Below are 57,671 nucleotides of genomic sequence, written 5' to 3' on the forward strand. Positions count from 1 at the left end.
TTCCTCAATAACCTGACCGACGAAGTGGCCGAAGCCCCAGCTGATCTGGTTGTTTATGGTGGAACTGGCCAGGCGGCACGTACGCCGGAGGATGCCCGCAAAATAATAGAGGTGCTGCTGGAGCTGGAGGAGGATGAGAGTCTGCTGGTACAGTCGGGGAAGCCGGTGGGCAAGGTGCGTACCCACCCTGAAGCGCCGCGCGTGCTTATCGCCAACTCTAACCTGGTGCCGCATTGGGCCACCTGGGAGTATTTTAACGATCTGCGCAAGCGTGGCCTGATCATGTATGGCCAGATGACGGCTGGCAGCTGGATTTACATCGGCTCACAGGGCATTTTGCAGGGAACTTATGAAACCTTTGCTGCCTGCGGCGATAAATATTTTAACGGTGATCTGCGCCACAAGCTGCTCGTAACAGGCGGTTTAGGCGGCATGGGCGGCGCTCAGCCTTTGGCAGCCACCATGGCAGGCGCTACTTTTCTGGGCGTGGATGTAGACCCGGAGCGCATTAAAAAGCGCCTGGAAACCCGCTACATCGATAAAATGACGTTTGATTATGAGGAGGCGAAAACCTGGGTAATGGAAGCCAAGGAGCGAGGCGAGGCTATTTCGGTAGGCTTGGTTGGCGACATCGGCGACGTGCTGGAGCGCCTTATTGCAGACAACATCACTCCTGAAATCCTGACCGACCAAACCTCAGCCCATGACCCGCTGAACGGCTACGTGCCGAACGGCTTGAGCTTAAAAGAGGCCCTGGAGCTGCGCCAGCAGGACCCGGCAAAGTATAAAGAGCTGTCGCTGAAAAGTATGGCCCGCCATGTAGGCTTTATGTTGGAGTTGCAGCAGCGCGGCAGCAAGACTTTTGACTATGGCAATAACCTGCGCGAGTTCGCACAGCAGGGTGGTGAGCCGAATGCCTTCAACATACCGGGCTTTGTGCCGGAGTACATTCGTCCGCTGTTCTGCGAGGGCAAAGGTCCGTTCCGCTGGGCGGCACTGTCCGGCGACCCAGAGGATATTCGAGTGACGGATGAAGCCCTAAAGGAACTGTTTCCGGAGAATACGCACATGATCAATTGGCTGGAAGAGGCGCAGGAGAAAGTGGCGTTTCAGGGATTGCCATGCCGTATTTGCTGGCTGGGCATGGGGGAGCGCGAGAAAGCCGGATTGCTGTTTAACCAACTGGTGCGCGAGGGGAAGGTAAAAGCACCTATCGTGATTGGCCGCGACCACCTGGACTGCGGCTCCGTAGCCTCTCCGTACCGCGAAACTGAAGGTATGAAAGACGGCTCCGATGCCATCTCAGACTGGCCGCTGCTCAACCTGATGGCCAACACGGCTGGCGGCGCTACCTGGGTATCGTTTCACCACGGTGGCGGTGTGGGCATCGGTTACTCGCAGCATGCCGGTATGGTTATTCTTGCCGATGGCACCGACCGTGCCGAGCGCTGCTTACGCCGCGTGCTCCACAACGACCCAGCCATGGGTATCTTCCGCCACGCCGACGCCGGCTACGAAACGGCTCAGGAGAATGCAAAGGAGTTTGGGCTGGAGCTATAACTACACTCTTTGTCTGAATCAGGATTTATAGGATGTAAGGATGGACAGGATTGCAGTATCCGGTTCATCCACCTTGGCTCTCTACTGAAAAAAGGTCGAGATTTGATACTTGGCGAAGGAGGAGAGTTTGTAACTGCTTTGGCTAAGGTATTCGTTGCATAGCTGCTGGTATAGCGTAGATAGGTCGCGACCTGATCCTGCAATTCTGTTCATGTTTCTATCCTACTGCGGTGGCTATTGAAAATGATCCCAGTCCTTGGGTTGAGCGCCTTGTATTGATGCGGTGCCCGAAGGGCAGCCTACAGCGTAGCGATGGCAGCTTCAATACACAGCGCGATGCCCAAGGACGAGCCCTCCCGGGCTTGAGGGAGCCAAAGCAGGAAATGAAATGAGCCGCTTGTAGGTCTGAGGATTAACTCCAGCTAGCAAGTATAGTTAGGTTCAAGTTGAAAAAAGCAGCGGCTATGAAAGTATAAACAGGCATCAACCGAAGGAATGCAAATATAACCTGAAAGCAATAAACCACAGGTTGGGCAGTAGCCAAAAGCCACTACCACAAGTATAAAGTAATCGGAGATCAATAAATCAAAAACTATGAATACTACTAACGCAACCCACACTTTAATCGGTCCCTTCAGCCAAATACTGCCCATGACGAACCTGCCCGAGGCTGGCGCCATACAAGATGAGCAGCTGCAGGTTGTAGAGCGCGCGGGTGTGCTGGTGCAGGACGGTAAGGTGCTGAAAACAGGCAGCTATGATAAATTGCACCGCGAGGCGCTGGATAATAAGTATAAACTGGAGCTGATAGAGGAGCCGATGGTGCTGCTGCCAGGACTTATTGACGCCCATACCCATATCTGCTTTGCCGGTAGCCGCGCCAACGATTATGCCCTGCGTGTGGCCGGAAAATCATACCTGGAGATAGCGCGTAGTGGCGGCGGTATACTGGACAGTGTGCGCAAAACCCGTGAAGCAACGCTGGTAGAGCTGGTTGATTTTATGAAAAAGCGCTGCGACCGCCACTTAGAAGAAGGCATTACCACCTGCGAGGTAAAGAGTGGATACGGCCTGACGGTGGAGGAGGAGTTGAAGATGCTGGAGGTGATAAATCTCGTAAACAAGCATCATACAATGGAGCTTATCCCGACCTGTCTAGCTGCGCACATGCTGCCGCCTGAGCATACTGATGCCCGTTTATACTTACAGGAAGTGCTAACAGAACTTTTGCCGCAGGTGCAGGAGCAAGGTTTGGCGAACAGGGTAGACATCTTTGTGGAAGAGACCGCTTTTAAAGAAGCAGAAGCGCTGGAATACCTGTTAGCCGCCAAAGAAATGGGTTTTGATGTAACCGTGCACGCTGACCAGTTTAGCACGAGCGGCAGCAAGGTGGCAGCAGAGGCTGGAGCTATTAGCGCCGACCATTTAGAGGCAAGCGGTGACCAGGAAATAGCACTCTTGCATGAAGCCGGCGTAGTAGCAACTGTATTGCCGGGTGCTTCGCTGGGCCTTGGCATGCATTACGCGCCTGCCCGTAAGATGCTGGATGGAGGTCTTTGCCTCGCCATCGCAACCGATTGGAACCCCGGCTCCGCACCTATGGGCGATCTTTTGCTGCAAGCTTCCTTACTTGGTGCCGCCGAAAAACTAACCACCGCCGAAACGCTGGCTGCCATCACCACCCGCGCCGCCCGCGCCCTCAACCTTACCGACCGTGGCGAACTAGCCAAAGGCAAGCTAGCTGACATGATCGCCTTCCCGACAGACAATTTTAAAGAGATTTTATACTTCCAAGGCAAGCTGAAGCCGACCAAAGTATGGAAAGGTGGGAAATCAGTCAAAACAGTTTAAGTCAAGCTACTCATGTATAAACCTGCTACAAAAGCAGCCTGGAAAGGGCGTTTGGATAAACAGGACGGCGAGTTGGGGCTGCGCTGGCACCAGGCGTTGCAATTCTTAGACCTGAGCGTAGATTTTCCGGATGTGAAACCAGGGAAAACAGCCTTTGCTTTTCTTGGCTTCTGCTGCGACGAAGGCGTTCGCCGTAACCAGGGCAGAACAGGTGCAGCGGCCGGCCCGGGAGCATTGCGCGGGGCGATGGCCTCCTTCGCGCACCACCTGCCGGAGCAGACAGAGCTTTACGATGCCGGCGATGTTATCTGCACCCCTGGTAACCTGGAGGAGGCGCAGGAGAGGCTGGGCGAAAAAGCGGCTTTGCTGCTACAGAAAGGCTACAGGCCGCTGGTGCTTGGCGGCGGACATGAAACGGCCTTTGGTCATTTTCTGGGCTTAGAAAAAGAGGTTCAAAAAGCTCTGTTTGGTATACTTAACTTCGATGCCCACTTTGACCTGCGCAGCTATGCGCAGCAAGCTAGCTCTGGCACACCCTTCCTCCAGATAGCCGATAGGCTTCAGGCTGTCGGTAGTGCCTTTAAGTATAAAGTGCTGGGCTTGCAGGAGTACGGAAACACCAGAATTCTTTTTAAAACCGCCGATGAACTGGGTGTGGAATATACTTTTGCTGCAGATGTACAGACACACCAACTAGAGCAACTGAAGCAGGGGCTGCAGATGTTTTTAAGTGAGGTAGATAAAGTATACGTTACTGTAGATTTAGACGTATTTGCCGCTGCTTATGCTCCGGGAGTGAGCGCGGTTAATGCCATGGGGCTGCAGCCTGAGGTTGTAATAGAACTGTTAAAATGCGTAGCAAGCAGCGGCAAACTGCTAAGTATAGATATCACAGAACTAAACCCATCCCTCGATATGGATAACAGAACTGCCAAATTAGGAGCAGCCATACTTTATGAGGTAGTGCGGGAGTGGCAAAAAGTATAAACAACAAGGCCTCAGGTTTTTCCTGAGGCCTTGTTGTTATCTTCCTACTTTAAACTTTGTCCAATAGGTGGTGTCGCTGGTTCTGACCTCTACCAGGTAAGTGTCAGGTTTGAGTTTGCCGAGTTGGTAACGCCAGGCATTGCGTTTTGTCTCTACGTTTACAGGCTTCTGATACACCAGTTTACCGGCAGAATCCTTCACCTGAAGCAGGGCATTTTCATTTAGTTGCTGCGAGAAATCAAGCTGGAATGTGCCTTTTTTTGTTGGGGTCATGTAGATACCAGAAAGCGTTTCTCTATTTCCTTCAGGTTGATCAGCACTTACCAGAATATGCTCTTTTTGCTGATGCGGCAGCGGAGTAGTTTGTGCGGTAGATGTGGTTGGGGAAAGTGTGATCAGGGGCAGGCCAAGGGCCAGCGCTAAGGCATATGTTTGCTTCATATTCATCTGCTTGCTGCTTAAAATTTAAGGTATGCTACAGCTGTTGCATTTTTGGTGCCAAACTGCTTCAGCAATTTTTGCGGAGGCTGTTTTTCTCCGTGTCAAAGCAATAGGGGCAGCTGCCGTTTATCTCCATACCTCCGAGCCAGCGCTTTTTAGGTGTAAATGCAGCAAAGCCCTCCAACACCCGTTCCCCAAAAAAACTGAGCGACAAAGGTTCTTTCGATTTTACCAGGTCAGGTTGCAGGCAGGCCAGAATCTGCTGCAGCTGCACATCAGCAAAACCATAGCCGGGGTCTTGTTGCCAAAACTGCTGCATCACCTCTTTTATACTTGAAGCGCCGGACTGAATAATTTGTAGCAGCATTTGTTCCGGCTGGCTCAGGCCGTAGGTGCAGCTCGGGAAGCGGAGAAGGTGCAGCTGTAAGGCGTGCTCCAGGTGCGGAAAGACAATAGCTATTTGCTGCAGGTGCAGTTGCAGATCGAGAGGGTGCGGGCTGGCGTACAGTTGCCAAAGCGATGCAGCCTGCTGCAGTTCCTCCTCACCTAGCTGCTGCCTCTCATCAAACAGGTTTTGTAGCTCCTGCGGCTGCATGTTGCCAATGTTTTGACCTTTCCCTGGCGTGCATACTGTTAGCAAAGATGGCTTATTACGCTGCAGGCGCTGCAGCAAGTAAAGCAGGTTAATCTGGCACATAAGGTCCGCATCAAACCAGAGCACTACTTCAAAGAAGGCTTCTATTCCCTCCAGCTTTTGCACTTCGTCCAGCACCTTCTCTTTATACTTATTACTGGGCTCACAGTAGGCGTCCGTAATAAACTCCTGGCGTTTCTGCCAGAATTCAGGCTCAGGTAAAGTATAAAACACTGGCCCTTCCGAAAGCACCTCACGCCACACCAGCACCTGCCCGGGCAGGTTCGCGGCAGCAAAGGCAGGCAAGGAGGCGTCGCCGTTGATGATATGTAGTGTGGCTAGTTTTTTCATCAGCATAAAATAAAAAAGTACCTAAAATGAGAAGGCAACTAACACGTAACGGTGCAGCTGCCTTGCCTCAAACATTATAACGGTATAATTATCTAACGCAATTATCTCTCTCTTAGTCTATATGCTACTACTCTATTATCCTTAAAAGTAGGGACGAGCAGCAGGCCGGGCTGGGCGGCATAGTGAATGTCTGCGGTGTTCATGTTCTGATCAGTAGTGTTGAGCAGGCTCCATTTGCGGTTACGCTCATCTATATGGAATATCTCTCCGTTCCAGCTGGAGGCCAAGTAGCTGCCATCGCCTACGGCATCTATACCGTCTGCTGCCTTCACACCGTCTATCCACTCCGAAAATCTTTTTGTCTCGGGGTCCAGCAGCATCACCTCGCCGCTACCTGAAAAAGCAACCAGCATGCGGTTGCCCCGGATGGAAATGCCGTTGGGCCTGCTGGCTTTTGTCTTGTCAATCCAAGGGCTTATGCGGCCGTTTCTTAACACATAAATGCGGTCTTCTTCTGTATCAGTAACATAGATGTTGCCGTTGTCGTCTGCTGCCACGCCGTTAAGCATGCGGGCTCTGTCTGCCTTGTAGCGCCCTAGCACGCCACCTGATTGAGTGGAGATGGCCACTACTTCATCCATATCAGCTACGTAAAGCACGTTGTTATGCAGTGCCAGGCCGTGCGGGTTGTTCAGGCCGGATACCCAGTAAAGCTCCTGCACCTCGCCTGTAGGGCTAAGCTTGGAGATAAAGCCGTCGCCGTCTTTACTTGTTTTGGTGTTGTTGTTTATGTTGCTTACGTAAATCACATTGCGCTGTGGGTCATACAGGGCAGATTCCGGTGTTTTGAATGTGTTGTCGGATGCCCAGGCTTGCTCTAACTCAACAGGAGCACGTGATGATATGCGTCCGCTGCTGCAGCTGCCGAGGGTAAGTATAAACAACATGGCACACGCACCTGTAAGTATATTGCTTTTCATATTTACTTGATTTGGTTTATACTTTGTACGGGTATGTGCCTCTGTCGTTTTCTGGCTGGCTTTTACTCGGTGTGGAGGCCCAGCTTCTGCAGGGTGCGCTGCCGCGATACTTTACCGGTGGCAGTTTCTGAAAAAGCGCGGCTATAGTATACTTCTTTCGGCATCTCAAACTTTTTAAGCAGGGGGCGGAGGCGCTCAAACAGCTGCTGCTCTTCCTGCTCGCCAAGTTTTTCTCCCTCTAGTATAAGTACCACTTTATCGCCGAGCACTTCGTCGGACTGCGGTGCTATAAAAAAGCGGGGGGAGTTGGCATTATCTGCAAATGCTTCGGCGATGGCTAGTTCTACCGTTTCTATCTGAACCTTTACGCCACCGGTGTTGATGGTATGGTCGGCGCGGCCAATCCAGCGGAAACGGGTAGGGGTAAGCAGCTCGACAATGTCGTTGGTAACCAGCAGTTCGTTGTTCGTCACATCACCTTTTATGGTCAGGCAGCCGCGCTTATCCAAACCTACCTCTATATCATCCAGCACATTGTAATAGTCTGCCGCATCAGGGCCGTTGAGTCGGCGCAGGGCAATATGCGAGGCGGTTTCGGTCATGCCGTAAGTATGGAAAATGGGTGCCTGAATACGGAGCAACTCCCGCTGCTGTGTTGGTGTAACCGGGGCACCGCCTACCAAAATCCCTTTCATCTGGTTTAGCTGCTCCAGCCGCTCCGGGCTTTCCTGAAGTATGGTATGCAGCTGCATCGGCACAAAAGCGCCAAAGGCGATATTCTCATCCGGGCTAATCAATGTAAGCGGGTTGCTGATCGGCTCCACAATAATCATCTGCAGGCCGGCTATAAAACCGCGTATCAGCATCATCATACCGGCAACATACTCTGTGTTCAGGCAGACAAATGTGCAGTCGTTGGGTTTAAGGTTGAGAAGTTTAATGGTGCGCCTGGCGCTTGCCTCCAGCTGTTTGCGGGTAAGGCTGATGATTTTAGGAGCTCCAGTGGAACCGGAAGTCTGGATCGGAAACTCCTGAACCCCGTTAAGCCAGTTGCGGCAAAATTCCAGGGTTTTGCTTTCATATCCGTTCAGCGGGATACTGTTGCGGAAAGAGTAAGATGCGATTTCGTCGTAATAGAACTTCTTGCCATTCAGGCTTAGGTACTTGTCTGTCATGTAGCTATAATCATAAATCCTGTTCTGGCTTGCGGAGCCGGAACAGGATGATACCCCATCAGGTTAAACTATACACGTACGTGCTGATGCAAAAATGGGGTAAAGCCTTGTTAAAACAAACAATGCGGAAAAGCTTTTAGAGGGCTCGGCATCAGAAAATGTTGTTTTCCGAACCTGCAGCTCTTAATACAGCCAGTCTTTATCGGGCTTACGAATAAGCCGATCTACAGAGTAGCGTCCTGAACCAAAAATCAGGAAGAAAACAAGTAACAGCAATACAATGATGGATGACCAGAGCTCGGTGTTTTCTGAGTAGAAACCCCGGTCAGGATTGATGAAGAAAACGGCTCCGATAAGAATTGGCAGTTGGAACAAAATGGCCACCCGCGTAAGCAGACCAAGCGCAATAAGCAGCCCGCCCACCAGGTGCACAAAAGCTACGTAGTGCGCCAAACCCATAGAAACCCACGGAAACTGACTTTTGTTCATGATGCTAAATAACGCTTGTGTATCCTGGATGAACATAAAGCCCTTTACCATCAGGAAAACACCCAATCCAACCCTGAGTATATCGAGCCACGCCGGGTGGTGTGTGTCCGCCCAGCGCTCAACGCGGTGCATGTCGTGTGAAAGGTTCATGGCTTTAGAGTTTAAAATAAAACAAATTGACTCTCAGTATATTAAACGAGTTTTAGGGCAAACCGGATAATTTTAAGTGCAAATTATATTTTTACCTTTTGCACTAGCTGAGTCAAGTTTAAAGCAATGATCCTGAAACTGTGCTATTTCAGCTGTCGCAGCACCTTGTTGTCTACTGAGTAGCGGCCAGGGCCAACCACCATAAAAAAGAGCAACAGCCCCAGCACCACCACCGATAGCCACAGTTCTGTATTGCCCAGGTGCAGGCCGCGCTGCGGGTTTACGATCAGCATGGCTCCCATCAACACTGGAATTTGCAGCAAAATGGCAAAGCGTGTCAGCAGGCCGACCGTAATCATCAGGCCACCAGTAATATGCACCGCACTGGTAAACAAAGAGGCTTTCTCAACGCTGATAAATTCCTGGCTCTGGCTGAAAATGTAAAAAACATCGGTGTTGTGCTCCAAAAAGAGTATGCCCTTAGTGAAGAGAAACAAGCCTAACAGAATTCGGAGGCTATCCATCCAGACGGGGTTGCTGGCACTGGTGCGAGGTGCAGCATGGTTAATTTCTCGCGTGTAGTTCATGGCGCAGAAGGTTTAGTGAAACATGCTTCTATTTATATATACGCCTTGATCGCTTTATAAGGTGAGAATAAGGTTTTTAATTGAAGTTTTTATACTTGCCAGGGATGGATAGCAATGAAACATTTATACTTTATCCAGCGCTGAAGTATAAACTATAGATAACTATAGATTATGTATAGTACCAAAAGTATAGCGTAATTATTCGCTTTCTACGCACGCGGAATTATCCTCGCAAATAAGTTAAAGTATATAGCCGCGAAAAGCTGGTTTCTACAAAAGCTTTAGATTACGAACGGCTTTTCGATAAGACTCAAACGCCTGGGCATTGGTTGTGCTGTCGGTGAAAATTTCCAGAATGCCAGCTCCTGCCTCTGCCTTAAAAAAGTCACTGAGCGCCTGCTCCAGCTCACTTAAAGTATAAACCGGGGTGTATTGCATCTTAAAATCACGTGCCGTGTTCTCCGCGTTCAGTGCCTGGTGCGTTTCAAAGTATGGCTCAAGCTCGGGCTGCTGTTTGGGTCCGTCAATCAACCTGAAAATACCGCCGGCGTGGTTGTTTAGCAGTACGATGCGCAGGTTTTGGGGCAGGTAATTGTGCCATAATCCGTTGCGGTCATAGAAAAAGGCAAGGTCTCCGGTGATAAGCGTTGTGATGCCCGGGCTGGTGAGGGCGCAGCCAACAGCGGTGCTGGTGCTGCCGTCTATGCCGCTGGTGCCCCGGTTAGCATACACGTGCACTTGTTGCCCAGGCGACAACCCTACTATATTGGCATAGCGTACCGACATAGAGTTTGCTAAGTGCAAGTTGCTGTGCTGGGGCAGCTGCTGAAGTACACGGGCTACAATTGGCAGCTCACTGTAGTTTGCTTGTGCTGTGTAATGTTTCAGAAAAGCGTCGGCTGCTTTGTTCGCTCCTGCCCAGGCTGCAGCAAAAGTACCAGCTGATTTTACACTTCCGGCCATGGCTGCAAAAAAGCTATGAGGCGAGCAGCGTATAATCTTCGTAAGCGACTGAAACGTGTCTGCCACTTGGCCTGCTGGCTGTAGGTGCCACTGCGCGGCAGCTTTATACTTGCGCAGGTATAGTTTCAGTGATTTAGAGATGATAGACTTGCCAAAAGTAATGAGCAGGTCGGGCTGAAGCGCTGCCAGAAGCTCCTGATTAGGGTTGGCAAAAATCACATCCTGATGGCGCACTGCACTCGGCAAATGATGTGTGTTGCTGATGATGTCGCCTACTATTACAGCGCCAGTAGTATCGGCAAATGCCTGAATGGCTTGCAGCAATGCCTCGTCCTTTTGATCGTGCCTGGCCAGCACCAGCACCTTTCTATACTTCAGGATTTCCTCTTGCAACTTTAGAGCCTGCGCGGCGCTCAACATAAACGCAGGCTGTTCTTCCTCAATAATCTTAACCTGGTTGTTATAGGTCAACTCCTCTTGCTGGCCAGGGTAAAAAGGCTCCCGTAGCGGAACATTTATATGAACCGGACCGGCAGGGAATTCCGCCGCTTCGTTCAGCGCCTCAGACACCATCCGCTCACTGTGCCACACGGCATCCGGGTGAGTAAAATCAACGGGGAAAGTATAGCTTTGCTTGATGTGCTGCCCGAATACGTTGTGTTGGCGAATGGTTTGCCCGTCCAGCTGATCAATCCACTCTGGGGGTCTATCGGCGGTAAGTATGAGCAAGGGCACCTGCTGAAAATATGCTTCGGCCACGGCAGGGGCGTAGTTTAACGCAGCTGTGCCAGAGGTGCACACCAGCACGGTTGGTTTACCTGTTGTCTGGGCAATACCAAGCGCGATAAACGCAGCCGCGCGTTCATCGCTAATTGTGCGCACCGTAAAATTGGCGTGGCGGGCAAAGGCGATCGTCAGGGGCGCGCAGCGTGAGCCCGGCGACAGCACCGCATGCTCCACACCTTTCTGGGCGCAAATCTCAGCTATATTAACAACAGGTTGGATGATCATATTTTCTTGATGAACTGCTTAATTGATAGACTGTTTAGTGGCGCTGCGGCTAAGCTAGCTTTTGAGAAGTTACAGGGAACGTGTTTCACCAATATCTTTTTAGAGCATAATAACTTAGCTGAGCAACAAGTTAACCTTATGGCAATTCAGCACTTAATAACTCAGTCAAAATTAACAAGTATCTGCCGCATCGTCTGCATTTTATGCTGTGTTTCCTGCCACTCTTTTTGCGGATCGGAAGCTTCTGTTATGCCAGCACCGGCGTAAAGTATAGCTTCATGCTTTTGCAGCTGCATACAGCGTAAATTAACATATAGATGCGAGCCGCTGGAGCTGTTTACCGGGCCCAGGTAGCCGCTGTAGTAGCTGCGATTATAGCCTTCGTGGGCAATTATAAACGCCAGCGCCGGCTCCTTTGGCAAACCGCAAACCGCAGAGGTAGGGTGCAGCAGCTCCAGCATATCGGTTCCGAGTGTTGGGAAGTGCACTTCTTTTAGGTTGACTTTAAAATCGGTGCGCAGGTGCATCAGGTTACCGGCCACCACGGTTTTAGGGCCTACTTCCGTATAATCGCGGAGGCGCAATTTTTTAAAGCAGCTCAGGATGTACCGCTCCACCATTGCCTGTTCCTCAATTTCCTTCTGTCGCCAGATAGCGTCTGCCACGTTTGCGACAGCCGTTTGGGTACCGGCCAGCGCCATGGTATGAAATATCTGCTGCTCGTTTATGCTTACCAGTATCTCCGGCGAAGCGCCCATCCAGGTGCCTGCGCCCGGCACCGACACCAGCGATACGAAAGCCCTCGGGTAAGCGGCAGCCATTTTCATAAAAGCAGAAACAGGTGAGAAGCCATCCGGCAGCGGCTCCCGCCTGTTGCGCGACAGCACCACTTTTTCCATCTGCTCGGCCTGTATACTTTCTACCGCTTTGCGTATGGCTATGGTAAACCCTTCCTCTGTCTGGTAAGTATGATTTTGTGCGCTAGGCGAGGTGTGCCAGTCCGGCTGCTGCTGTTGCCCATCCAGCAAAGTATAAAACGCCTGTAGCTGTTGCGGCGGCGCATCGGGAGCGGGAGTCAGGGTTTCACCGTCAAAGTATACATCACCTTTGATAAAGATATTCTGCTCTTGCCCGGATACCTGAAAAGGGCAGAAGAAGAACCCAAAAGGACTAGTCTCCAGTTGCGGCTGCCCGGTTGTGTAATGCTCCCGCAACTGCACGCAGGCATGCATGCTATCGGTATTGGGCAGGCGCCACACAGCTACTGCCATATTTCCGGCAATGGCCGCCCTGAAAATGTCTGATAAAGTATACACGCGGGTTGCTGTACCCATTAGGTCTTCTCCTGAGGCCGAAATAGCCTCTTTTTACTTTTTGTCAATAACGGCTACTGTCATGCGGCTGATGCAGATCATGTCGCCGGCTTCGTTCGTGATTTTAGTTTCCCACACCTGCGTGCTTCGGCCCACATGTATGGGAGTGGCTTTGCCATACACCCAGCCGGAGCTGATGCCGCGCATGTGGTTGGCATTAATCTCTAAACCGACGCAGGCTTTTTTTGTTAAGTCAACCTGCAGGGCTGCGCCCATACTTGCCAAAGACTCGGCCAGCACAACCGAGGCGCCACCGTGTAGCAGTCCCATCGGCTGGTGCGTGCGCTGGTCTACCGGCATTCTGCCGCACAGGTAATTCTTGCCAACCTCTGTTATCTCAATGCCCAGGTGCTCGATCATGGTATTTTTACACCACTGTTTTACCTGCTCCACCGTATCATTATTTTTATCCATCGCCGCAATGCCTAAATTCGCACTGATTTATGTAAGAAGGCAAAAGTAGAAGAATTTTGAGTATTAAGAAAGTATACCTGATCCGCCACGGGCAAACAGACTATAACCTGCAGAGCATTGTGCAGGGCAGCGGCGTGGATTCTGTGCTGAACGCGGAAGGGCAGCGGCAGGCGGCGTTGTTTTTCGAGAAGTATAAAGATGTTAAATTCGACAAGGTTTATACTTCCACGCTGCAGCGCAGCATACAGTCCGTGCAGCAGTTCATTGATTTAGGCATACCGCACGAAAAGCACTCCGGTTTAAACGAGATAAACTGGGGCACCCGCGAAGGAACCCGCATCACTCCAGAAGAAGATGCCTATTACCATGGAATATTGCAGACCTGGTGCGATGGCAATACCGGCATTTGCATAGAAGGCGGCGAGAGCCCGGAACTTGTTTACGAGCGGCAGAAACCTTTTGTAGACCTTATGCTAAGCCGGCCAGAGGAGGAAACCATACTGGTGTGTATGCACGGCAGAGCCATGCGTATTATGCTTTGCCACCTGCTGCGTTACCCTTTACGCTGTATGGATGAGTTCCGGCACCAGAACCTCTGCCTCTACCAGTTAGACTTTACGGGCAGCATGTTTTCCGTTAGAAAATACTGCGATGTGGCGCACCTGCAGCCATCTGTTGAAGGTATAACGCAGAAGTAATTGCCCAATGCTTTAGAAATTAAGCATGTTTGATTAACTTGCTTCTCAGTACTATGTACAGGCTTGAGGTTGGCCACTTATACTTAATATTAGGTGATCCTATCTTTTGTGTGCCAACATAGTTTGAATAAAATATTTTTAAATCTAATTTTGGGCGGATAATACAGACCTTTTGGGCGAACAAACAACACGAAATTTATGGCTGAAGTTATAAGAATGCCCAAGATGAGCGACACGATGACAGAGGGGGTGATTGCATCTTGGTTGAAAAAAGAAGGCGACAAAGTGAGCTCCGGCGACATACTGGCCGAAGTGGAAACTGACAAGGCTACCATGGAGCTAGAGTCGTATGAAGACGGTACACTGCTGCACATCGGTCCTAAAAAGGGCGATTCTGTACCTGTAGATGCTGTTATCGCTATCATCGGTAAAGAGGGCGAGGATATCTCCGGGCTTCTGAGCGAGGTGAAAGACGGTGGCGCACCAGCTTCCAAATCTGAACAGAAAGAGGAGAAGCCAGAGCCGAAGAAAGAAGAAACCAAGCCTGCTGTAGCCAAAGAAGAGGCTCCCGCTAAAACCGCTGTTGACACAAGCAACATCAAGGCTTCTGTAATCCGCATGCCAAAAATGAGCGACACCATGACAGAAGGCGTACTGGTGAGCTGGCAGAAAAAAGAAGGCGACAAAGTTAAGTCCGGCGATATTCTGGCTGAGGTGGAAACCGATAAGGCTACCATGGAGCTGGAGTCTTATGAAGACGGCACCTTGCTTTACCTGGGCGTAAAAGAAGGCGACTCTGTTGCCGTTGATGCCATTATCGCTATCATAGGTGAGGAAGGCGCTGATTATAAATCGCTTTTAGGAGCAGCCTCATCAGACACGCAGGAGCGTCAGGAAAATGCAAAGACTGATGAAGCAATTGAGGCAGGAGTAGATGCTACTACCTCTGAGAAAGTGCAGGATACTAAAGTAACCGATACTGCTGAAGAGGAAGCTGCTGCTATTTCTGAGAATGGCCGCATCAAGGCCTCTCCGTTGGCGAAGCGAGTTGCTAAAGAGAAAGGCTTTAAGCTGTCCCAAATAAAAGGCACCGGTGAAGGTGGCCGTATTGTGCTGCGCGACGTTGAGAATTTCACTCCGTCTGCCGCACCGCAAAAAGCTACTGCGCCACAGGCCGCCGCACCTCAGGCTGCTGCCATACCTGGCGCACCAGCCGAGGCTTACGAAGAAGTGAGCGTATCGCAGATGCGCAAGGTGATTGCCCGCCGCCTGGCCGAGAGCAAGTTCACGGCGCCGCACTTCTACCTGACCATGGAAATTGATATGGACAAAGCCATCGAGGCGCGCGCCAGCATCAACGAAGTGTCTCCGGTGAAGGTATCGTTTAACGACCTTGTGATCAAAGCTGCAGCTGCTGCCCTACGTCAGCACCCGGCGGTTAACTCATCCTGGTTAGGAGACAAGATCCGTTACAACAAGCACATCAACATTGGTGTAGCCGTAGCGGTAGAAGAAGGTCTGCTGGTACCGGTTGTTCGCAACGCTGATTTTAAATCTTTATCTGCCATTTCTGCGGAGGTAAAAGACTTGGGTGGCAAAGCGAAAACCAAGAAGCTGCAGCCGTCTGATTGGGAAGGAAACACCTTTACCATCTCCAACCTGGGCATGTTCGGCATCGAAGAATTCACGGCTATCATCAACCCACCAGATGCCTGCATTATGGCAGTGGGCGGTATTAAGCAGATTCCGGTTGTGAAGAACGGTAACATCCAGATCGGAAACGTTATGAAGGTAACGCTTTCCTGCGACCACCGCGTAGTGGATGGTGCTGTAGGCTCAGCTTTCCTGCAAACATTCAAAAACCTGCTGGAGAATCCGGTGAGAATACTGGTTTAAGTAGCAGCAAGTATAAAGCAAAAGAGGTCCCTCCGGAAACGGAGGGACCTCTTTTGCTTTTAAAAATTTTTAAAGAACTGGGAGTTTCTCTACTGCGAGTTTTCAGCTCGTGGTGATGCATGTGCTAAGCTCCCAGCATACGTGACTCCAATTTGTACTTTCATACTTTAGCACATCGTGTTGTATACAGAAAGCTCACAACACGATGTGCTTTATTACTGTTTCACCAGCTTCTCCGCCCTGAACAGATCATCCGCTGCCTGTAAAATCTTTGCTTTTAGCTTTGGATTATAGTTTGGGTTGGCGGCCAAAAAGTTGCGTACCACTTCAGCCGCCGCTGTTGTCTGGTAAAAGCCAAAGGTGGCGCGAAGCCAGTTGTAAGGAAAGAAGATGTCGCCGGTACGTTGTATCTCCTCCAGCAGCTCCAGGCTCTGCGGCAGGTACTTCTCTGATGTTTCAGCACGCAGCGGGTGGTGCAGGTAGCCTAACGCAGAAGCTACCCAAGATTCTTTTTCACGGTTTTCTGCCGCTTTCAGAGAGGCAAAAAACGCATCCCGCACTTGCACCTCTGGCGATAAAGCCGGCATCATAAATTCCAGCCTCTTTTTCCTGTCCGGGTTCTGAATACGAGCTAACTGCTGCTCCAGTATATTTTCAGCCGGGTAGTTGCGTACAGCCAGGGCAAGCGCCAGCGAAGTGTAATCATCTTCATTTAGCTTTATGCCCGTGGGCGGCTGCTGCTTTTGCCAAATCTGGTACAGCCTTTCCTGTGCCTGCTGGGTGAGGGCTATACTTTGATAGGTTTTAAAAAGCAGTTTTTTAACGTTAGATGCCTGCTGCTGCGCAAGCGCATGCCAAACATTCTGCTCCAGTTGTGCCGTATGCTGCTGGCGCTGTGCCGGAGTGAGCAGCCCCCAATAAATGTCGCTCAGTTGGCCAGTCAGCAGCTTTATATTCAGCTCTTCCTGCTCCTGGAGTAGTCCCTTCTGGTAAAAATCAAGCAGCTGCGAGGGTGTAAGGCTGCGGCCGTTCAGCATGTTTTCGTAAAGATTGATGTAGGCGGAGGCACGCTGCACCGGGTCCTGCAACGTATACAGCCGCTGCAGCATCGCCTCATCAACCGGGAATACGCCGTAGCCCTGCCCCGTGGAGTTGAAAAGTATAAACAGTGGTGCTTCTTTGCCAGCGGCGGCTTCTACTATAATTTCTTTGTTGGTCATGTCCACGGTCAGTTCTTCGAGGCGGTCCGGGTATACCAGTGCTATCTCGAAAAACTGTGGCCATACTCTGTCGGAGCCATCTTCGCCTTTCTGCGACACGCGCAGTTGCGCTATTTTGCCGTTGCTGGTTTTTAGCTCGTGTGTAAAAACCGGGCGGCCTGGTTCATTTACCCATACCTGGTTCCACTGCTGCAGATCGGTGGTGGTGCGGGCATCCAGAATTTTAATCAGGTCAGGCCAGGTGGCATTATGGTAGGCGTAGGTTTTCAGGTACTCCTGCAGCCCTTTGCGTAATTCTTCCTCACCCATCAAACGTTCCAGCTGCCGCATCATGATTGGTGCTTTGTGGTAGATGATGCCTCCGTAAAGTGAGCCAGCGTCCTGCAGGTTATCCAGCGGTTGCCGGATGGGGTTGGCTCCGGAGGTGCGGTCTATACCGTAAGCAGCCGGGAAGTGATCTACCAGAAACTTCATGTCATAGTTGGTGTTCTCCAGCGCCACCTGCGTTACTTTGTCGGCCATAAAGTTGGCGAACACCTCTTTCATCCACACATCGTCAAACCACTGCATGGTTACCAGGTCGCCAAACCACATGTGCGCTGTTTCGTGGGCGATGAGGTTGGAGCGAGCTATTTTCTCATCCTTTGTAGCGCCTTCGTCTAAAAACAGGGTAGAGGCTTTGTACTGAATCGCCCCTACGTGCTCCATGCCGCCGTACTGGAAATCCGGAATCGCCACAAAATCAAACTTCTGGAATGGGTACGGAATCTGTGTGTAATCCTCCAGAAAAACCAGTGCATCGCTGTGGATCTGGAAGATCGGGTCCATACTTTCGCGGATCTTGCTTTGGTCGGTTTCCCGGTGGTAGAAGTGCATGGCGGTGCCCCGCATGTCGCGCTGCACGTGCTTGAACTTGCCAGCCGCAAAAGAGAATAGGTAAGTCGGGATGGTATCCGAAGCAGCGAAAGTATAGCTTTTACTAGTGCCGGAGCGCGTGGAATCTACCAATGTGCCATTTGCCAAGGCGTTCCAGTCTGCTGGCATGGTTAAGTTGAGCTTGAACGTGGCCTTAAGGTTAGGCTGATCAAACACGGGCAGCACCGTGCGGGCGCGGTCGGGCACCAGCAACGTGTAAAGGTAATCCTGGTTGCGGTTCAGGGATAAATCACCGGCTATAAAATCTATCTTCACCACGTTCTCGCCGAGCTTCAGATGGCTGGCCGGAAGTATAATATGCTCATTCTCCAGCTTCGCCTCCAGTTGCTGTCCGTTCAGCCATACCTGCTTCAGGTGGTCAGGGTTCTCTTTAAAGTCGAGCTGCAGGGGTTTGCTGTTGTCGGAAAGGCGGAAGGTAATGGTCTCGCTGCCGGGGATAGGTTGCTGCCGCTCTGCGGGAATATCCAGGCTAATATCGTAAGCAATGTGGCTGAGCACTTGCTTGCGGAAGTCGGCCAGCTCTTTGGATACGCCGGTTTCTACAGGTATGGGCTCAGATACGGTTTTGGTGCCACTGCAGGAAGCCATGCTGCCGGCGCTGAACAAAGCTATACCTGCTATCAGTAGGTTTCTGTTTCTCTTTTTCATACTTTTCAAATATACTTATAAAAGTTAGAGAGTTGTAGAAAGGCCATGCTTTACAGCTTTATAGTGAGAGAAGTAAAAGCGTAGGGCTTGATCTCGGCATCTTTTAAATCTATACTTTAATTTGATCATGGAGAACAAAACATACAGCGTAATCATCGCTTCTAAAAACCCTGTGAAGGTAAATGCTGCGGTGGACGGACTAAAGCGCATGTTTCCGGAGGCAGATTTTATACCTGAGCCTGTAAGCGTGGCGTCGGGTGTGGCAGACCAACCCATGACCGGGCAGGAGACGCTGCAGGGGGCGCTGAACCGTGTGGCCAATGCAAAAGAAATACACCCGGAGGCTGATTTCTGGATCGGGATAGAAGGCGGTGTGGAGGTGATAACGGAGGAGCTGGCAACTTTTGCGTGGGTGGTGGTGCAGGGCCGGGAGCAGCTTGGCAAAGCACGATCAGGTACTTTTTTCCTGCCTACGCAGGTGCGCGAGCTGGTGGAGCAGGGGGTAGAGTTAGGCACAGCCAACGACAGGGTTTTCAGCCACTCCAACTCCAAACAGAAAGGCGGGGCCATCGGTATTTTATCGCATAACGTGGTGGACAGGCGCGAACTGTACGAGCAGGCGGTGGTGCTGGCGCTGCTGCCTTTCCGGAACAAAAGCCTGTATTTGAAACCACAGCCGCAGCCGCAAGTATAAAATCCTTATGCCTCACATCATCCAAAATCCGCCGCTGCAACTTTGCCCCCTCGGCGACTCAGCTGTGGTGCTGCAGTTCGGCGGGGAGATAGACCTAAACACGCATCATCGTATACGTGCCGTGTCTCAGGTGCTGGAGCAGCAGCCTTTTGCTGGTTTAGTAGAGTTTGTGCCAGCTTTTACCACCATCACCGTTTACTATGATCCTTGGGTGTTGAGCCAGGAAGGAAAGCTGGATGCCTACAGCGAAGCAGTGCAGCAGCTGGAGGTATTGCTGGAGCAGGCAGAAAAAGCCGAGCCAGCGCCAGCGCGGGTGGTGGAGCTGCCAGTAGTGTACGGCGGCAAGTATGGCCCTGATCTGCAGGAGGTCGCGGATCATGCCGGACTGGATGCAGCGGAAGTGATTCGGATACACAGCAGCGGGAAATACCATGTTTACATGATCGGGTTTGCACCTGGCTTTCCGTACTTAGGAGGTATGGATGCGCGTATTGCTACACCTCGTAAAGCCAGCCCAAGAGCAAGTATACCAGCCGGAAGTGTAGGCATTGCCGGAGCGCAGACAGGAGTATACCCTATCAGCACCCCCGGTGGCTGGCAACTTGTAGGGCGCACACCGCTACAGCTCTTCAACCCAAACCGCGATGAGCCGAGTCTTTTGCAAGCAGGTGATGAAGTTCGTTTTGTACCGATTCCGGAGGAGGAATACATAGATAGAGAGGAGGGGCAGGCATGGGTGTGAAAGTGCTTAAGCCCGGCCTGCTAACTACCGTGCAGGACCTTGGCCGCTACGGCTATCAAAAACAAGGTGTGGTGGTGGGCGGAGCCATGGATGCCCTGGCGCTGCGCATCGCGAATCTGCTGGCTGGCAATAGCGAAGGTGCCGCTGCTTTGGAGATTTGCATGCAGGGGCCGGAGCTGCAGTTTGAGCAGGATGCCATGATCGCCATAGCCGGCGCTGACTTATCCGCAAGTATAAATGATAAGCCGGTGCGCCTGTGGCGGCCGGTGCTCGTAAAGGCCGGAAACATACTGCGTTTCGGCAAGCCAAAGCATGCGAATTATGCTTACCTGGCCATGGCCGGAGGAATAAACGTGCCGGTGCAGATGGGCAGCCGCTCCACTTACTTAAGCGCAGGTATCGGAGGACTGGAAGGCAGGGCCTTACGAAGCGCTGATACTTTACACTGTGGTGAGCTGAGTGAGCTGAACAGGGCCATGCTGAGTGAGCTGCTGCTACAGGTAAAAAAGGACGATACTTTTACAGAAGCCAGTTGGAGCCCGGAGCCGGAACTGCTGCCAAGCTATGAGCAAAACCCGGTGCTGCGCGCAAGGGGCGGACTGGAGTATAACTGGTTTTCAGAAAACAGCCGAGGCTATATCTGGAGCGAAAAGTACCAGCTGACCCCGCAGTCAGACAGAATGGGATACAGGTTGCGCGGAGCCACGCTGGCGCTGGAGGAGGAGAAAGACATGCTTTCCTCGGCCGTGAGTTTCGGAACGGTACAGGTGCCGCCGCAGGGTTCTCCCATTATTCTGATGGCCGACTCCCAAACCACCGGCGGTTATCCGCGCATTGCCCAAATCATTACCGCCGACTTGCCCAAGCTGGCACAGGTGCAGTTCGGTGGCATCATTCGGTTTGAGGATGTTAGCCTGGAGGAGGCGCAGCGGCTATTATACAACCAGAAAAAACAAGTGCTTGCCCTGCAGCAGGCAATTAAATACAAGCTTTACCAAGCATGAACCACCTTACTGTAGACCTCAACTGCGACATGGGCGAGAGCTTCGGCTCCTGGAACATGGGCAACGACAGCGAATTGCTCCACTACGTCAGCTCCGCCAACATTGCCTGCGGCTTTCATGCCGGTGATCCTGCCACTATGAAAAAGACGGTGAGGTTGGCCCTGGTAAAAAAAGTGGCAATCGGCGCGCATCCGGGCCTGCCCGATTTAGTTGGCTTTGGAAGAAGAGAGATGGCCGTATCGGCGGCGGAGGTGTATGATATGGTGCTGTACCAGGTGGGGGCGCTGGCTGCCATTGCAAAAGCCGAGGGAGCAAGCCTGCACCACGTAAAGCCGCACGGGGCACTCTACAACATGGCCGCAACCAACCAACAGCTAGCCGAAGCCATAGCCGATGCTGTCTCTAAAATCAATCCGGAACTAATACTATACGGCCTTGCCGGAAGTGAATTGGTAAAGGCCGGCGGAAAGTTTGGCCTCAGGACCGCGAATGAGGTTTTTGCCGATCGTACTTACCAACAGAACGGAACGCTCACGCCTCGCAGCCAGCCCAACGCGCTCATCACCGACGATAAGCAGGCGGTGCAGCAGGTGCTGCGCATGGTGCAGGAAGGCAAAGTGCAGTCGCGGCAGGGGACGGAGGTAAGGATACAAGCAGACACTGTTTGCATACACGGCGACGGGCCACATGCCCTGCCTTTTGCTAAACTAATCCGTGAGCGCCTCATTTCGGAAGGCATTCACATTTCAGCCCTTTAAGCAAGTATGAAACAAAAGAACTGGAGTGTATTGCTCGGTGCGGCTTTTCTGATGGCTACCTCTGCCGTTGGTCCCGGCTTCCTGACGCAAACTACCGTTTTCACGCAGCAATTGGCCGCAAGTTTCGGCTTCGTTATACTTATCTCCATTATTCTGGATATCGGTGTGCAGTTGAATGTGTGGCGGGTGATTGCGGTGTCGGAGCGGCGGGCGCAGGACATCGCTAACTTAGTGCTGCCAGGTTTGGGAGCCGTTATCTCTTTCCTGATTGTGCTGGGTGGCTTGGCTTTCAACATCGGCAATGTGGGCGGTGCCGGGCTTGGCTTTAATGTGCTGCTGGGCATCTCTCCGGAAGTAGGGGCCATGATTGCCGCCGGCATGGCGATTGCTGTTTTCCTGGTGCGTGAGGCCGGTAAGGTAATGGATCGTTTTGCGCAGGTAATGGGCTTTCTGATGATTCTGCTTATTGTATACGTGGCCGTTACGTCTGCGCCGCCACTGGGCGAGGCTGTTGCTAAAACCTTCCTGCCGGATGAGGTGGATGTGCTGGCGATTGTTACCCTGGTGGGCGGCACAGTGGGCGGCTACATTACGTTTGCCGGAGGCCATCGACTGCTGGATGCCGGTATAAAAGGCAAGGCATCGCTTGGTGAGGTAAATACCAGTGCGGTGTCGGGTATTACGGTGGCCTCGGTTATTCGGGTGTTTCTGTTTCTGGCGGCGCTGGGCGTAGTAAGCAAAGGGCTGGTGCTGGATGCTGCCAATCCGCCGGCTTCGGTTTTCCAGTTGGCGGCAGGAGAGGTGGGGTATAAGCTTTTTGGTGTGGTGATGCTCTCTGCTGCGGTTACCTCCGTTATTGGCTCTGCTTATACTTCTGTATCCTTTCTTAAGTCGTTTAGCGGCGTTATCCGCAGGAATGAGAATTGGGTGATCATCGGGTTTATACTTATCTCCACGGCCATTTTCGTAACTATTGGCCAGCCGGTGCGCCTGCTTATACTTGCCGGAGCTCTGAACGGCCTTATCTTGCCGCTTACATTGGGAGTTATACTTTACGCAGCCTACAAGCCAAGCATTATGGGCGATTACCGGCACCCGCCGCTGTTAACGGTTTTCGGTGTGCTGGTGGTGCTGGTGATGGCATACCTCGGCGGTTACACGCTGCTGCAGCAGTTGCCAAAGCTATTTAATTAAGTGCTTTGATTGTTGAAAGCCTGCATTGCTGTGCGTTCAGGCAAGTATGGCGAGAGTCGCGGTGCATTTAACTTTAAGGCTTATACTTTCGAAATCAACCAAAGTATAAGTTTATACTTGCTGCACTTGCAGTTATACTTCATATTACCTCAAATCTGATGATCTGCCTCATGCACCGTTTTACTTATACTTCATCTTACTGATATACGCTGCAGCCAACAATCAAAATCCAGCAATCAACAATTTCCCACTCCCGTAAACCTGGGTATGAGCAAACAGCCAGAGCAGACTGCCACTTTCCGATTTCATGGAGCGCTGAATGATTTTCTGAGCAAGCACCGGAAGCGGCAGGTGATACACTATGCTTTCCGTGGCGCTCCCGCCATAAAAGATGCCATAGAAGCCCTGGGCGTGCCGCATCCGGAGGTGGATGTGGTGCTGGTAAACGGGATGCCGGTTTTGCTCTCGTATGCGCTGCATCCGGACGACGTAGTAGAAGTATACCCGGTGGAAGAGGGGAGAAGCTGGCCGGCTGGTTATACTTTTGTGGAGCAGCATCCGCCCAAAACTAGGCAGTATTTCCATGAGTTTTACCGCTGCCCTTTCTGTAGCCGCATTTACTGGAAAGGCTCCCATTATGAGCGCATGCAGCAGTACATCGCAAAAATCAGGCGCCAGAGTTAAGGCTATCACCTCTGAAATACGGTAAAAACTATCCAAGTAAAATTTGCCCTTTTCTCAAGAATGAAGTGTGAAACCAATACTGCTTGCTCAAAATTAGGGGGTGAGATGTATGTAGAAGCTTAATTTTTTAGGAAAACCTGTCAAAAACTCCCCTAAATTGAGCTATTACGCTAAAAATCGCTTCTCGAAATATTGTTTTGACTGCCTGCTTTGGAAAGTACTTCTTTCTAATTACTTCTTTTTCCCGCTAGTATATAAGCTGCTATGTTTTGCACCTCAGCAAGCATAAGATACGCTACAGATTGTTTAAACTTCATTTTCACTGTGTTTTTTTTGCAATGTTATTGCCAAGGCTGTTGCGTGGCTATTACAAAAAAGCCTGTACATGAACAGTTGAGTGAATTTCAGCAATTGTATTTATTTTATATGTATAAATTGAGTGAGTGCTTCTTCATTAGATGTTATGCGCATTATCGGTATAGTACAGAAATTACTTGGTTTAGATTGCCTTATGCCACAATCTGCTTAAAAATCAAACAATTTAGTATGTTATGGCTATTGCTTTTTAGGTGTTGCAACAGAGAAGTTGAACCAAAAAAAATCAATGTAAATGCAACTAATTAATTCAAAGATTAGCATGGAATATAAAATATTATATATCTTCATGCCTTAATATCAACCTAACATAAATATGAAAAACTATTTACGATGTATTTTGTGGGGGCTATGTATGCTCTTACTACATGCAGAGGGTTTTGCGCAAGGCAAAACTGTAAGTGGAACGGTAACGTCCGCGGAAGACCGAATTGAGCTTCCGGGTGTTTCTGTGACCTTAAAAGGCAAGCAGCGCGGATCTGTAACCGATGCTACCGGCCAGTACACTATCAATAATGTGGAGCCGGGCGATGTGCTTGTGTTCTCCTTTATTGGTATGAAACCGGCAGAACGCACTGTCGGTAACGCAGCAACCATTAACGTAGCATTGCAAGCCGACACCGAAACCCTGAACGAGGTAGTGGTGACAGCTCTTGGTATTAAGCAGGAGAAAAAAGCACTGGGCTATGCCGTAACTGAAGTAAAGGGTTCTACCATCGCTCAGACACAGCGCGAGAACTTCGTGAATGGCTTGGCTGGTCGCGTAGCTGGTGTGGACGTAAACACTACTTCTGGTATGCCGGGTGCATCTACCTCTATTATGATTCGTGGTGTGTCCTCGCTGAGCGGAAGCAACCAACCGCTTTTTGTGGTTGATGGTCTGCCTATCAGCAACAGCACGTTCAATACTTCTGCTTTTGCGTCTACGGGTAGCTCTGCTACAGCGCTTAACAACAGGTCTACTGACTTCACTAACCGTGCGGCGGACATTAACCCCGAAGATATTGAAAGCATCACTATCCTGAAAGGTCCGGAAGCTTCTGCGCTTTACGGTATCGATGCTGCCTCTGGTGCGGTAGTTATTACTACTAAAAGAGGTAAGGCTGGTGCCCCACGCATTGATTATAACAACAGCTTTAGAGTAGAGCGCATCAACAAGTTTCCGGAGGTGCAGCGTGTATACGACCGTGGTGATAACGGCGTAACAGACCCAACCGGCGAAGCGACTTCATACTTTGGAGCACGTTACCCGGAAGGAACGCAGTTCTACGACAACATCGACAACTTCTTCCAGGATGGTTTTACGCAAAAGCATAACCTGTCTTTAAGCGGTGGCTCAGAGAAGGCGACTTACCGTATTTCAGGTGGCTATACAGGACAGGAGGGTTTTGTGCCAGGCACAGATCTGACCAAGTTTAACCTGTCATCTGCGGTAACAGCTGAGATGAACAAGTATATATCTGCTGACCTTACGTTTGCTTATACTTATACAGACAATAACTCAGCCTTTAAAGGCTCGGGTGGTCCGCTGCTGGGCTTGTTAACCTGGCCAGGTACAGACGATGCAAGTGTGTACATGACTCCGAACGGAGAGCGCAGGTTCTATTCTACCGGCGACGGCGAGATTGAGAACCCGTTCTTTAACGTGAACAAAAACACGATCAACAACACCAACAACCGTTACATTACCAACGCGCGCATCATGATTGAGCCACTGGAGTGGTTGCGTTTTGTAGGTAACGCCGGTTTCGACTTCTCTTCTGGCCAGATTACAATGGTACGCCACCCGGAGTCGGCTTACGGCTTCTCTCGCGGCGGTATCTTCGACCAGTCTTTGGATAACAGCAAAAACTTTAACCTGCAGTACTACGGTGAGGTAGATCGTTCTTTCTTCGGCAGCAAACTGAATGCTAACCTGAAAGTTGGTAGCGCTGTTTACTCACAGGAGACTTACACGCAGGCTGTTACAGGCGAGCGTTTCCTGGCTCCAGGTCTGTTCTCTATCGAAAACACAGACAACACCACACACCGTGGCCGTAACCGTCTGTCTGAGCGCCGCCGTATTGGTGCCTTCGGTAACCTGACGCTGGATTATGACAACATCTTCTTCTTAACGCTGACAGGCCGTAACGACTGGAGCTCAACGCTTCCGGTGCAGAACAGGTCTTTCTTCTACCCATCAGTTGGCGGTAGCTTTATCTTCACTGAACTGGAGCCGCTTCGCGGCATCAACAACGTGCTGAGCTACGGTAAACTGCGTGGTTCGTGGGCGCAAGTAGGTAAAGATGCTAACCCGTACAGCATCCGCGCTTTCCTGGAGCCTAAAGGTTCAACCGGCGGTGGATTTGGTTATAGCTTCACTGGCCCTAGCCCAGACCTGCGCCCGGAAATGACAACTTCTTACGAATTTGGTACTGAGCTGAAGTTCTTCAACAATCGCATTGGTATTGATGCAACCTACTTCAACAAGCTTTCAGAAGACCAGATTGTACAGGATATGCGTCTGAGCTATGCCACTGGTTTCATCCTGCAGGCGTTTAACGCTGGTAAAATGAGAACAGAAGGTATAGAGCTGCAGTTTAACGCTTCTCCGGTAGTAAGCTCTAGCTTTACCTGGGATGTGCTGGCAAACTTCACGCACCTGTGGAGCGAACTGATCTCGCTGCCAACTGGCGTAAACGAGTTTTACATGTCTGATACCTGGCTGTACGGCAACGTACGTAACGGTTCTATACTTGGCGGGCCGCTTACTACACTTACAGGCTTTGAATACCAGCGCAACGAAGCAGGCGAGATGCTGATCGACCCGAACACGGGTTACCCGCTTCGCGACCTGACTGAGTGGAAGATTGTAGGTGACAGACAGCCAGACTTTACAGTTGGATTAACAAACTCACTCGCTTACAAAAACTTGTCTTTAAGCTTCCTGCTTGATTTCAGAAAAGGCGGAGACATCTACAACGGTACAGAGCACTTCCTGACGGCCCGCGGCCTGAGCATGAGAACAATGGACCGTGAGACGCCGGTAGTGTTTGAAGGTGTGTTGAAGGATGGCAACGAGAACTCTGCTAACCCAACGCAGAACACAAAAGTGATTGACCCGTCGCGTGACGCGAACTACTGGTCTACTTCTTATGGCCTGCCAGAAACTAACTTTATCGAGAAGGATATCAACTGGGTACGTCTGCGCGACGTGACATTGAACTACAACTTCGATTCAGATCTGTTGAGCCGTGCTAAGTTCATCAAGGCTGGCAGTGTGTTTATTACAGCCACAGACCTTTTCATCCTGACCAACTATTCTGGTTTGGACCCAGTGGTGAACGGTAACTCTGCGGCAGTTGGCGGTAGCGGTGGAGTTGGCTTCGACTATGGTAACTTCCCTATGCCAATCGGTGTGAACTTCGGTGTAAGAGTAGGCTTCTAATCAAGAATTATCATGAGATCAAAATACAATTACTTTAAAAAGATAGTGTGTGCCTCCCTGTTTGCGGCAGGCACACTAGCAACTACGAGCTGCGATAGCTACCTGGATGTAAACACAAACCCGAACGGACCTGACCAAGTGGTGGCACCGCAGTTTTACCTGCCAGCCATTCAGTCTGAGCTTGTTTTGGGTATTCAGTTTGATGCCCGTTACCTGGGCCGCTATATCCAAAACTGGAACTGGCGCGATGTAGACAACACCTGGGATCGCCATGGGTATGTGTCTGGTAGCGATGCGGCCGGCCAGTTATGGCGCTCCGTGTATTGGAACATGGGGGAGAACCTGACCGATATGATCAGCAAGGCTGAGGAAGAAGAGCGCTGGGAATTTGTGGGCGTAGGTTACGTACTGCGTGCCTACGGCTGGCAGATGCTGACGGATTACCACGGTGAAATTATTGTGAAGCAGGCTTTTGAGCCAGGCAGAACAACCTTTGACTATGACTCGCAGGAGTATGTGTACGAAGAGGTAAGACGCCTGACCATGTTGGCCATCGAAAACCTGCAGCGCACAGACGGTAAAGTGGGCAACTCTACTTTAGCGCAGGGCGATCTGATTTACAGCGGTGACCGTGAGAAGTGGCTTCGCTTTGCTTACGGCCTGCTTGCTATTAATGAAAGCCGTCTAACTAACAAATCAACCTTTAACCCGGATAAAGTTATTGAGTATGTAGACAAGGCGCTGAGAAGCAATACCGACGACGCATCTATTCGTTTTGAGGGTGCTGTTAGCTCAGATACAAACTTCTTCGGCCCGCGCCGTGGTAACCTGAACCCGTACCGCCAGTCTAAGTTTATTGTAAGCCTGCTGGATGGCACCAACCCGGTGCTGAACGACCCGACCTTACAGAAAGTAGACCCGGTTTTTGCAGATGCGCACCTGAAAGACCCACGCCTGCCAGTTATGTTGGCTCCTGCTAACGACGGCAAATATCGTGGTGTAACTCCGGGTGTCGGCGTAAACGAGTATACGGTTGCCAATGAGCGTCCGCGTAACCTTTGGGCTACCCCAACAGATAACGTAGCGGCTACCACGGCGAACAAGTACCTGTTTGGCAACAACGCACGCTTCCCGCTGATGACGTATGCGCAGCTGCAGTTTATTAAAGCAGAGGCAGCATACATTAAAGGCGACCAAAGCATGGCGCTTGATGCGTACACCAAAGGCGTAAACGCACACATGGATTTTGTTAAGTCTTTCGTGACCAACGACTCTTCTACACCAGAAGATGAAGTGGCCATTTTCCAGGCCCGCCGTGACGCGTACATGGCCAGCGAGGAACTGATGCCGAAGACTACTGCGGAACTGACCCTGCCGAAGATCATGCTGCAGAAATACATCGCGCAGTGGGGTTGGGGCTTCATTGAGACCTGGTCTGACCTGAGAAGGTATGACTACATTGCAAATGAAGACGGCACCATCGACGATAACCCTGCAAATAATGTTTTCGCTGGCTTCGTGCTTCCAAGCCCATTGTTTGGCCTGAATCAAGGCAAGCCAGCTTACCGTTTCCGTCCGCGCTATAACTCAGAGTATATGTGGAATGTGGCGTCTTTGGAATCAATCGGTGGCTTAGAGCAGGATTACCATACAGTAGAAATGTGGTTTAGTAAGTAATTATCAGATAATCATACATGAAAAATATACTTTATAAATCATTCGCGTTGCTTGCGGCCGGCCTGATGCTGGGCTCCTGCGATGAGAATGCCATTGAAGACCATAATGAGCCGGTAAACGGCGGTGCATTTATTAAGTTTGTGCATGCTGCGCCAGCCGCACCTGCCGTAAACTTTATGCTGGATAATACTAAAATATCTGCACTGGCTGCTAACAGCGCCGGCGAAGAGCAGGGGCTTGGTTATACTACCATCTCAGTTTTTCCGTTAAGCTACGGCTATGCAAACGTACCTTCCGGTGCCTACACACTGCAGGCGATGAGCCCTGCTACAGTAGGTGCAGGTGTGGTGAGCAACTCCAGCGTAACCTTAAACGAAGGAGCGTATTATACTAATTTTCTGCTAGGCGAAGCCGAAGGGTTTAGCAACTTTTTGGTGGAAGACAATTTGCCGGAAGCGGATTATAGCAAGAGCTATATTCGTTTCGTGAATTTGGCGAAAAACTTTCCGGCAGATTATGATGCCGAGGCTGTGCGCACTGCTACTTCTGAAACGCCAGAAACCAGAACAGTGATAGGAACTGATGTGGCATACAAAGGTAACACTGCTTATGTAGCTATCGAAGCTCAGGGTTCTTACGTGGTAGAGTTTAAAACGCAGAATGCTGCCGGTGAGCCTGTGACGATCAAATCGTCTAGCTTCACGCCTACAGCAGGTCGTGTTTACACGTATACTTTGCGTGGCGATCTTGCTACTACTGCAGCTGTTAGCCATATTCTTTTCAGAGACAGATAAGCTTCACGGCTTTTCATAGGACTGCAAGCGCCGCCCAAATGGGCGGCGCTTCTTTTTTGTTTTCTGTTCTAATAACCATACTTGCTGATGCAGTGTTTAAGTATAGTTATTTCTCTGCCCAAGCAGCATAGCTCTCTCTAAAACAAAAAGGCCCCACCTTTAAGGCAGGGCCGATATAACCAACATCAATAGGATAAAGGTATTAGTATTTATACTTTACAGTTACTGCCTGCGAAGGAGCGCTTTCGTTCTGCTGCCTATCCAGAGCCGTGACAACGTAAGTATACTTGCCGCTTTCAAGCGGTGTCTCATCAATATAGGCGGTGTTGGTGCCGAATACTTTTGCCACAATACTAACAGGACTGGTAAGGTCAGGTACTACTGGCTCCCACTTCCGCTCTTCCCAAAAGGCGCGCTTCCAGAATGGGGTTTCCCACATGCTTTCTTTCTCAAACCGGTAAATTACATAATAGCGCACATTCTGGTCGTGCTGCCAGTGCAGTCTTACACCTGTTTCGGTTTGGCGCACTTTAAGCGAGAAAGGCGGCTCCAGTTCCTCACTTTTCTTCCAGACCATTACAGGCAGCAGGGCTGGATATTTATAGTATGAGTTCCGGAGCGAATCCTGCAAATTGTTTGGATTGCTCATAACAGATTTAGAGCTGAAAAATACACTTCCTGCTACGTTTGGCGTCGTTCTGCCCAATTGCAGCTGCCGCGGAATCTGGGTAGGGTCGTGCCACTCCGGGTAAGTAGGGTCTGTGGCTACTTTATAGGCACCCAAGCCAATGTAAAGGTGGCGCTGAAATGCGTTTTGTCCCCACCATTCAACCACTGTTTTATAGTCAGCGGCCGGGTTGCCTATGTGCCAGTATACTTGCGGAACCAAATAATCAATCCAGCCAAGCTGCATCCATTTGCGTGTGTCTGCATATAAAGCCGTGTAACTTGGTGCACCTGCGCGTGTGGCAGAACCGTCAGGGCCGTCGGCAAGGTTTTTCCAGACACCAAACGGGCTTATGCCGAACTTTACCCACGGCTTAGCAGAATTTATACTATCAGAAATCCCTTTGATGAGTTCATCTACATTATAGCGTCGCCAGTCATCTTTGTTTGTAAAAAGGCCTTTGTAGGCAGCATAGGTCTTCTCATCCGGGAAAGGGGATTTAGCAATAGGGTAGGGGTAGAAGTAATCGTCAAAATGCACGCCGTCAATATCATAGCGGTTTACCACGTCTAGAACAACTTGCGTAATATACTGGCGCACTTCCGGTATACCTGGGTTGAACAGCAGTTTGCCGTCATATTTTACAAACCATTCCGGCTTGCGTTTGGTAATGTGTTTTGGGTCTACTTCAGCCTTGGCATCAAACGTGGCGCGGTACGGGTTAAACCAGGCATGAAACTCCATGCCGCGCTTGTGGGCTTCCTCCAGCATAAACTGCAGCGGGTCATAGGGTGGGTTCATGGCCAGGCCCTGTTTGCCGGTCAGCCACTCAGACCATGGCTCCAGGTTGCTGCGGTACAAAGCATCGGCTGCAGGGCGAACTTGTACAATTACGGCATTCATGCCGTTTTTCTGGTGCTCATCCAAAATGTACTTAAACTCCTGTTGCTGCACTGTAGGGGAGAGTCCTTTTTGCCCCGGCCAATCTATGTTGGCTACGGTAGCCACCCAAACAGCACGGAATTCGCGCTTCATTGGCTGTGGCTGTGCCTGAACTTTAGCCGCAAAAGCCAGCGAAAAAATGATCAGAAAGTACTGTAGTAAAGGTTTGCTCATGAAGGTAGGTGTTAGTGATGGACGGTACTATTAGAAGCCACGTTTTGGTTTAAGCTAGAATCTGGTATGAGAATCATATTTATAGCTAAATATAGTATTTGGATGTTATTTAGGAAACAGAGAGGGTAAAATAAAGCGCACAATTTGTACTATATATTTTTAAGCGGAAGAGTGAGAAGAAACTGTCATAACATAGGCTTCTTTTGTAGTAAAAGGGCTAAATTTACCTTCTAACACGCTAATCATTAATCACTAATTGCTTTGAAAAAAAGTTCTAATCTCTTGCTCACCCTTATTGCCTTCCTGCTAGTGGGGGCAATGCATGCGGAAGCGCAGAGGAGCACCTCTAAGACCCGCCGCAGTTCAACTCAAAAAGCAGCTGCCAAAGTTTTTAACCCAGCCACTGACCCGCCGTTTCTGGATGCCAATCAAGCTTGGGTAGACTCCGTATTTAACACGCTGAGCCCGGAAGAGCGCATTGCGCAGCTGATCATGATTCCGGTATACTCTAACAAAGACCAGGCGCACATCGACTCTGTAAGCAGGCTGATAACAAAGTATAAAGTAGGTGGGCTGATCTTCTTTCAGGGTGGCCCGGTGCGGCAGGCGCACATGACCAACCGCTACCAAAAGGAAAGCAAAGTGCCGCTAATGGTAAGTATAGACGGGGAGTGGGGCCTGGCCATGCGCCTCGACAGTACAATTAAGTTTCCGTACCAGATGGCCTTGGGTGGCATAGAAGACGAAAAACTGGTATATGAAATGGGAGCCGAAATTGCCCGCCAGTGCCGCCGCTTAGGGATACACGTAAATTTTGCCCCTGTGGTGGACGTGAACAACAACGCGAACAACCCGGTAATCGGCTTCCGCTCATTCGGCGAAGACAAGTATAACGTGACACGCAAAGCCATGGCCTACATGCACGGCATGCAGGACGAGAAGGTGCTGGCCAATGCCAAACACTTTCCGGGCCACGGCGATACCAACGTAGACTCGCACTATGGCTTGCCGGTAATCCATTTCTCCAAGCTGCGCCTCGATTCGGTGGAGCTGTATCCGTTCCGCCAGTTAATGAAAAACGGCCTGGGTAGTTTGATGGTGGCGCACATGAACATCCCGGTGCTGGACAATACTGACAGCCTGGCCTCTACACTTTCCAAGCCAATCGTGACTGATCTTCTGAAGAAGGAAATGGGGTACAAAGGTTTAGTATTTACCGATGCGCTCAACATGCAGGGGGTGGCAAAGTTCTATCCTCCGGGCATTGTGGATGTAAAGGCGTTGCTTGCCGGAAACGACATGCTCCTGAACACGATGGATGTAAAAACTACCATTGAGGAAATAAAGAAAGCGATTGCCAACGGCCAGATAACACAGGCAGAAGTAGACGCTCGTGCCCGCAAGGTACTGGCCGCCAAGCAGTGGCTGGGGCTGGACAAGTATAAACCGATCGAAACGAAAAACCTGATCGAAGACCTGAACAACCCGCAGGCGAAGTACCTGAACCAGCAGTTAGTGGAGGCTTCGCTTACGCTGCTGCGCAATAAGCAGAACATACTGCCGGTGCAGAATATAGATACGTTAAAAGTAGCGGCCCTCGCTATCGGTACTAAACAAGAAACCGATTTTCAGCGCGGCTTGGCCCGTTATACTAAAGTTGATACTTTCTTTCTGCAGTCAACTGCCACTATCGCGGAGCTGATGGCCCTGAAGGAGAAGCTGCAGAACTATAACCTGATTGTGGCCGGCGTGCATAAACTGAACCTCAAAGCAGGCAGTAGCAGCTTTGGTATTACCGCCGAGATGAACCTTTTTCTGAAGGATCTTATCCGTTCTAAGTCTACTATTGTGGGTGTATTTGGCAACGTGTATAGCTTGGCTGAGCTGGAGAGTTTAGATAAGGCTGATGCTGTTATCGCTGCATACCAGGAAACACCGCAAACACAAGACCTGGCGGCGCAGATGATTTTTGGAGGCATCGGAGCTAAAGGAAAGCTTCCGGTAACCATTAACAGCAACTTTAAAATCGGGGACGGCTTACAAACGAACGGCGGGCTGCGCTTTGCTTATACTTACCCGGAAGCTGTTGGCCTGAAAACCGCACACTTCACCGGAATAGACTCGCTGGTGGCGCAGGCTATAGAGCAGAAAGCCACGCCTGGTGCGCAGGTGCTGGTGGCAAAAGACGGTAAGGTGATCTACCACAAAGCCTATGGTTTCCATACGTATGATAACAACCGCCCCGTTAAAGTAGATGACATTTACGATTTGGCTTCAGTAACCAAGATCAGCACCTCGCTGGCTGCATTTATGAAACTGAGCGGCGAGGGTCGTTTTGATGTGGATCGTACGCTGGGCGAGTACCTGCCGATTGTAGAGGGATCTAACAAAGAGAACTTAAAATACCGCGATATTCTGACGCATCAGGCGGGCTTAAAATCCTGGATTCCTTTTTGGAAAGAGACTGTGAAAAAGAACGGTAAATTTAAGTGGGCAACCTTTAAAACCGATTCTTCGCGCCGCTTCCCGATAAAGGTGGCAAACAACTTATACATCCACCGCAAGTACTGCAACAAGATCATGAAGGCGATCGTTAAGTCGCCGCTGAACGAGAAGCCGGGTTATGTATACAGCGACCTGTCGTTTATACTTGCGCCAATGGTAGTTCAGAACATCACCAAGCAGGACTTTGAAACATACCTGAAGCAAAACATTTACCAGCCGATTGGCGCTACCACGCTTACATTTAATCCTTATAAATACTACGCATCGGAGCGCATTGTGCCGACAGAGTATGATGAGTTGTTCCGTAAGCAGCTATTGCACACCACGGTGCATGATGAAGGCGCTGCCATGCTGGGCGGTGTTAGCGGCCATGCCGGCCTTTTCGGTAACTCTAACGACGTAGCCAAACTGATGCAGCTATACTTAAACGATGGCAAGTTTGCCGGCGAAACCTATATTGGAGGCAACAAAGTAAGCGAGTTTAGCAAGTGCCAGTTCTGTGACCAGGGTAATTACCGCGCGCTGGGCTTCGATCGTCCGGCCAAGCCAGGCGAGCAGAACAGCAATGCCGCTCCGAGTGCGCCGGTAGAGAGCTTTGGCCACTCCGGTTTTACAGGCACCTATACTTGGGTAGATCCGGTGAACAACCTGGTTTATGTGTTCCTGTCTAACCGCGTTAACCCGACCCGCGAAAACCCGATGCTGAGCAGGCTAAACACCCGCACCAATGTGCTGCAGGTGGTGTACGATGCTATCGAGAAAAGCAAAAAAGTACAGCAGTAACAGCAATATCAAACAGATAAAAAAAGAGGCGCCATACTTGGTGCCTCTTTTTTTATGCGGTGAGCCTGTTTAAAGTTCAACAGTAATAAACTGCCTGCCCTTGCTGCGTGTTTTCACCAGCAAGATTAACAGCATCTGTATTTTGATTGTTGGTGAAAAACACCAATAATGGCGGGTGTAGGCCCTGTAACCGAAAACTCTAAACAGCTTCATAAGAAATGGGTAAGCTATGCTACTTTTCCAAGCAAGAGGATTTAAGGTTTTCTACCTCGTTTATAAGCTCATCAATATCCAGGTCATGCTCATCTAAGAACCTGAAAATAATCGCATTACTTGGCAGAAACACCACGTAGTTTTCGCCAAATCCTAGCATATAAGTTACCCTGGTTTTACACTTCCCAGTATCTATTTCTTTTGACCAAAAGGAGTGTTGGTAGTTTGCTCCCCTGAAATCATGGTTGGTGCTGTATCCCGTCCATTCAGTTTTTGCAAAAGCTTCGGCTACTCTTTTTTTATTCAGGAGCTGCTTTCCTTCATGGCTTCCTCCATTGGCAAAAAGTAGCGCAATTTTGGCGGCTTCGTCAATGGTAGGTAAGGCGCCGAAAGCAAGTATGGGAATGGCTTGGGCTTCATTTGCTTCGATAGTATGCAGCAAAGAGAAATTGGCTGCACCGATTGGTTCCAGCACGTTCTCCTGCACCAAGTCCCAGTAATTCAGTTTTCTGCTTTCTTTTTCTTCCACGTATTGTTGCAAGGCATAAGATAAGACAAACAAGTTGGTAGAAGCATAGTTGAATTTCTGGCCTGGCGATTCGGGAGCATCTCCTAGGCTGGCGATATTCTGAATGGCTTGCTCTGCGGTTTCTGCGGCTATGAGTGGAAGGAAGAGTTGCTCCGGACCTTCGCCTCCTACGGTTCCCGTCACCATATTAAGTGTATGCGAGAAGGTGACACCCTGCCAGCCAGCATGGTTTTTCAATGCCGGCACATAGTCTGTAAGAAGAGCGTTAAATACTTTCCCCTGGTATCTTTCCTCAAAATACATCAATGCCAAAGCCCCGGCCATACTTTTAGTCACAGAGTATAAACCGTGGCGCATTTCATCAGGGTAAGGGTACAAGCCGTGTCGGGTTTTAGGCGGGTGTACGTAAAGTGTGTCGTTCATCCAAACAGCCCCCATACTTGTAGGCGCATTAGTGGCGATCATCTTGTTAAAGTAGCCGGCAACTTTTTGGCGGGAGTCTATCTCGCTGAGTGGTCTTACAGGAAGTTTTCGGGATGCTGCTTGTGCATGCTGTCTGATGAGCTCAACAGAGTCTATAAATTGCTTTGCCTTAAATTCAGCTGGCAGCAGGCCGCTCAGGTTACCTAATTGTTTGTCGTCAATATCTGCTGTCTCCTGGCTGCATTGCAGGCAAACGTTACTTACGGCATCTTTTTTATAAACGAATGTGGCCACACAGTTTCTGGCTTGCCCCACCCATCTGTCTGTTAAGGTTAGCGGAAATGAGCCACGACTCCACGCGCCGTCTTCTTTTTCCTGCCATACTTTGCCTGTTCCTACAATTACATCCCAGTAGCTTTTGCTTTGTTGTTTGGTGGAGATTTTATCTTTTCGCCGCAGAATCAGCTCTCCGTGGTGTGAAATGAAGTCTAGTTGCAACTCCGGAAAAATGTTCTCCCCCGGATAATATGCTTTTTCCTTTGGATAGCTTAATTCAGTTTCTTGCAAAATTATAGTGCCGGAAAAAGGAGTTGTTGCCGGAGTGCTCCACTCGGGCTTGGCAAAGTAACTCATATCAAGCAGAGGTTGCGCTTTTCCTTCTATTAAGTCGTTGAATGTTAAGTGATTTCGCGGTTGGGTCAAGACTGGACCAACCCATTCTGATGGCCTGCTTTGACAGGAAGCGAGCAGGAAAATCAGACAGATGAAGTATGAAATTAGAATTGATTTTATTTTTCTATTTACCATTTAAACAGGTTTTAAATCAATGGTTTAGTTGCTGTTTATACTTTATAGAGCAGTTAGTAGTAAGCTATTAGATACATTAAATAAGATAAAAGTATAAACAGGTTGTGTTTCTAAACGATACGAACGGCATCAACAGCTTGAACAAGCAAATACAATAACCCTTCGCCTTTAACAGTAGTAAGTATAGTATTACATAAATATAACTATCAATTTATACGATGCCTAAAACTTTACTTTTACTTACTATGCTACTGCTAAACGGTTTTGCAGTTATGGCGCAGACGGAAACAGAGGCTGATACCTTGTGGCGACGATCTTTTACGGCCGGTATCAACCTTAACCAATCCGCTTTCAGCGATAACTGGAAAGCAGGAGGCGTCAGTTCTATTGCCTTTAACTCTAACCTTGATGCCCGTGCTGATTACGCCTCAGGCAGTGTAACCTGGGACAATGCGGTGCAACTGCAGTACGGCCTCCTTAAAAACAAAGGCGAAGACCAGCGCAAAAGTCTTGACCGCATCTACCTGGACACAAAGTATGGCTACAAGTTCACTTCTGACTGGAATGCCTTTGTCTCAGCTAATTTTCTATCCCAGTTTACGAAAGGGTATGAGTATGATGTAGACGCTGACGGAACTGACCGGCTGATATCCAATTTCATGTCTCCCGGCTTTCTTACCTTTGCTTTGGGTGCGGAGTATAAGCCCAATCCATACTTCTCGTTACGCCTGAGCCCGTTTGCGCCGCGCCTAACTTTTTTAGTTGACGATGAGGTGGGAGCAAATGAGCGCTACGGAGTGCCGGAAGGAAAACAGGTGCGTACAGAATGGCTGGCGGCCATGGTGCAGGCCACTTACGATCGCGATATCATGACCAATCTGCACTTCAGGGCCAAATACATGTCTTTTATCAACTACAAAGAGTTGTCTGCCAAGCGCATTGATCATATGCTGAACGCCACGCTAACGGCAAAAGTGAACCGCTATATTAATGTAAACCTGATGGGTAATTTTATTTATGACTACGATCAGGATGTAGCCATACAATACAACCAGTCTTTGGGCCTGGGCATACTTTATACCATGCAGGGCTTCTCAGTCAAATAATTTAGCGGCTGTACAAGTATAAAAAGCACAAAGCCCGCTCAGAAACTGAGCGGGCTTTTTCGTAGCTCTAAAACCTTTTGATTCCTATATGTCCCTTAAGAGAGGGTGGTTTAGTAACTGTAGCGTACGAATGCCTCCATCGCCTCATAATCTGCAAGGCCAAGGTTATGATATTGTGCTGCGGTTTCGCGGTTGCGTTCTTCGGCGCGTACCCAAAACTCGCGGGAGTCGTCGCCCGGGAAAACCGGCGTGTCTTTCTGTGACTGGTGCTTGAAGATAGCCTGTCGCTTGCGTATCACCTCCTGCGGCGACAGCGGCACAGCCATTTCGATCTCATGGGTTTCAAACTCGTGCCATGCGCCGCGGTACATCCACAGCCAGCAGTCGCTTACCCAGGCCTCACCGGCTTCGCGCAGGCGCTGCAGGGCGGCTACTATAATTTTGAAGCATACAATGTGGGTGCCATGCGGGTCTGCAAAATCTCCGGCGGCAAAAACCTGCTGTGGCTTTACGCGCTGCAGCAGCTCCATGGTAAGCTTAATGTCTTCGTCAGAAACAGAGTTTTTCTTATGCTTGCCTGTTTCGTAAAACGGCAGCGCCATAAAATGGATATGGTCATCCTCCAGGCCGGCGTAGCGGGCCCCGGCATAAGCTTCACTCTTTCTGATAAAGCCCTTTACATCCAGAATTTCCTGCGTGTCTACCTGGTTTGGCTGCTTCTCCTCAATAAAGCCGCGCATGTCGTCGTAGATATTCTGCAGCTTGCTGGTGTCGTTGCCGATGCTTCTGTTAAAGTCCATCGCAAACTCTACGTAGCGCAGCACGTCATCATCCCAAACGGCTGTGTTGCCTGAAGTCTGGTAAGCCACATGCACCTCATGGCCTTGGTCTACTAGCCGGATAAACGTACCGCCCATAGAGATCACGTCATCGTCCGGGTGAGGGGAGAAGATGACCACACGCTTCTGGGCAGGCTCGGCACGCTCAGGGCGCTGCGTATCGTCAGCTTTTGGCTTGCCACCTGGCCAACCGGTAATAGTATGCTGTATTTTATTGAAGATGTCGATGTTGATGTTGTAGGCCGGGCCATACTCGGTTGCCAGCTGCGCCATGCCGTTGTTGTTGTAATCCTCTTCCGTCAGCTTCAGAATAGGTTTGTTCAGCGTCTGCGATAGCCAGATAACGGCTTTCTTTCGCAGCTGTATATCCCAAACGCAGTCTTTCACCAGCCAAGGTGTGTTAAAGCGGGTCAGTTCTGAGGCGGCATCCTCATCCAGCACAAACTCCACATTATTGGAAAGCTGCAGGTAGGTAGCCGGCACTTCGCTCGACATTTCACCCTCCACGGCTTTTTTAATGATGGGCGCTTTCTTCTGGCTCCAGGCCATCAGGATAATTTCGCGGGCCTTAAATATGGTACCAATACCCATGGTAATGGCCTTGGTAGGTACGTTTTCCTTACCACCGAAATCGCGGGCTGCGTCGCGGCGGGTCAGGTCGTCCAAGGTTACAAGGCGCGTGCCGGAGTTTGGCGCAGAGCCCGGCTCGTTGAAACCGATGTGGCCCGTACGTCCGATGCCCAGCACCTGCAGGTCCAGGCCGCCTATTTCCTCTATCTGTCTTTCATAGTTCAGGCAGTAATCGTGAATCTCGTCTTTCGGCAAAGTGCCGTCCGGAATGTGCACGTTATCCTTCTTGATGTCGATGTGGTTGAACAGGTTCTCGTTCATAAACGTGACGTAGCTTTGGGCTGCGTCAGGCTGCATCGGGTAGTACTCGTCGAGGTTAAAGGTAATAACGTTGTGGAAGCTTAAGCCTTCCTCGCGGTGCATCCTCACTAACTCCGCATACACCCCTACTGGAGTGGCGCCTGTGGCCAAGCCCAGTACAGCCTGCTCTCCGTTGTTCTGCTTGTTCCGGATGAGGTCAGCAATGCGTCTTGCCACTGTTACCGAGGCAGTGTTCTGGTCAGGGTATACGCTTACCGGAAGCTTCTCGAAACGGGTTTCTTCCAGTAGGTTAAGTCTTGGGGTAGCGCGTTGCTGGTTAAAAGCTGTGCTGTTGTTAAGTGGATGCATAATGCGTTCGAACTTTGTTGATCTCAGTTTTATTTCGTTATCGGGCCTGCTCCAATTGCTGCTCCAGTATATTTTCTAATACGGTTGCTGTGGCTCCCATCATACTTGCCTGCTGCCCTAAGGTAGAAAGCGCCATGCTGGTAGACTCACGAAGCTGTGCCATGCAATACGTGTTGATGGATTGCTGAATAGAGGTGGTGAGAAGCTGCCCCGCCTCCGCCATTTTGCCGCCAAGTATAACCAACTCAGGATTAAACAGCTGTATAAGTATGGCGATGCCTTTGCCCAGGTTCACACCGGTATCGGAGAGCAGGTTTATAGCAAACTGGTCGCCTTGCTGTGCCGCGCTGATAATGTGCTGCGGCTCCAGCTGCTCCAGCTCCTGTTCACTAAGTTTGCTTAAAATTGATTTCTGGCCGGCTTGTATACCTTCACGTGCCATGCGGGCTAAAGCTACGCCGGAGGCCAGTGTTTCGAGGCAGCCACGTTTGCCGCAGTGGCAAAGGGTGCCGTTCTCTACCAGGGGAATATGGCCGAACTCGCCAGCGAAGCCAGAAGCTCCGCCACGCAGCCTGCCATCCATCACCACGCCTGTACCCACGCCCCAGTCAATGGAGATGACCAGCACATCCTGCTTGCCTTTTGCCTGCCCGAAACGGAGTTCTGCCAGTGCCGCGCTTTTTACGTCGTTCTGAATAAACACCGGCTTGCCCAGCTTACGGCGCAGCAAGTCCTGCAGCGGTTCGCCCAGCACATCGGTACGCAGGTAGGTTCTGCTGTCGCCTTCTTTGCTGGCTACCAGGCCCGGCATACTTACTCCAATGCCTACTAGCCGCTGCTGGTCTATGCCGGAGGAGGTGATAAGCTCGCGCACCCAATCGCATAAAGCATCCAGGCCGCCCAGGTCTTCTGGTAAAGTATAGCTGTGGGTTTGGGTTGGGGTAACCTGGTTGTTGTTGTTGTCCATGATCGCCATGCGGGTGTTGAAGCGATCCATGTCGATGCTGAGGACGTAGAGAGAGTTGTTCCGTAGTCCGTAAAGATCAGGTTTGCGTCCGCCCACCGATTTGCCAAAGCCCTGCTTCTCCACCAGCCCCTCGGAGATCAGCTCACCTAATAACCCCATAGAAGTAGGAGAACTGATGTTGAAGCGAGAGCAAATGTCGGCATTAGTGCGGGCTCCTTTCACATACAAATGCCGGATGATCTTTACTTTCTGTAAAAATTTCTTCTTCTCAACATTGTTGAGGGTCTCCAGTTGGTCGGTATGTGAAGTTAAGGTGCTCATGCACGTGACGCGTAAAACCTATCCATACAATATTACTAAGAGTTTTACTGAAGGCAAATACTTTTATAAAATATTTTTAGAAAGTATTTTTTCAACCTAAAAAATCTGCTTTATGTTTCAGGCTCTTTACAATTTAATCGTCTCTAAAATTTAAGCAGAAAAGCGGTTAAATAGAATAAGCTTCTTTACACATTTAGGAGGTGTTACCGGTATGTTTTTTATAGTTAAGTGGTTATGCTATTTTGGTTAGCAGGAAAGGCAAACGGTGCTTTCAGCTAGATAACTCGAAGCGCCTGTAACCGCGCAGGAAGAATGCGGCAGCAACAATAAGTATAAATCCGACCAAGGTGAACCGGTGAGGAAGTACCATCAGGTAGGTGAGCAGGAAGTAGAGCAGGAGTACGGCCAACATATACTTGTGTATGTTGGCCTGCAACGTATAAAGTATAGCCGTGAAGAGAACGAGCACCGCCACGGCCAGCAAGTATAGGCTGATCAGTTCTGGCCACGTAAAATGATCCGCAGCGTGTAAAAGTATAAAAGCAAACTCAGGCAACAGCAGAAGTATAGAAGTGCAGGTAAAAGCAAAGAACACACGAATTACTGGCAGCGGAAGGTTGCGGTGAAAGGCCATCTCTGTTTCAGTGAAGATGACACTATAATATACCAGCACAGCCTGCGCCACCACCGGAATCGGAAAAAACATCAGAAATAGCGTCTGATCAAAATGCTTGTTAAGCTGCCAAAACCCAAACAGCACTAACACCGACATCAGCTTAACCGACAGCAGCGCTACCTTACGCTTGTTAAGAAGGTTGGCTATTTGTAACGCGATAAGGCTGGTGCCCCCGATATGCAGATGCGGCAATGCAAGCAACAGCGGTTTTCGGTTATAACAATGCAGGGTATATTTCATCAGCCAGGCTCCGGCAGTAACCGCTGCCAATAAGTACAGCGCCAAACAAACTGCAAGTATACTTTCGGCCTCCGCTACTGCCACATACATTACAGGCCCGGCATAAGCCAGAACAGGCAGGAAAAGCAGCAGCGCAACGGGCAGCAACAGCAGCCACTGGCGTGCTGCCGGTAGCGCTTGCAGGTTCACAAGAAAACTATTGGCGGGAGAGTGTATGCCCTTCAGAGCAAAACGAATGCATTTTACAAAGTATAAAAGCCACAGCAGGCAAACAGCCACCATAAAAACAGCAGCGTGCACCATAGCCTGTATCAAGGTAAGGTGATAGGAAATAAGTTGGCCGGCTTCCACTACTCCGAAAAAGAAGAAGAAAATGAACAGGAAAAGGCCCGTGTTGAGGCGGTAAAATGGCAGCACCAGCGTTTTTAAAAGCAGCTTAAGCATGTGCGGCGGCTTGGTGCAGGTTAGCTGATTTTATGTGCAGCAAAGTATACGGCAGCACCTGCGCATCTAAAGGCTGATGGGAGGTGATGATAAAGGATGCACCTTGGCGGTGGATAAGTAAAATATGCTCAAGTATGGTTTTGGATGCGGCGGCATCTAAAGTGGTTAGGGGCTCATCCAAAAGTATAAGTTGCGGCTCGCCCACAAAAGCCAGCAACAGGGACAGCTTCTTGAGCATGCCGCTGGAGTAGGTGCTTGTTTTGTTGCCGACCCAGGTTGCCATACCTAAATTTTGCAGCAGCTCTTTTGTTTTTACCTGTATGCCGCCTTTGGTGCGGCTGTAAAACTGCAGCAGTTCCGCTCCGGTGGCAAACCCAGGAAAAACAGGCTCTGCCTCTGCGTAACTCACCAGCCTGCGGTACTGCACAGGTTGCCGTTGTTGGTCTGTTCTGGCTACGCTTACACTTCCTGTAAAAGGCACCAGCCCGGCCAAAGATTTCAGCAGCGTGGTTTTACCGGAGCCGTTTTCTCCCTGCAGCCAGTACAAGCCGTGCGGCAGGTGCAGTTCGGGTATCTCTAAAACAGGCGGCTGGCCATGGTATCCTTTGCTGTAATGCTTTATGTGGAGCATTTAAAGTATAGCTTTTATTAAATATAACTGATTCTGCTGCTATAAAGTATGGTTGCTACAAAAAAAGCCGCTCCTTTATAAAGGAGCGGCTTTTTCATATTCAAAAATTGCTGGTTACTTATCCCACCACAGCTGGCCGTACAAGCCGTCGGTTCCGCCGAACTGGCGCTGCACCGCTTCGTTGTAATTGGCGGCATTGTTCTGCGCCTCCAAATCAGGGTACATTTGCCTGGCTGGTACAGCGGCTCCGCCTGGTGCTACCAGGTTATCTGGGTAGCCGGTTCTTCTGTACTCAGCCCATGCCTCGTATCCGTGCATAAACAGGTGCACCCAACGCTGTGTGGCAATCTGCTCTATGGCGCTAGCCGGGTCGTAAGCTATTTCTTCCTGCGCTAAAAGCTCGTCTACACCTGCTGTACTGCCCGTCCACTGCTGTACCGATTGTGTGATGGCTTGGTTGTAGTTGGCTTCTGCCTCCGCGTCTCCACCCGCAATCCAGCCGCGTTTAGCAGCCTCGGCCTTTGCAAACAGCACCTGCGCATAAGTTACCAGGTAGATAGGGGCATCCTGGGCATAAATAGCTTGCCCAAGAAGGGAATAATCGTCAGTGTTCATGCTTTTGGTTTCTCCAAAGTTGAGACCGACATATGCACCTGTTTTTCTGGCCGGCTGACCGTAAACTTCCAATCTTGGATCATTAACCGGTTTCATCTCATCCACCAGCGTTTCTGTAAGTGCCCACCACTCGCGGTTCGATGCCACCCACTGGCCGTACCAGTAGCTTTGGTTGTTTGCTTCGGCAAGGTGTCTGAACACCAGGTTGTCAGCATTGGATGCCATCACGCCGCCCTCCAGCGCCTTGTTAAACTCTGCACTGGCCTTAGCCGGATCAACCTCTGACAGACGCAGGGCCATCAGCAAGCGGATCGTGTTGCCCAGCTTCTGCCACTTGGCCATGTCACCACCATAAATGATGTCGTTGCTGATGCTGCCGGAAACAATCTGCTGGTCCGCCTCATCCAACAAGGCGAAAAGGCTGTTGTAAATAGATTCCTGAGAGTCATACTTTGGCGTGAAGTTTTTCGATCCCTGCAAGGCTTCTGTGTAAGGCACATCGCCCCAACGGTCGGTGGTGTGCCAGAAGTAATATGCTTTCAGGATCTTGGCCACCGCCAGCTGGTTAGCCACCGGGCCTTCGTTGCCGTCCAGGTCTTCAGCGTTATCGAGCACTGCCTGCAGGTTCATCAGCGGGCCCTCGTAAAGCCAGTAAAAGCTGCTGCCGCCGGCAGGGTACAACGATGCGGTTACATACTGCGTCTCGGCCAGGTACTGCGCCATAAACTCACCGGTTGGCGAAGAGCTTAACGATGGAAGTGAAAGCGCCGCATTGGCAATAAGCTGTGTACCCGAGGCCTCGCTCGGAAGGTTTGGGTTTACGTTCAGATCGTCGAAATCCTCGCAGCTCCACAGCCCAAGGCACGACATCATTACGATATATATTTTCTTCTTCATAAAAGCTCAGAATTAAAATGTAATGTTTAAGTTGATGCCGTAAGAGCGAACTGTGTTCAGCTGCCCCGACTCATACCAGCTAATGTTTTGGCCGCCGGTTGAAAGCTCTGACGGGTCCAGTCCCTTTGGTGCTTTTTGCCAAATCATAGCCGGGTTGCGGGCGATAAGCGCGATGCCCATGCTCTGAACTGGCAGGTTGCCAAGTATGGATTTATCCAAGGTATAACCTACACGCACTTCGCGCAGCTTTACATAAGAAGCATCGTAGAGCCAGTCTTCGTAAATTCTTCTGGCGGTGGTGCCATAGTAAGACTGCGGGTTGACATACACCGTCGTCTCCTGGCCGCTAACATCAATTCCGTTAATCACGGTGCCCGGTCCGTAAACGCCGTCTACTCTTACGCCGCCACCGTCTTCCACAGCGTCGCGCACATTCATGCCTTTGTCGTTGGTGGCAACCGTAATCGGGTCTAAGCCCGTTCTGACAGCAAGCATTTTAGAGCGGCTGAAGAACTGGCCACCCACCTGGAAATCTACCATGGCGCCTACATCAAACTTCCATACTTTAAAGGAGTTCTGGAAGCCACCTGTCAGGTCTGGCAATACGCTGCCAAAATTATGTGTGGCGGTAGTGTACAGCGGCAAACCATTAGCACCTAGCAAGATTTTACCTGTGGCTTCGTCGCGCTGGTAAGCCTGGCCTACCAAAGATCCAAACCGCTCGCCTTCGTAAGCATACAGGTAACTAGATGTGCTGGAGTAAGTGGTTGAGCCTAATAGGTAGGCGTCAATGCCAGGGTATAGCTCTACTATCTTATTCCTGTTTCTGTTCAGGTTAAAGATAGCATCCCAGGTGAAGATCTCACTCTGAACGGGAGTTCCGGTCAGGGAAAGTTCTATACCCTTGTTCTCGATCAGGCCAGCGTTAACAAACGTAGCGCCGTAACCGCTTGCCCCAGATACAGGAAGTATGATCGTTTCGTTCTTGTTTCGCTGCTGGTAATAGGTAAAGTCTACTCCAAATCTGTTTTGGAAGAATTTCAGGTCTATGCCTGCCTCATAAGACCTGCCGAAGGCGGGCTGGATATTTGGGTTATTGAGGGTGTTAGGAACCGTAAGCGTGTTTACTCCATTGTAAATTCCGCCTACACCATAATCAATTGATGTTCTGTAAACACCCACATCTGAGCCGGCCTCGGCATAGCTTGCCCTGAACTTACCAAACGAAAGTGGATCCCAGGATAACAGTTCGCTAAACACAAAGCTGCCTGAAAAGGACGAGTACCAGTAAGGGTCAGGAAGGGTAGAGGAGTGGTCTCTTCTGATGGAGGCATCTACAAAGTAGGTATCCTTATAACCTAATGACACCAGGCCGTAACCGCTTGCTATTTGCTTTTGGGCTTGGTAAGATGGGTAAAATTCCCTGCCGCTGGTTGGTCGGTCTATAGAGGCGGCCAGGTTATAGTACCCAGGAGTAGATAAACCTCCAGAGGTTGCCTGTGAGATATAGCTGTAGTCAAGATCAAACAAGTTGCCTCCCAAATGGCCGTTTAAAGAAAAGTCGCCCCATTCTTTCGTGTACTGGGCCATCAGTTCATAGTTAGTCTCACGGTTTTGGTATTTAGCAACAGAATAGCCCGGTATATCCTTGCCGCCGAAAGCCGTTCTGGACTCTATACTTTGGGTATACATATCGTTGCGGATAAAGCCGCTCAGTTTCAGGTCTGGCAATAGCTGGTAGCTAAGCCCAATGTCGCCAAACAGTCGGTCCCGGCTGTCGTTGGTGGTGTTCTCGTAGGCCTCGAAGAAAGGGTTGTTCCAGTACAGCGGCTTATAGTTTGTAACCTCACCGGTAGTGCTGCTAGGTCTTCTGAGGTTCCAGTGCAGGAAAGTGCCATCGTCATACTTATAGTCTCTCAGGCGGTTCATGTCCAGGTTGCGCTGGAACCATTGCCCCAGGTAGCGGGAGCCGTCTTCGGAGCCCTGCGCCGGACGCTGGGCGCTGTTGCCTGCATAGTTGATGTTGGTAGAGGCCGTCAGTTTTGGAGACAGGTTAATGCCAAGGCTTGCACCAATGTTGTGCCGTTTCAGCCAGGTATTTGGCTCCACACCCTCAATACGCGTATCATTTGCGCTGATGCGGTAGTTGGTTTTGTCGCTGCCGCCTGTAATGCTAACGCCGTTGTTTAGGGTGTGGCCTGTTTCGTAGTAGTCTTCAATGTTGTCAGGATGAGGCACAAAAGGCGTTAGTTGGCCAAAAGTAGGGTCCTGCGGGTAAAAGCTGAAGATCTGGCGCACCATGGTACCGTCCATTTTGGGTCCCCAGCTTTCGTCATAGGAGATGTCTACATACTTTTCGCCGTTCGGCAGGGTTCTCCAGGTTTGGCTTCCGCCGCCGCCGTACATGTTCTGGTAAGGCATAATGTTGCCTACTTTTTCTATCGAGAAAGCAGAGTTTACTTGTACCGTAACTTTATCTGATCCAGGTGCCCCTTTTTTAGTTGTGATCATGATAACACCATGCTGACCACGGATACCATAAAGCGCGGAGGCAGCTGGCCCTTTCAGCACGTTAACAGACGCGATATCCTCCGGGTTGATATCCTGGGCTAAGTTGCCAAAGTCCACTCCGTCGCTGCTGGCGTAGTTGCCGTTGGAGATAGGTGTGCCGTCCACTACAATGAGAGGCTGCCCTCCGCCAGTCAGGGAGTTGACACCCCGTATCTTAATTTTCTGGGTACCACCCATACTTGCGCCCGATGAGCCGGTTACCTGCACACCAGCCACTTTGCCAGCCAGTGAGCCAAGTACGTTCTGTTCTTTGGTCAAGGTTAGGTTCTCTCCGCTTACTTCCTGTGTGGCGTAACCCAGCGAACGCTCGCTTCGCTCAATGCCAAGCGCAGTTACCACCACCTCTTTCAGTTGCTGGTTATCGAGGTTAAGCTGTACATTAATTGTGCGCTGGTTGCCCACTTGCACCTCTTTTACCTCATAGCCCAGGAAACGGAACATAAGAATTGCGTCGGCACTCGGCGCATTAAGCTGATAGGTGCCGTCAGCGGTGGTGGTAACACCGGTTGTGGTGCCTTTTACAACCACACTGACACCGGGCAGCGGCAGGCCGTTATCTGCACCGGTTACTGTGCCGCTCACGTTAACCTGCTGGGCAAAGGCGGAGCCGCACCAACAGACTAACACCAGCAGGAGTAGGAATGGGTAGTTTTTTCTCATAAGTGTTTAGGTTAGATTATAAAGATTAGTCCTTGTAATATAGCCATTTAAAATATAGATACAAACAAGTAGTTATAACAGCTTTATGTAATTTGTAAATATTTTAATAATTAAATATATTCTGAGGCGAGGGAAAGCATGTTTAGCTCTAGCTTTTTATTGAAAAACCATGGCCTTTAAGCAGGTTTGTAAGCGCAGGTTTGAAAAGAGGTTGTAACAAAGGTTTTGAATATATATGCCTTTTCGCTTATTTAAGTGTTTCAACTGAAGCGCCAGACCTATGACCTTAAGTAAGCTAGTCTCCGGATGTGGAGTTTTCTGTTACCTGCTACTGGCGGTAGCCTGTAGCAGCAGGGTGCCTGCTGTTACGGCTGCGGCTGAAAGCTTCGGTCCTGCCGAGGTTAAGCGAGAGGTGGCGGAGGCAGAGCAGCGGCTGCAGAGTTTTGTGGGATTTGCGCTATACGACCCGGAATTGGGGCAGATGGTAGCAGAGCACAATGCCGATAAGTACTTTGTGCCAGCTTCCAACACGAAGCTATTTACGTTCTATGCCAGCCTGAAAATGCTCGGCGATTCTATTCCAGCCTTAAAGTATGTCAGTTGGGGCGATTCGCTTATTTTCTGGGGTACCGGTGATCCTACGTTCACGCACATGGACCTGAAAAACACGCTGGCCTACGATTTTCTCAAGAACCGCCCGGAGAAAAAGCTTTATTACGTGGATGCCCCTTTCAGCAGTACGCCCTTTGCCACCAACTGGGGCTGGGATGATTATAATTATTACTACCAGCCGGAGCGTAATGTTTTTCCCGTTCACGGCAACATCATCAAATTTTACAAAGAAGAAGGGCAATCCTTTACAACGACTCCCTCATACTTTAAGCAGAATATTGTGGTAGATGCCGCTGCCGCACGTGGTGGTAACGCTTTTGTAAGAGGGTGGCGCACAAACAAAATCACATATCGCCCACGGTATGCCGCCGCTAAATTCTCTATAGAGGTGCCGTTTATCACCTCTCCCGAAATGGTGGTAACACTGCTGGCAGATACGCTGCAGCGGGATGTGGAGCTCCTGAAAGCCGCTGTGCCGCAGGGAGGCAAGATTTTCTATGGCTTACCGACTGATACTGTACTGAAGCGCATGCTGCAGGTGAGCGATAACCTGATGGCCGAACAGCTTTTGGCAATTTGCTCCGGCACCCTCTCCGATACGCTTTCAGTTGAAAATGCGATAAAGCACGTAAAAGCGACCTACCTGGCTGACCTGCCTGATGAACCTGTATGGATAGACGGCTCCGGCCTCTCTACCATGAACATGTTTACACCGCGCAGCATCATCGCCCTGCTTCAGAAGCTAATGCTGGAGCGGCCGCAGGAGGAGCTGCTGCCTATGCTGGCTGTCGGGGGGCGGCCCGGCACTTTCCGAAATATCTATAAGGCTGAGGTGCCTTTTGTGTTCGGTAAATCCGGCACTTTGTCGCATGTGCATAACCAGAGCGGCTTTATCATCACGAAGAGCGGGAAGCTGCTGCTCTTCAGTTTTATGAACAACAACTTTAAAGCGCCAACTGCTGATATCCGTAACGAAATGGTGCGGATCATGACAGAGGTGCACGATAAATATTGAGAAAGTTAAAAAAGTTAAAGAGTTAAAAAGTTAGAGGGTTAGAAAGTTAAAGAAGACGTATTTGTCTTGATCATAATCAAACTTTTTACTTGAAATATAAGCTCAAACAAGCAACAAATAAGAATCTATAAAAAGCATTTATACTTAAAACAACTGCCATGAAACTCACCATCCGGTCTTTTGACCTGCCGCTTAAACATACTTTCACCATCTCTTACGACTCCCGCGATGTGCAGCCAACCATGATTGTGGAGCTGGAGCAAAACGGACATAAAGGCTATGGCGAGGCCACGAGCAACCCTTACTACGGCTTCACGATTGAGAGTATGACGGCAGCGCTGGAGAGCATCCGCGAGAAGATTGAGGCGACAGAACTGGAGAAGCCGGAGGATTTCTGGGCGCAGATGCAGCCACACCTAACCGACAACCCTTTCGCGCTTTGCGCCCTCGACATGGCAGCCAACGACCTGTACGGCAAACTGAACGGCCAGCCGCTCTACAAGCTCTGGAACCTGAACCCAGACAACAACCCGCTTACCGATTACACAATCGGTATTGACTCCATAGATAACATGGTGAAGAAGCTGAAAGAAATGCCGTGGCCAATCTACAAAATTAAGTTGGGCACGAAAGAGGATGTGGCCATTATAAAGGAGCTGCGCAAGCATACCGATGCCGTTTTCAGAGTAGATGCAAACTGTGCCTGGGGTGTGGAGGAAACCATTGAAAACGCAAAGCAACTAAAGCCGCTGAACGTGGAGTTTATTGAGCAGCCGATGCGTGCAGACGATCTGGAAGGTATGAAGCAAGTATACCAGCAGTCGGTGCTGCCGCTTATAGCGGATGAGAGCTGTATTACTGAAAGTGATGTAGCCAAATGCCACGGCCACTTCCATGGGGTTAATGTGAAACTGGTAAAATGCGGCGGCCTGACACCAGCGCGCCGTATGCTGCAAGAGGCCCGCAAGCTGGGGCTAAAGACAATGGTAGGCTGCATGACAGAATCTTCGGTGGGTATTTCAGCGATTGCACAGCTGCTCCCGATGCTGGATTACGTGGACATGGACGGGGCTATTTTGCTAAGCAAGGATATCGCCAGCGGCGTCACCATCGACTTCGGCAAAGTACATTACAGCAAAGTAAACGGAACAGGAGCCGAACTACTAGGTTAATGAGTGCGCCAGCCTACACCGACCACCTGCCGGGGCGAGCTGTAAAACTGAATGGGGAGGAGTTTCTCTACTGCAGCGGCACGTCTTACTTAGGTATGGCTTGCAACGAGGCGTTTCAGCAGCTGGTGCTGGAGGGAATGCGGCGCTACGGTACGAATTACTCCAGCTCACGGCGGTCTAATCTGCGGCTACAAGTATACGGGCAGGTGGAGGAGCAGCTGGCAAGTATAAGCGGTGCCGAGGCGGCGGTTACCATGTCGTCGGGCTTTTTGATGGGGCAGACGCTGGTACAGGCGCTGCATAACTTCGGCACAGTGCTTTACGCACCGCACGCGCATCCGGCGCTGTGGCTGAACGATAGCGCCGCTTTACAGGCCAATTCAAATACGCCTTTTGAGATTTGGGCCGAACTGGTGGTGCAGGAGATGCGGCAGTCAGCAGAAGAGGCGTATGTGCTAATCTGCAATGCCCTGGATCCGCTGCTGGCTAAAACGTATACTTTTGATTGGGTGGCGCAGCTGCCGGCGCAAAAGCGAATCATACTTGTGTTGGACGACTCGCATGGGTTTGGCGTTTTGGGGCCCAATGGAGTTGGGATTTACCCGGAGCTGCGCAAGTATAAAAATGTGGAACTGGTAGTGGTGAGCTCATTCGGAAAGGCAATGGGCGTGCCGGCAGGTTTTATACTTGGCTCCCGAAAAATTGTGGAGTTGGTAAAAGCCAGTCCATACTTTGGCGGAGCCTCACCGGCCATTCCGGCTTACCTGTATGCGTACCTGCAGGCAGGGGAGGTGATAAAAGAGGCGAGAAAGCAGCTGGTGCAGAACATTCATGATTTTTTAAGCCAACTGCAGAAGCCGGACGAGCTGTTCAACTACATTCCGGATTACCCGGTTTTCAGCACGCAGCACAAAAGTATGGCAGCGTACCTGCACCAGCGCCGCATCCTGGTTTCCAGTTTTCGGTACCCTACAGCCGAGAGCGATCTTGTAAACCGGGTTATACTCAGCAGCCTGCATACCCCCGAAGACCTGGAGCGGCTAACAGAGACAATAAACCAATTCTCTTCAAAATTTGTCGTAAATTAGGAATTCATACTTTAGATGATCTCACATTCAAGCATCAAAAAAATATTAACTAACCTGCTGTAGCACCTGCTTGCAGCGGCATGCCAATAAAATATGATGAAAAAAAATTACCTGATTTTTGCCCTGGGTTTCCTGATGGCCTGTACATCCGGAAAGGAAACGGCTACCACTGCCGATGCTACCATGGCTCCGCACCTGGAGTCGGTGCGAGAACAGTTTGCGCCTGATAAGCGGGTGGCACTTTTTAAAGTGGAGCAAAGAGGCAATGTGCTGGCCGGCCAAACAAATATGCCGGAAGCAAAACAAGACTTGCTGAAGAAGCTGAAAGAGGCAAACATAAGCTACGTGGATAGTATTGAGGTGCTGCCAGAGGCGGAGCTGGAGGGCAAGAACTATGGCGTTATAGCGATTTCGGTGGCCAACCTGCGCTCAGAACCAAAGCACCCCGCCGAGTTGGCTACACAGGCAACCATGGGCACGCCTGTGCATGTCCTGAAGCAGGAGCGCGGCTGGTATCTGGTGCAAACCCCGGATAAATACCTGGCATGGGTGGATGAGAGAGGCGTAAGCCTGATGGATAAAGCCGCTTTTGATGCCTGGCAGAAAAGCCCGAAACTGCTGTATACCAAGCCTTACGGATTTGCTTACGAAGCCGCTGAAGCCAACGCTGGCACCGTTTCGGACTTAGTTTATGGCGATGTGCTGGCGCTGCAGCAGAAGCAGGGCGATTTTTATGCGGTTACTTTCCCGGATGGCAGAAAAGGTTTTGTGCCTGCCGCAGAATCGGTGAAGTATGAGGAGTGGCTGGCAAGCCGCAAGCCAAACGGTGATAACCTGGTGAGCACCAGCAAGCAACTGCTTGGCTTGCCATACTTGTGGGGCGGTACTTCTTTTAAGGGTGTGGATTGCAGCGGCTTTACCAAAACAGTATACTTCATGAACGGCCTCGTGCTGCCACGCGATGCATCGCAGCAGGTACACATCGGTGAGCTGGTAGATACATCCAACGGCTGGAACAACCTGCAGCCCGGCGACCTGCTTTTCTTTGGGGTGCCAGCCAAGGAAGGAAAGTCGGAGCGTGTTGTGCATGTGGGCATGTGGATCGGTGGAAACCAGGAGTTTATACATTCAGCTGGGAGGGTACGCATCAGCAGCATGAACCCAAATGCAGAGAATTTCGACGAACCGGAGCTGAAACGCTTTTTGCGTGCCAAGCGCATCACACCTGCAGATGCTGTGGTAGATTTGCGCAGGACAGCTTTGTATCAGTAAATGATATTTTAAGCAACAGGAAAACATACAGGAAGAGGCGCAGTAACTGCGCCTCTTTTTTTTTGCCCGTTTTTCAGGTAAACAAAATCTGTAGTCGCTCAGGCACAGCACCTAAACCTGATGACCAGGTATTACCGCGTCAGCTCCGGCAGTTTGTAAACTAAATCAGAAGTGGGGCAGAGCTCCGGGAATTTTTTGAGCTCCTGCAGCAGCTCAGTTAGGAAAGGCTGGTTGTTGGCAGTGTTACAGAAGCAAACGATGAGGGCATCGAGGTGCGGCAGCCGGATTACCAAATTTGTGAAGCCGGAGGTGTCGCCGCTATGGAAGAACTCGCTGTTGCCGTGGCTGACTTCTGCAAGAAACCAGCCCATGTTGTAGTGCCAGCCGTTGGCTTCATCTATCGTTGCCTTGTACGTCTTTAGTGGCTTATTTATGTTAAACAGTTTGGCATCTGATAAAGCTTTGTGCCACTTCAGGTAATCCTGCACCGACATGTAAATGCAGCCGTCTCCTCGGGTGGCGGTTCCTATATTCTGATCTGTAAGTATGAATTGTCCTTCGGATGGGGATTGCCTGTAGCCCAGGGCGCGATGAGGTATGGTGCCAGTCGCTTTGTAAAGTACGGAGTGCTTCATGTGGAGGGGGGCAAAAATGTGCTCCTCTAAAAAATCTGCATAATTAGTGCCCGACACCCGCTCTACCAGTAGGCCCAGCAGCACATAAGCGGTATTGCTGTAGCGGTACAGGGTGCCAGGGGCAAAGAGGGGCTCCTGCTGTGCAGCGGTTATCGCCAGCACATCCTCATCAGTAAGCTGTTCGGTTTGGTGCCCGCAAATGTGCTCTTCAAAATCGGGCAGCCCGGAAGTATGGTTGAGCAGGTGCAGCAGCTGTATACTTTTAAATTGTGTTAGCTCCGGAAAGTATAAATTTAAATTGTCGTTTAAGTGTAGCTGCTGCCGTTGCGCCAGCAGAAGCAGGCACATGGCGGTAAACTGCTTCGAAACAGAGGCCAGCCGAAAAGTAGTGTCAGCGGTGATTGGTGCGCCTGTTGCCAGATTGGCCAAGCCTGCGCCAGACATAAAAACTTCATCTTTACGGGCCACTAACAAAGCGGCTCCAGGAGTGCGGCTGGAGAAATGGCGATTGGTCAGGTTGTCAAGAGCTGCTTGAATGGCGTGCATATCTAAAGTACAAGGTGTTGCTGCTGGTCAAATTTAGAAAACCTGAAGTATACTTTCGCACCTCTCTTTGTTTAGGTGAGACTGCAAACCTGAAAAAAAACTGGCTTGTGTTGGCTTTAGGCTTTACTCGTTCTAACTTTAAAGTTTGGTAGAGGTATTGCGGCTTTAAAGTTTTTAGTTCCTGGCAACTCCACCTTACATCACCCTTAACGATCTACAAAACACCAACCCATGACCGAATCAAGCGCACCGCTGATCACGAATGAAGCTGTGGTGCTGGGCATCCTGCTCGTCATCCTGGCACTAGTTTTTCATACTTCCTCCAGCACCAAACAGCTGTGGGTGCGGTTTTACAAGGTAATTCCTTCGCTGCTGCTTTGCTACTTTTTGCCGGCGCTGCTCAATACGTTCAATATTATATCCGGCGAGGCATCGCAGTTATACTTTGTGGCTTCGCGCTTTTTCCTGCCCGCCTCGCTCATCCTGCTCACGCTCAGCATCGATTTTAAGTCGTTGAGCATGCTGGGCAGCAAAGCCGTGATTATGTTTTTTGCCGGCACGGTGGGGGTGATGTTTGGCGGGCCGCTGGCGCTGTTTGCTGTCGGCTCTCTGTTTCCGGATGTGCTGTATACCGGCGATGATGAAGTATGGAAAGGGCTGGCTACCATTTCGGGCAGCTGGATAGGCGGCGGCGCAAACCAGGCGGCTATGCTGGAGGTTTTCGGCGCAAGCAAAGAGGCGTTCGGGCAGATGATTGCTGTGGATGTGCTGGTTGCCAACGTCTGGATGGGATTCCTGTTATACTTCTCGCAGAAGCCGGAGAAGATCGACAAACTGCTGGGTGCCGACAGCCGCCCGATCAAAGAACTGGAGGAGCGCCTGGAGGGGCTGCAGGCAGGCAAACGTATGATGCCGACAGTCACGTCTACCATGGTGCTGCTTGGGGTGGCCTTTGGTTTTACAGGGCTGTCTCATTTTCTGTCGGATATTATCGCGCCATACTTTGCGGAAAACTTTCCGGAGCTGGAAACATATTCCATCACAAGCGGCTTCTTTTGGCTGGTGATCATTGCCACCACGGCGGGGCTGGCGCTGTCGTTTACCAAAGCGCGTGATCTGGAAGGGTACGGAGCTTCCCGCTTTGGTTCCGTGTTTCTATACTTTCTGGTAGCCACTATCGGTATGAGCATGGATCTTGGTGCAGTGCTGGATAACCCGAAACTGTTCTTAGTCGGTGCCTTCTGGATAACGTTCCATATACTGATCATGCTGATCGTGGCGCGCATCATCAGAGCGCCGTTCTTCTATGTGGCGGTGGGCAGCCAGGCCAACATCGGTGGTGCTGCCTCGGCCCCAATCGTAGCGGTAGCCTTTAACCGTTACCTGGCTCCGGTTGGCGTGTTGCTGGCAGTTTTGGGGTATGCAGTAGGTACTTACGGCGCGTACATGTGCGGCCTGATGCTGCAGTATGTTTGGAACTTACTGGCTTAACAAAGTATAAAGTATAAGATAAAATGCGGCCCCTGCAGAAGATGATTCATCTGCAGGGGCCGCGTCTTTTTTAGCTGGATTTGCGTCTGTAGCGCTTTAAACTCTAAGAGGAGAATTTCGAAGCTCCGTTGTCTTCCAAGCCAGTTTCTACAGGTACTTTTGATACAGGTTGTAAAGTATGATTTTGTCTTTTTCGGTCAGCACCATGTTCACTTCATCCTGTATAAAATGTAGCTTAAATGCCCGGATAGCCGCAGGAAGGTCGCGGGTGTCGTAGCCGATGATACGAAGCGCCTCTTTGGGGTTGAAGTGTGGCGGAATGGTTGATACTGAATCCAGTGGCTGCAGTATAAGTACAGGCTGGGAAGCAGTGCTGTCGAGTACCGTAATCGGGGCCGCCGGCTGCAGAAACTGGGCCACCACACCTTCATCATACCACAAGCCAAAGCCATGCGCTGCCAGCCTTTTCCATGGGAAAGTCTCGTTCGGGTCTACCTTGCGCACCGGTGCTATGTCAGAGTGGCCGATAAAGTTCTCAGCCGGAATATTGTATGTCTCCTTCAGCATCGCCAGCACGTCCAGTAAACTTTTAATCTGGGCCTCCTCAAAAGGCTCCGCACCGTTGTTGTCCAGCTCTATCCCGATAGAAGAGGAGTTCAGGTCGGTGTTGTTTCCCCAGCGGCTGTTGCCCCCGTGCCAGGCGCGCAGGTTATCGTTTAGCATGTGGTATACCTTGCCGTCCCGCCCGATAACATAGTGTGCGCTTACCTGCGTTTTAGGCATGGTAAACGTCTTTAAAGTATGGTCGGTGGAGTTTTGGGCTGTATGGTGGATGACCACGAAATTGGGGCGGCGCATGCTAAAGTTTGTAGTGCCTACCCACTGATCGCCGAGTTGCAACGAAGATGTTTCTGGTTCAATGGCAGGCACTGTTCGCAGCTGTTTGGCATACGTTTTCAGCTGTTTCTTGTGCGCCCGGTTAGTACTGGCATAAGGGTTTGAAGAGCAGCTGTAGAGCAAAGCGCTCGCCAGCAGCAAAGGTAAAAAGGCAGTAGAAGTATACTTCATAGTATATTTTAAGGTGAATTATTTCGAAGTATAAACTTGTATGAATTTAGCCTCAGATGCAAGTTTAGACACAGAACTATACCTGTAATGCAGTGTTAATATTTTAAGAACTTTCGTGCAGCGGTTGATTTTGTAGCGCAGCTGCCATTACCTTTGCAGCATCTTTATGCAAGATTTATAAAGAAGAGGGGAGAGAGTAGGCTCAGTGAACCTCTAGCAACCACGGCCACGGTCGTAAAGGTGCTAATACCTGCCCAAGTTGGGATCTATAAATTAACTACATGCACTCATTACATTCGCTTTTAGCAAATCATTTTCGTGCCCATACTTCTGTAGTAGCTCCACAACAGTCTTTTTTCTGTTGTTGTTGCTGTTGAGGCTACTCCTTTTCTGCGGCCACTTAGCCGCTTCTCTGGCTTTTTACGGGCCTGGTTAAATCATACTTTTCTTTTTGCCAAGCGGAGCAGCAGTCGGTAAACTTCGGCATGCCCGTTTCTGATACAATTCATGCAACAAATTCAAAAAACTGGCGGGTGGGCGCTTGTCCCCTTCTTCGTGTTTGTACTTATTTTTCTGGGAGCAGGTATCGCTTTAAATGATTTCTATGCGCTGCCTGCTCCGGTGGCGGTGGTGCTGGGCATCATCTCTGCCTTTTTTATACTTCGCGGCTCCACAGAGGCCAAAGTAACTGCCCTCATCAGGGGCAGCGGCGACTCAAAAATTATCACCATGTGCCTTATCTACTTACTTGCCGGCGCTTTTGCTACGGTAACTAAGGTTGTTGGGGGCGTAGATGCCACTGTGAGCCTG

44 protein-coding genes and 1 riboswitch (2 of these 45 cut by a window edge) are annotated in these 57,671 nt (G+C 50.3%); of the genes, 23 read left to right on the forward strand and 21 right to left on the reverse strand.

Annotation, left to right across the window (positions count from 1 at the left end):
• A protein-coding gene (gene hutU / locus Q1B04_RS01705; RefSeq protein WP_299754755.1) for a urocanate hydratase crosses the window boundary here: on the forward strand, positions 1 to 1,560 show its 3' portion. It extends 153 nt beyond the left edge of the window; only the last 1,560 of its 1,713 coding nucleotides appear in the window; its start codon lies off the left edge, out of view; its stop codon occupies positions 1,558 to 1,560.
• Positions 1,561 to 1,641: 81 nt separating this feature from the next.
• Here hutU and Q1B04_RS01710 read toward each other — a convergent pair whose 3' ends face one another.
• Positions 1,642 to 1,773 carry a hypothetical protein gene (locus Q1B04_RS01710; RefSeq protein ID WP_299754757.1) on the reverse strand — a complete coding sequence of 44 codons (132 nt, stop codon included), beginning with the start codon at positions 1,771 to 1,773 and terminating at the stop codon, positions 1,642 to 1,644.
• Between the two features lie 381 nt (positions 1,774 to 2,154).
• Here Q1B04_RS01710 and hutI point away from each other — a divergent pair, with 381 nt between their 5' ends.
• Positions 2,155 to 3,411 carry an imidazolonepropionase gene (gene hutI, locus Q1B04_RS01715; RefSeq protein WP_299754759.1) on the forward strand — a complete coding sequence of 419 codons (1,257 nt, stop codon included), beginning with the start codon at positions 2,155 to 2,157 and terminating at the stop codon, positions 3,409 to 3,411.
• A gap of 12 nt (positions 3,412 to 3,423) precedes the next feature.
• Positions 3,424 to 4,398, forward strand: a complete 975-nt coding sequence (gene hutG / locus Q1B04_RS01720) for a formimidoylglutamase (protein ID WP_299754761.1) — start codon at positions 3,424 to 3,426, stop codon at positions 4,396 to 4,398.
• 36 nt (positions 4,399 to 4,434) lie between these two features.
• On the opposite strand, the gene Q1B04_RS01725 is transcribed toward hutG, so the two are convergent.
• The 9 genes from Q1B04_RS01725 to Q1B04_RS01765 all read right to left on the reverse strand — a co-directional run bounded on the left by Q1B04_RS01725 (position 4,435) and on the right by Q1B04_RS01765 (position 12,966).
• Entirely contained in the window at positions 4,435 to 4,839 is a 405-nt protein-coding gene (locus Q1B04_RS01725; protein ID WP_299754764.1) for a T9SS type A sorting domain-containing protein, read from the reverse strand.
• A 67-nt stretch (positions 4,840 to 4,906) separates the two neighbouring features.
• Complete coding sequence (locus Q1B04_RS01730; RefSeq protein ID WP_299754766.1) at positions 4,907 to 5,824, reverse strand: DUF1835 domain-containing protein; 918 nt, start codon at positions 5,822 to 5,824, stop codon at positions 4,907 to 4,909.
• Between the two features lie 101 nt (positions 5,825 to 5,925).
• Positions 5,926 to 6,804 carry a gluconolaconase gene (locus Q1B04_RS01735; RefSeq protein ID WP_299754769.1) on the reverse strand — a complete coding sequence of 293 codons (879 nt, stop codon included), beginning with the start codon at positions 6,802 to 6,804 and terminating at the stop codon, positions 5,926 to 5,928.
• Positions 6,805 to 6,866: 62 nt separating this feature from the next.
• On the reverse strand, positions 6,867 to 7,979 hold the full coding sequence (locus tag Q1B04_RS01740; protein ID WP_299754771.1) for an AMP-binding protein: 1,113 nt from the start codon (positions 7,977 to 7,979) through the stop codon (positions 6,867 to 6,869).
• A gap of 183 nt (positions 7,980 to 8,162) precedes the next feature.
• Positions 8,163 to 8,618 carry a DoxX family membrane protein gene (locus Q1B04_RS01745; protein ID WP_299754774.1) on the reverse strand — a complete coding sequence of 152 codons (456 nt, stop codon included), beginning with the start codon at positions 8,616 to 8,618 and terminating at the stop codon, positions 8,163 to 8,165.
• A 143-nt stretch (positions 8,619 to 8,761) separates the two neighbouring features.
• A complete protein-coding gene (locus tag Q1B04_RS01750; RefSeq protein WP_299754777.1) occupies positions 8,762 to 9,205 on the reverse strand; it encodes a DoxX family protein in 444 nt (147 codons plus the stop codon).
• Positions 9,206 to 9,475: 270 nt separating this feature from the next.
• Positions 9,476 to 11,179, reverse strand: coding sequence for a 2-succinyl-5-enolpyruvyl-6-hydroxy-3-cyclohexene-1-carboxylic-acid synthase (gene menD / locus Q1B04_RS01755; RefSeq protein ID WP_299754779.1), 1,704 nt, complete (start codon positions 11,177 to 11,179; stop codon positions 9,476 to 9,478).
• Between the two features lie 161 nt (positions 11,180 to 11,340).
• Positions 11,341 to 12,513 (reverse strand): isochorismate synthase, encoded by a 1,173-nt coding sequence (locus Q1B04_RS01760; RefSeq protein WP_299754781.1) that lies wholly within the window; start codon positions 12,511 to 12,513, stop codon positions 11,341 to 11,343.
• A gap of 33 nt (positions 12,514 to 12,546) precedes the next feature.
• A complete protein-coding gene (locus Q1B04_RS01765; RefSeq protein ID WP_299754783.1) occupies positions 12,547 to 12,966 on the reverse strand; it encodes a hotdog fold thioesterase in 420 nt (139 codons plus the stop codon).
• A 56-nt stretch (positions 12,967 to 13,022) separates the two neighbouring features.
• Between Q1B04_RS01765 and Q1B04_RS01770 the strand changes: the two genes are divergently transcribed.
• The gene (locus Q1B04_RS01770) at positions 13,023 to 13,664 is read left to right on the forward strand and encodes a histidine phosphatase family protein (RefSeq protein ID WP_299754785.1); all 642 of its coding nucleotides are present in this window, start codon (positions 13,023 to 13,025) and stop codon (positions 13,662 to 13,664) included.
• Positions 13,665 to 13,862: 198 nt separating this feature from the next.
• The gene (locus Q1B04_RS01775; protein WP_299754787.1) at positions 13,863 to 15,560 is read left to right on the forward strand and encodes a pyruvate dehydrogenase complex dihydrolipoamide acetyltransferase; all 1,698 of its coding nucleotides are present in this window, start codon (positions 13,863 to 13,865) and stop codon (positions 15,558 to 15,560) included.
• 215 nt (positions 15,561 to 15,775) lie between these two features.
• On the opposite strand, the gene Q1B04_RS01780 is transcribed toward Q1B04_RS01775, so the two are convergent.
• Positions 15,776 to 18,304 carry a M1 family aminopeptidase gene (locus Q1B04_RS01780; RefSeq protein WP_299754980.1) on the reverse strand — a complete coding sequence of 843 codons (2,529 nt, stop codon included), beginning with the start codon at positions 18,302 to 18,304 and terminating at the stop codon, positions 15,776 to 15,778.
• Between the two features lie 187 nt (positions 18,305 to 18,491).
• On the opposite strand from Q1B04_RS01780, the gene yjjX reads away from it, so the two are divergent.
• The 10 genes from yjjX (at position 18,492) to Q1B04_RS01830 (ending at position 29,713) form a co-directional block, all read left to right on the forward strand.
• Positions 18,492 to 19,058 (forward strand): inosine/xanthosine triphosphatase, encoded by a 567-nt coding sequence (gene yjjX, locus Q1B04_RS01785; protein ID WP_299754789.1) that lies wholly within the window; start codon positions 18,492 to 18,494, stop codon positions 19,056 to 19,058.
• A 7-nt stretch (positions 19,059 to 19,065) separates the two neighbouring features.
• Positions 19,066 to 19,800, forward strand: coding sequence for a 5-oxoprolinase subunit PxpB (pxpB, locus tag Q1B04_RS01790; protein ID WP_299754791.1), 735 nt, complete (start codon positions 19,066 to 19,068; stop codon positions 19,798 to 19,800).
• Positions 19,791 to 20,804, forward strand: a complete 1,014-nt coding sequence (locus tag Q1B04_RS01795) for a biotin-dependent carboxyltransferase family protein (protein ID WP_299754793.1) — start codon at positions 19,791 to 19,793, stop codon at positions 20,802 to 20,804. Before pxpB ends, Q1B04_RS01795 begins: the two co-directional genes overlap by 10 nt.
• A complete protein-coding gene (locus tag Q1B04_RS01800) occupies positions 20,801 to 21,562 on the forward strand; it encodes a 5-oxoprolinase subunit PxpA (protein WP_299754795.1) in 762 nt (253 codons plus the stop codon). Before Q1B04_RS01795 ends, Q1B04_RS01800 begins: the two co-directional genes overlap by 4 nt.
• A 6-nt stretch (positions 21,563 to 21,568) precedes the next feature.
• Positions 21,569 to 22,756, forward strand: coding sequence for an NRAMP family divalent metal transporter (locus Q1B04_RS01805; protein WP_299754798.1), 1,188 nt, complete (start codon positions 21,569 to 21,571; stop codon positions 22,754 to 22,756).
• A 12-nt stretch (positions 22,757 to 22,768) separates the two neighbouring features.
• Positions 22,769 to 22,915, forward strand: coding sequence for a hypothetical protein (locus Q1B04_RS01810; protein WP_299754800.1), 147 nt, complete (start codon positions 22,769 to 22,771; stop codon positions 22,913 to 22,915).
• A gap of 108 nt (positions 22,916 to 23,023) precedes the next feature.
• Positions 23,024 to 23,440 carry a Mut7-C RNAse domain-containing protein gene (locus Q1B04_RS01815; protein WP_299754801.1) on the forward strand — a complete coding sequence of 139 codons (417 nt, stop codon included), beginning with the start codon at positions 23,024 to 23,026 and terminating at the stop codon, positions 23,438 to 23,440.
• Positions 23,441 to 24,170: 730 nt separating this feature from the next.
• Entirely contained in the window at positions 24,171 to 27,242 is a 3,072-nt protein-coding gene (locus Q1B04_RS01820) for a SusC/RagA family TonB-linked outer membrane protein (RefSeq protein WP_299754804.1), read from the forward strand.
• A gap of 12 nt (positions 27,243 to 27,254) precedes the next feature.
• A complete protein-coding gene (locus Q1B04_RS01825; protein ID WP_299754806.1) occupies positions 27,255 to 28,919 on the forward strand; it encodes a SusD/RagB family nutrient-binding outer membrane lipoprotein in 1,665 nt (554 codons plus the stop codon).
• Positions 28,920 to 28,936: 17 nt separating this feature from the next.
• Positions 28,937 to 29,713, forward strand: coding sequence for a DUF4397 domain-containing protein (locus Q1B04_RS01830; protein ID WP_299754808.1), 777 nt, complete (start codon positions 28,937 to 28,939; stop codon positions 29,711 to 29,713).
• Positions 29,714 to 29,915: 202 nt separating this feature from the next.
• Here Q1B04_RS01830 and Q1B04_RS01835 read toward each other — a convergent pair whose 3' ends face one another.
• On the reverse strand, positions 29,916 to 31,496 hold the full coding sequence (locus tag Q1B04_RS01835) for a family 10 glycosylhydrolase (RefSeq protein ID WP_299754810.1): 1,581 nt from the start codon (positions 31,494 to 31,496) through the stop codon (positions 29,916 to 29,918).
• Between the two features lie 261 nt (positions 31,497 to 31,757).
• Between Q1B04_RS01835 and Q1B04_RS01840 the strand changes: the two genes are divergently transcribed.
• Complete coding sequence (locus Q1B04_RS01840; RefSeq protein WP_366524590.1) at positions 31,758 to 34,784, forward strand: glycoside hydrolase family 3 N-terminal domain-containing protein; 3,027 nt, start codon at positions 31,758 to 31,760, stop codon at positions 34,782 to 34,784.
• A gap of 232 nt (positions 34,785 to 35,016) precedes the next feature.
• On the opposite strand, the gene Q1B04_RS01845 is transcribed toward Q1B04_RS01840, so the two are convergent.
• Positions 35,017 to 36,582 carry a serine hydrolase gene (locus Q1B04_RS01845; protein ID WP_299754812.1) on the reverse strand — a complete coding sequence of 522 codons (1,566 nt, stop codon included), beginning with the start codon at positions 36,580 to 36,582 and terminating at the stop codon, positions 35,017 to 35,019.
• 419 nt (positions 36,583 to 37,001) lie between these two features.
• Between Q1B04_RS01845 and Q1B04_RS01850 the strand changes: the two genes are divergently transcribed.
• Positions 37,002 to 37,862 carry a DUF3078 domain-containing protein gene (locus tag Q1B04_RS01850; RefSeq protein WP_299754814.1) on the forward strand — a complete coding sequence of 287 codons (861 nt, stop codon included), beginning with the start codon at positions 37,002 to 37,004 and terminating at the stop codon, positions 37,860 to 37,862.
• Between the two features lie 110 nt (positions 37,863 to 37,972).
• Here the strand turns inward: Q1B04_RS01850 and nagB are convergent, their stop codons facing one another.
• From nagB to Q1B04_RS01880, 6 genes are all read right to left on the reverse strand, one after another.
• On the reverse strand, positions 37,973 to 39,940 hold the full coding sequence (nagB, locus tag Q1B04_RS01855; RefSeq protein WP_299754816.1) for a glucosamine-6-phosphate deaminase: 1,968 nt from the start codon (positions 39,938 to 39,940) through the stop codon (positions 37,973 to 37,975).
• A 37-nt stretch (positions 39,941 to 39,977) separates the two neighbouring features.
• Positions 39,978 to 41,228: an ROK family transcriptional regulator gene (locus Q1B04_RS01860; protein WP_299754818.1), complete on the reverse strand. Its 1,251-nt coding sequence runs from the start codon at positions 41,226 to 41,228 to the stop codon at positions 39,978 to 39,980.
• A gap of 271 nt (positions 41,229 to 41,499) precedes the next feature.
• A complete protein-coding gene (locus Q1B04_RS01865) occupies positions 41,500 to 42,588 on the reverse strand; it encodes a hypothetical protein (RefSeq protein ID WP_299754820.1) in 1,089 nt (362 codons plus the stop codon).
• Entirely contained in the window at positions 42,581 to 43,219 is a 639-nt protein-coding gene (locus Q1B04_RS01870; protein ID WP_299754822.1) for an ABC transporter ATP-binding protein, read from the reverse strand. The genes Q1B04_RS01865 and Q1B04_RS01870 overlap by 8 nt, the downstream gene beginning before the upstream one ends.
• Positions 43,220 to 43,333: 114 nt before the next feature.
• Positions 43,334 to 44,731, reverse strand: a complete 1,398-nt coding sequence (locus Q1B04_RS01875; protein WP_299754824.1) for a SusD/RagB family nutrient-binding outer membrane lipoprotein — start codon at positions 44,729 to 44,731, stop codon at positions 43,334 to 43,336.
• Between the two features lie 12 nt (positions 44,732 to 44,743).
• Positions 44,744 to 47,962 (reverse strand): SusC/RagA family TonB-linked outer membrane protein, encoded by a 3,219-nt coding sequence (locus Q1B04_RS01880; RefSeq protein ID WP_299754826.1) that lies wholly within the window; start codon positions 47,960 to 47,962, stop codon positions 44,744 to 44,746.
• Between the two features lie 280 nt (positions 47,963 to 48,242).
• On the opposite strand from Q1B04_RS01880, the gene Q1B04_RS01885 reads away from it, so the two are divergent.
• The 4 genes from Q1B04_RS01885 to Q1B04_RS01900 all read left to right on the forward strand — a co-directional run bounded on the left by Q1B04_RS01885 (position 48,243) and on the right by Q1B04_RS01900 (position 53,121).
• Positions 48,243 to 49,589 carry a D-alanyl-D-alanine carboxypeptidase gene (locus tag Q1B04_RS01885; protein WP_299754828.1) on the forward strand — a complete coding sequence of 449 codons (1,347 nt, stop codon included), beginning with the start codon at positions 48,243 to 48,245 and terminating at the stop codon, positions 49,587 to 49,589.
• A 158-nt stretch (positions 49,590 to 49,747) separates the two neighbouring features.
• The gene (locus tag Q1B04_RS01890; RefSeq protein ID WP_299754830.1) at positions 49,748 to 50,761 is read left to right on the forward strand and encodes a dipeptide epimerase; all 1,014 of its coding nucleotides are present in this window, start codon (positions 49,748 to 49,750) and stop codon (positions 50,759 to 50,761) included.
• Positions 50,761 to 51,849: an aminotransferase class I/II-fold pyridoxal phosphate-dependent enzyme gene (locus tag Q1B04_RS01895; protein ID WP_299754832.1), complete on the forward strand. Its 1,089-nt coding sequence runs from the start codon at positions 50,761 to 50,763 to the stop codon at positions 51,847 to 51,849. The genes Q1B04_RS01890 and Q1B04_RS01895 overlap by 1 nt, the downstream gene beginning before the upstream one ends.
• A 93-nt stretch (positions 51,850 to 51,942) precedes the next feature.
• Complete coding sequence (locus Q1B04_RS01900; protein WP_299754834.1) at positions 51,943 to 53,121, forward strand: C40 family peptidase; 1,179 nt, start codon at positions 51,943 to 51,945, stop codon at positions 53,119 to 53,121.
• Between the two features lie 131 nt (positions 53,122 to 53,252).
• Here the strand turns inward: Q1B04_RS01900 and Q1B04_RS01905 are convergent, their stop codons facing one another.
• Positions 53,253 to 54,302 (reverse strand): serine hydrolase domain-containing protein, encoded by a 1,050-nt coding sequence (locus Q1B04_RS01905; RefSeq protein ID WP_299754836.1) that lies wholly within the window; start codon positions 54,300 to 54,302, stop codon positions 53,253 to 53,255.
• A gap of 231 nt (positions 54,303 to 54,533) precedes the next feature.
• Here Q1B04_RS01905 and Q1B04_RS01910 point away from each other — a divergent pair, with 231 nt between their 5' ends.
• Positions 54,534 to 55,793: a DUF819 family protein gene (locus Q1B04_RS01910; RefSeq protein WP_299754839.1), complete on the forward strand. Its 1,260-nt coding sequence runs from the start codon at positions 54,534 to 54,536 to the stop codon at positions 55,791 to 55,793.
• A gap of 147 nt (positions 55,794 to 55,940) precedes the next feature.
• Here the strand turns inward: Q1B04_RS01910 and Q1B04_RS01915 are convergent, their stop codons facing one another.
• On the reverse strand, positions 55,941 to 56,861 hold the full coding sequence (locus tag Q1B04_RS01915) for an N-acetylmuramoyl-L-alanine amidase (RefSeq protein ID WP_299754841.1): 921 nt from the start codon (positions 56,859 to 56,861) through the stop codon (positions 55,941 to 55,943).
• A gap of 172 nt (positions 56,862 to 57,033) precedes the next feature.
• Positions 57,034 to 57,136: riboswitch (SAM riboswitch) on the forward strand.
• A gap of 232 nt (positions 57,137 to 57,368) precedes the next feature.
• Here Q1B04_RS01915 and Q1B04_RS01920 point away from each other — a divergent pair.
• Positions 57,369 to 57,671 carry the beginning of a Na+/H+ antiporter NhaC family protein gene (locus Q1B04_RS01920; RefSeq protein WP_299754844.1) on the forward strand. Its footprint extends 1,047 nt past the window's final position, so 303 of the gene's 1,350 nt are visible here — the first part of the coding sequence; it begins with the start codon at positions 57,369 to 57,371; its stop codon lies beyond the right edge, outside the window.

The sequence above is a fragment of the uncultured Pontibacter sp. genome (assembly GCF_947495565.1).
GTDB lineage: Bacteria > Bacteroidota > Bacteroidia > Cytophagales > Hymenobacteraceae > Pontibacter.

Coding starts and splice junctions, on each gene's coding strand:
- Q1B04_RS01900 (WP_299754834.1), top strand. CDS start 51,943: ATGATGAAAAAAAATTACCTGATTTTTGCCCTGGGTTTCCTGATGGCC.
- Q1B04_RS01710 (WP_299754757.1), bottom strand. CDS start 1,773: ATGAACAGAATTGCAGGATCAGGTCGCGACCTATCTACGCTATACCAG.
- Q1B04_RS01780 (WP_299754980.1), bottom strand. CDS start 18,304: ATGGCTTCCTGCAGTGGCACCAAAACCGTATCTGAGCCCATACCTGTA.
- Q1B04_RS01915 (WP_299754841.1), bottom strand. CDS start 56,861: ATGAAGTATACTTCTACTGCCTTTTTACCTTTGCTGCTGGCGAGCGCT.
- Q1B04_RS01870 (WP_299754822.1), bottom strand. CDS start 43,219: ATGCTCCACATAAAGCATTACAGCAAAGGATACCATGGCCAGCCGCCT.
- Q1B04_RS01875 (WP_299754824.1), bottom strand. CDS start 44,731: ATGAAGAAGAAAATATATATCGTAATGATGTCGTGCCTTGGGCTGTGG.
- Q1B04_RS01905 (WP_299754836.1), bottom strand. CDS start 54,302: ATGCACGCCATTCAAGCAGCTCTTGACAACCTGACCAATCGCCATTTC.
- Q1B04_RS01825 (WP_299754806.1), top strand. CDS start 27,255: ATGAGATCAAAATACAATTACTTTAAAAAGATAGTGTGTGCCTCCCTG.
- Q1B04_RS01775 (WP_299754787.1), top strand. CDS start 13,863: ATGGCTGAAGTTATAAGAATGCCCAAGATGAGCGACACGATGACAGAG.
- Q1B04_RS01735 (WP_299754769.1), bottom strand. CDS start 6,804: ATGAAAAGCAATATACTTACAGGTGCGTGTGCCATGTTGTTTATACTT.
- Q1B04_RS01730 (WP_299754766.1), bottom strand. CDS start 5,824: ATGAAAAAACTAGCCACACTACATATCATCAACGGCGACGCCTCCTTG.
- Q1B04_RS01740 (WP_299754771.1), bottom strand. CDS start 7,979: ATGACAGACAAGTACCTAAGCCTGAATGGCAAGAAGTTCTATTACGAC.
- Q1B04_RS01745 (WP_299754774.1), bottom strand. CDS start 8,618: ATGAACCTTTCACACGACATGCACCGCGTTGAGCGCTGGGCGGACACA.
- Q1B04_RS01760 (WP_299754781.1), bottom strand. CDS start 12,513: ATGGGTACAGCAACCCGCGTGTATACTTTATCAGACATTTTCAGGGCG.
- Q1B04_RS01865 (WP_299754820.1), bottom strand. CDS start 42,588: ATGCTTAAGCTGCTTTTAAAAACGCTGGTGCTGCCATTTTACCGCCTC.
- Q1B04_RS01890 (WP_299754830.1), top strand. CDS start 49,748: ATGAAACTCACCATCCGGTCTTTTGACCTGCCGCTTAAACATACTTTC.
- yjjX (WP_299754789.1), top strand. CDS start 18,492: ATGGAGAACAAAACATACAGCGTAATCATCGCTTCTAAAAACCCTGTG.
- nagB (WP_299754816.1), bottom strand. CDS start 39,940: ATGCATCCACTTAACAACAGCACAGCTTTTAACCAGCAACGCGCTACC.
- Q1B04_RS01830 (WP_299754808.1), top strand. CDS start 28,937: ATGAAAAATATACTTTATAAATCATTCGCGTTGCTTGCGGCCGGCCTG.
- Q1B04_RS01805 (WP_299754798.1), top strand. CDS start 21,569: ATGAAACAAAAGAACTGGAGTGTATTGCTCGGTGCGGCTTTTCTGATG.
- pxpB (WP_299754791.1), top strand. CDS start 19,066: ATGCCTCACATCATCCAAAATCCGCCGCTGCAACTTTGCCCCCTCGGC.
- hutG (WP_299754761.1), top strand. CDS start 3,424: ATGTATAAACCTGCTACAAAAGCAGCCTGGAAAGGGCGTTTGGATAAA.
- Q1B04_RS01795 (WP_299754793.1), top strand. CDS start 19,791: ATGGGTGTGAAAGTGCTTAAGCCCGGCCTGCTAACTACCGTGCAGGAC.
- Q1B04_RS01765 (WP_299754783.1), bottom strand. CDS start 12,966: ATGGATAAAAATAATGATACGGTGGAGCAGGTAAAACAGTGGTGTAAA.
- Q1B04_RS01835 (WP_299754810.1), bottom strand. CDS start 31,496: ATGAGCAAACCTTTACTACAGTACTTTCTGATCATTTTTTCGCTGGCT.
- Q1B04_RS01725 (WP_299754764.1), bottom strand. CDS start 4,839: ATGAAGCAAACATATGCCTTAGCGCTGGCCCTTGGCCTGCCCCTGATC.
- Q1B04_RS01750 (WP_299754777.1), bottom strand. CDS start 9,205: ATGAACTACACGCGAGAAATTAACCATGCTGCACCTCGCACCAGTGCC.
- Q1B04_RS01850 (WP_299754814.1), top strand. CDS start 37,002: ATGCTACTGCTAAACGGTTTTGCAGTTATGGCGCAGACGGAAACAGAG.
- menD (WP_299754779.1), bottom strand. CDS start 11,179: ATGATCATCCAACCTGTTGTTAATATAGCTGAGATTTGCGCCCAGAAA.
- Q1B04_RS01820 (WP_299754804.1), top strand. CDS start 24,171: ATGCTCTTACTACATGCAGAGGGTTTTGCGCAAGGCAAAACTGTAAGT.
- Q1B04_RS01815 (WP_299754801.1), top strand. CDS start 23,024: ATGAGCAAACAGCCAGAGCAGACTGCCACTTTCCGATTTCATGGAGCG.
- Q1B04_RS01910 (WP_299754839.1), top strand. CDS start 54,534: ATGACCGAATCAAGCGCACCGCTGATCACGAATGAAGCTGTGGTGCTG.
- Q1B04_RS01800 (WP_299754795.1), top strand. CDS start 20,801: ATGAACCACCTTACTGTAGACCTCAACTGCGACATGGGCGAGAGCTTC.
- Q1B04_RS01860 (WP_299754818.1), bottom strand. CDS start 41,228: ATGAGCACCTTAACTTCACATACCGACCAACTGGAGACCCTCAACAAT.
- Q1B04_RS01895 (WP_299754832.1), top strand. CDS start 50,761: ATGAGTGCGCCAGCCTACACCGACCACCTGCCGGGGCGAGCTGTAAAA.
- Q1B04_RS01845 (WP_299754812.1), bottom strand. CDS start 36,582: ATGAGTTACTTTGCCAAGCCCGAGTGGAGCACTCCGGCAACAACTCCT.
- Q1B04_RS01885 (WP_299754828.1), top strand. CDS start 48,243: ATGACCTTAAGTAAGCTAGTCTCCGGATGTGGAGTTTTCTGTTACCTG.
- hutI (WP_299754759.1), top strand. CDS start 2,155: ATGAATACTACTAACGCAACCCACACTTTAATCGGTCCCTTCAGCCAA.
- Q1B04_RS01880 (WP_299754826.1), bottom strand. CDS start 47,962: ATGAGAAAAAACTACCCATTCCTACTCCTGCTGGTGTTAGTCTGTTGG.